This is a genomic window from Pseudomonas sp. CFII68 (assembly GCF_000416195.1).
GTDB lineage: Bacteria > Pseudomonadota > Gammaproteobacteria > Pseudomonadales > Pseudomonadaceae > Aquipseudomonas > Aquipseudomonas kilonensis.
Genome location: NZ_ATLN01000113.1, coordinates 1 through 57,671, shown reverse-complemented (window position 1 = coordinate 57,671; position 57,671 = coordinate 1). Strand labels below are relative to the sequence as shown.

General features: G+C 58.4%; 46 protein-coding genes and 2 pseudogenes (1 of these 48 running past the window's edge). 27 read left to right on the top strand and 21 right to left on the bottom strand.

Features of this window, described 5'->3' with window-relative positions; all coding sequences use genetic code 11:
• The 7 genes from CFII68_RS06585 to CFII68_RS06615 all read left to right on the top strand — a co-directional run.
• Nucleotides 1-819 carry the 3' portion of a LysR substrate-binding domain-containing protein gene (locus tag CFII68_RS06585; protein ID WP_003205954.1) on the top strand. The gene continues 66 nt to the left of window position 1, outside the view, so 819 of the gene's 885 nt are visible here — the last part of the coding sequence; its start codon lies off the left edge, out of view; the stop codon is at nucleotides 817-819.
• A gap of 20 nt (nucleotides 820-839) precedes the next feature.
• The gene (thrC, locus tag CFII68_RS06590; protein ID WP_018611301.1) at nucleotides 840-2,204 is read left to right on the top strand and encodes a threonine synthase; all 1,365 of its coding nucleotides are present in this window, start codon (nucleotides 840-842) and stop codon (nucleotides 2,202-2,204) included.
• An 11-nt stretch (nucleotides 2,205-2,215) separates the two neighbouring features.
• Nucleotides 2,216-2,653, top strand: a complete 438-nt coding sequence (locus CFII68_RS06595; protein ID WP_003205952.1) for an Lrp/AsnC family transcriptional regulator — start codon at nucleotides 2,216-2,218, stop codon at nucleotides 2,651-2,653.
• 401 nt (nucleotides 2,654-3,054) lie between these two features.
• A complete protein-coding gene (locus tag CFII68_RS06600; RefSeq protein ID WP_018611298.1) occupies nucleotides 3,055-4,113 on the top strand; it encodes a homoserine dehydrogenase in 1,059 nt (352 codons plus the stop codon).
• Nucleotides 4,110-5,522, top strand: a complete 1,413-nt coding sequence (locus CFII68_RS06605) for an aldehyde dehydrogenase family protein (RefSeq protein ID WP_018611296.1) — start codon at nucleotides 4,110-4,112, stop codon at nucleotides 5,520-5,522. Before CFII68_RS06600 ends, CFII68_RS06605 begins: the two co-directional genes overlap by 4 nt.
• A gap of 686 nt (nucleotides 5,523-6,208) precedes the next feature.
• Nucleotides 6,209-7,483 (top strand): glycoside hydrolase family 68 protein, encoded by a 1,275-nt coding sequence (locus tag CFII68_RS06610; protein ID WP_018611294.1) that lies wholly within the window; start codon nucleotides 6,209-6,211, stop codon nucleotides 7,481-7,483.
• A gap of 592 nt (nucleotides 7,484-8,075) precedes the next feature.
• On the top strand, nucleotides 8,076-8,435 hold the full coding sequence (locus CFII68_RS06615) for a DUF6124 family protein (protein WP_018611291.1): 360 nt from the start codon (nucleotides 8,076-8,078) through the stop codon (nucleotides 8,433-8,435).
• 390 nt (nucleotides 8,436-8,825) lie between these two features.
• Here the strand turns inward: CFII68_RS06615 and CFII68_RS06620 are convergent, their stop codons facing one another.
• The 3 genes from CFII68_RS06620 to CFII68_RS06630 form a co-directional block, all read right to left on the bottom strand.
• Nucleotides 8,826-9,119 carry a hypothetical protein gene (locus CFII68_RS06620; protein ID WP_018611289.1) on the bottom strand — a complete coding sequence of 98 codons (294 nt, stop codon included), beginning with the start codon at nucleotides 9,117-9,119 and terminating at the stop codon, nucleotides 8,826-8,828.
• 503 nt (nucleotides 9,120-9,622) lie between these two features.
• The gene (locus tag CFII68_RS06625; RefSeq protein ID WP_018611287.1) at nucleotides 9,623-10,606 is read right to left on the bottom strand and encodes an HNH endonuclease; all 984 of its coding nucleotides are present in this window, start codon (nucleotides 10,604-10,606) and stop codon (nucleotides 9,623-9,625) included.
• On the bottom strand, nucleotides 10,603-12,918 hold the full coding sequence (locus CFII68_RS06630; protein WP_018611285.1) for an AAA family ATPase: 2,316 nt from the start codon (nucleotides 12,916-12,918) through the stop codon (nucleotides 10,603-10,605). The genes CFII68_RS06625 and CFII68_RS06630 overlap by 4 nt, the downstream gene beginning before the upstream one ends.
• Nucleotides 12,919-13,485: 567 nt before the next feature.
• Here CFII68_RS06630 and CFII68_RS27985 point away from each other — a divergent pair.
• Entirely contained in the window at nucleotides 13,486-14,355 is an 870-nt protein-coding gene (locus CFII68_RS27985) for an HNH endonuclease signature motif containing protein (protein WP_177325053.1), read from the top strand.
• Between the two features lie 97 nt (nucleotides 14,356-14,452).
• Here CFII68_RS27985 and CFII68_RS27075 read toward each other — a convergent pair whose 3' ends face one another.
• The 14 genes from CFII68_RS27075 to CFII68_RS06705 form a co-directional block, all read right to left on the bottom strand.
• Nucleotides 14,453-14,875, bottom strand: a complete 423-nt coding sequence (locus tag CFII68_RS27075) for a very short patch repair endonuclease (protein ID WP_018611276.1) — start codon at nucleotides 14,873-14,875, stop codon at nucleotides 14,453-14,455.
• A 212-nt stretch (nucleotides 14,876-15,087) separates the two neighbouring features.
• Nucleotides 15,088-20,517, bottom strand: coding sequence for an ATP-binding protein (locus CFII68_RS06645; protein WP_018611275.1), 5,430 nt, complete (start codon nucleotides 20,515-20,517; stop codon nucleotides 15,088-15,090).
• Between the two features lies 1 nt (nucleotide 20,518).
• Nucleotides 20,519-22,060: a hypothetical protein gene (locus CFII68_RS06650; RefSeq protein ID WP_018611273.1), complete on the bottom strand. Its 1,542-nt coding sequence runs from the start codon at nucleotides 22,058-22,060 to the stop codon at nucleotides 20,519-20,521.
• Between the two features lie 4 nt (nucleotides 22,061-22,064).
• Nucleotides 22,065-24,179: a hypothetical protein gene (locus tag CFII68_RS06655; RefSeq protein WP_018611271.1), complete on the bottom strand. Its 2,115-nt coding sequence runs from the start codon at nucleotides 24,177-24,179 to the stop codon at nucleotides 22,065-22,067.
• A 217-nt stretch (nucleotides 24,180-24,396) separates the two neighbouring features.
• Complete coding sequence (locus CFII68_RS06660; RefSeq protein ID WP_018611269.1) at nucleotides 24,397-26,082, bottom strand: DNA cytosine methyltransferase; 1,686 nt, start codon at nucleotides 26,080-26,082, stop codon at nucleotides 24,397-24,399.
• A gap of 737 nt (nucleotides 26,083-26,819) precedes the next feature.
• Nucleotides 26,820-27,551: a helix-turn-helix transcriptional regulator gene (locus CFII68_RS06665; RefSeq protein WP_033062810.1), complete on the bottom strand. Its 732-nt coding sequence runs from the start codon at nucleotides 27,549-27,551 to the stop codon at nucleotides 26,820-26,822.
• A gap of 195 nt (nucleotides 27,552-27,746) precedes the next feature.
• Nucleotides 27,747-28,274 carry an inorganic diphosphatase gene (gene ppa / locus CFII68_RS06670; protein ID WP_018611265.1) on the bottom strand — a complete coding sequence of 176 codons (528 nt, stop codon included), beginning with the start codon at nucleotides 28,272-28,274 and terminating at the stop codon, nucleotides 27,747-27,749.
• Between the two features lie 111 nt (nucleotides 28,275-28,385).
• Nucleotides 28,386-29,198, bottom strand: coding sequence for a zinc-dependent peptidase (locus CFII68_RS06675; protein ID WP_018611262.1), 813 nt, complete (start codon nucleotides 29,196-29,198; stop codon nucleotides 28,386-28,388).
• 5 nt (nucleotides 29,199-29,203) lie between these two features.
• The gene (locus tag CFII68_RS06680) at nucleotides 29,204-29,860 is read right to left on the bottom strand and encodes a DedA family protein (protein ID WP_018611260.1); all 657 of its coding nucleotides are present in this window, start codon (nucleotides 29,858-29,860) and stop codon (nucleotides 29,204-29,206) included.
• A gap of 681 nt (nucleotides 29,861-30,541) precedes the next feature.
• Nucleotides 30,542-31,003, bottom strand: a complete 462-nt coding sequence (locus CFII68_RS06685; protein ID WP_018611257.1) for an N-acetyltransferase — start codon at nucleotides 31,001-31,003, stop codon at nucleotides 30,542-30,544.
• Between the two features lie 107 nt (nucleotides 31,004-31,110).
• Nucleotides 31,111-31,935, bottom strand: a complete 825-nt coding sequence (gene eutC / locus CFII68_RS06690; RefSeq protein ID WP_018611255.1) for an ethanolamine ammonia-lyase subunit EutC — start codon at nucleotides 31,933-31,935, stop codon at nucleotides 31,111-31,113.
• An 11-nt stretch (nucleotides 31,936-31,946) separates the two neighbouring features.
• Nucleotides 31,947-33,341, bottom strand: a complete 1,395-nt coding sequence (locus tag CFII68_RS06695; protein ID WP_003205921.1) for an ethanolamine ammonia-lyase subunit EutB — start codon at nucleotides 33,339-33,341, stop codon at nucleotides 31,947-31,949.
• Nucleotides 33,342-33,678: 337 nt separating this feature from the next.
• On the bottom strand, nucleotides 33,679-35,049 hold the full coding sequence (gene eat / locus CFII68_RS06700; protein ID WP_018611251.1) for an ethanolamine permease: 1,371 nt from the start codon (nucleotides 35,047-35,049) through the stop codon (nucleotides 33,679-33,681).
• A 259-nt stretch (nucleotides 35,050-35,308) separates the two neighbouring features.
• Nucleotides 35,309-36,829, bottom strand: coding sequence for an aldehyde dehydrogenase family protein (locus CFII68_RS06705; protein WP_018611249.1), 1,521 nt, complete (start codon nucleotides 36,827-36,829; stop codon nucleotides 35,309-35,311).
• Between the two features lie 452 nt (nucleotides 36,830-37,281).
• Here CFII68_RS06705 and CFII68_RS06710 point away from each other — a divergent pair, with 452 nt between their 5' ends.
• From CFII68_RS06710 to CFII68_RS06725, 4 genes are all read left to right on the top strand, one after another.
• Nucleotides 37,282-39,189 (top strand): sigma-54-dependent Fis family transcriptional regulator, encoded by a 1,908-nt coding sequence (locus tag CFII68_RS06710; protein ID WP_018611247.1) that lies wholly within the window; start codon nucleotides 37,282-37,284, stop codon nucleotides 39,187-39,189.
• A 348-nt stretch (nucleotides 39,190-39,537) separates the two neighbouring features.
• Nucleotides 39,538-40,887 carry a UDP-N-acetylmuramate:L-alanyl-gamma-D-glutamyl-meso-diaminopimelate ligase gene (gene mpl / locus CFII68_RS06715; protein ID WP_018611245.1) on the top strand — a complete coding sequence of 450 codons (1,350 nt, stop codon included), beginning with the start codon at nucleotides 39,538-39,540 and terminating at the stop codon, nucleotides 40,885-40,887.
• Nucleotides 40,884-41,516: a flavin prenyltransferase UbiX gene (gene ubiX, locus CFII68_RS06720; protein ID WP_003205914.1), complete on the top strand. Its 633-nt coding sequence runs from the start codon at nucleotides 40,884-40,886 to the stop codon at nucleotides 41,514-41,516. Before mpl ends, ubiX begins: the two co-directional genes overlap by 4 nt.
• Nucleotides 41,509-41,793, top strand: coding sequence for a YceK/YidQ family lipoprotein (locus tag CFII68_RS06725; RefSeq protein ID WP_018611242.1), 285 nt, complete (start codon nucleotides 41,509-41,511; stop codon nucleotides 41,791-41,793). Before ubiX ends, CFII68_RS06725 begins: the two co-directional genes overlap by 8 nt.
• A gap of 148 nt (nucleotides 41,794-41,941) precedes the next feature.
• Here the strand turns inward: CFII68_RS06725 and CFII68_RS06730 are convergent, their stop codons facing one another.
• The 3 genes from CFII68_RS06730 to CFII68_RS06740 form a co-directional block, all read right to left on the bottom strand.
• Nucleotides 41,942-42,583, bottom strand: coding sequence for an oxidoreductase (locus CFII68_RS06730; RefSeq protein ID WP_018611240.1), 642 nt, complete (start codon nucleotides 42,581-42,583; stop codon nucleotides 41,942-41,944).
• 27 nt (nucleotides 42,584-42,610) lie between these two features.
• Nucleotides 42,611-44,329 (bottom strand): C13 family peptidase, encoded by a 1,719-nt coding sequence (locus CFII68_RS06735; protein ID WP_018611238.1) that lies wholly within the window; start codon nucleotides 44,327-44,329, stop codon nucleotides 42,611-42,613.
• A 102-nt stretch (nucleotides 44,330-44,431) separates the two neighbouring features.
• Nucleotides 44,432-44,887: a MaoC family dehydratase gene (locus tag CFII68_RS06740; RefSeq protein ID WP_003205908.1), complete on the bottom strand. Its 456-nt coding sequence runs from the start codon at nucleotides 44,885-44,887 to the stop codon at nucleotides 44,432-44,434.
• A 337-nt stretch (nucleotides 44,888-45,224) separates the two neighbouring features.
• Between CFII68_RS06740 and CFII68_RS06745 the strand changes: the two genes are divergently transcribed.
• Genes CFII68_RS06745 through CFII68_RS06755 form a run of 3 tightly spaced genes read left to right on the top strand, consistent with a single transcriptional unit; the run spans nucleotide 45,225 to nucleotide 46,904 of the window.
• Nucleotides 45,225-45,590: a CidA/LrgA family protein gene (locus CFII68_RS06745; protein WP_014340386.1), complete on the top strand. Its 366-nt coding sequence runs from the start codon at nucleotides 45,225-45,227 to the stop codon at nucleotides 45,588-45,590.
• The gene (locus tag CFII68_RS06750) at nucleotides 45,587-46,303 is read left to right on the top strand and encodes an LrgB family protein (protein ID WP_003205906.1); all 717 of its coding nucleotides are present in this window, start codon (nucleotides 45,587-45,589) and stop codon (nucleotides 46,301-46,303) included. The genes CFII68_RS06745 and CFII68_RS06750 overlap by 4 nt, the downstream gene beginning before the upstream one ends.
• A gap of 10 nt (nucleotides 46,304-46,313) precedes the next feature.
• On the top strand, nucleotides 46,314-46,904 hold the full coding sequence (locus CFII68_RS06755; protein ID WP_014340384.1) for an LON peptidase substrate-binding domain-containing protein: 591 nt from the start codon (nucleotides 46,314-46,316) through the stop codon (nucleotides 46,902-46,904).
• A 170-nt stretch (nucleotides 46,905-47,074) separates the two neighbouring features.
• Here CFII68_RS06755 and CFII68_RS06760 read toward each other — a convergent pair whose 3' ends face one another.
• Nucleotides 47,075-47,350 carry a polyhydroxyalkanoic acid system family protein gene (locus CFII68_RS06760; RefSeq protein WP_018611231.1) on the bottom strand — a complete coding sequence of 92 codons (276 nt, stop codon included), beginning with the start codon at nucleotides 47,348-47,350 and terminating at the stop codon, nucleotides 47,075-47,077.
• A 155-nt stretch (nucleotides 47,351-47,505) separates the two neighbouring features.
• Between CFII68_RS06760 and ubiE the strand changes: the two genes are divergently transcribed.
• From ubiE to CFII68_RS28285, 12 genes and pseudogenes are all read left to right on the top strand, one after another.
• Nucleotides 47,506-48,276: a bifunctional demethylmenaquinone methyltransferase/2-methoxy-6-polyprenyl-1,4-benzoquinol methylase UbiE gene (gene ubiE / locus CFII68_RS06765; protein WP_003196937.1), complete on the top strand. Its 771-nt coding sequence runs from the start codon at nucleotides 47,506-47,508 to the stop codon at nucleotides 48,274-48,276.
• Nucleotides 48,276-48,900: pseudogene (locus CFII68_RS06770) on the top strand (SCP2 domain-containing protein). The gene ubiE and the pseudogene CFII68_RS06770 overlap by 1 nt, the downstream one beginning before the upstream one ends.
• The gene (ubiB, locus tag CFII68_RS06775) at nucleotides 48,897-50,501 is read left to right on the top strand and encodes a ubiquinone biosynthesis regulatory protein kinase UbiB (protein WP_014336148.1); all 1,605 of its coding nucleotides are present in this window, start codon (nucleotides 48,897-48,899) and stop codon (nucleotides 50,499-50,501) included. Before CFII68_RS06770 ends, ubiB begins: the two are co-directional and overlap by 4 nt.
• Before the next feature lie 81 nt (nucleotides 50,502-50,582).
• Nucleotides 50,583-50,981: a phosphoribosyl-AMP cyclohydrolase gene (gene hisI, locus CFII68_RS06780; protein ID WP_003196931.1), complete on the top strand. Its 399-nt coding sequence runs from the start codon at nucleotides 50,583-50,585 to the stop codon at nucleotides 50,979-50,981.
• The gene (locus tag CFII68_RS06785) at nucleotides 50,974-51,306 is read left to right on the top strand and encodes a phosphoribosyl-ATP diphosphatase (RefSeq protein WP_003186671.1); all 333 of its coding nucleotides are present in this window, start codon (nucleotides 50,974-50,976) and stop codon (nucleotides 51,304-51,306) included. The genes hisI and CFII68_RS06785 overlap by 8 nt, the downstream gene beginning before the upstream one ends.
• Before the next feature lie 24 nt (nucleotides 51,307-51,330).
• On the top strand, nucleotides 51,331-51,618 hold the full coding sequence (locus tag CFII68_RS06790; RefSeq protein WP_018611224.1) for a twin-arginine translocase TatA/TatE family subunit: 288 nt from the start codon (nucleotides 51,331-51,333) through the stop codon (nucleotides 51,616-51,618).
• A 10-nt stretch (nucleotides 51,619-51,628) separates the two neighbouring features.
• Complete coding sequence (gene tatB / locus CFII68_RS06795; protein ID WP_018611222.1) at nucleotides 51,629-52,051, top strand: Sec-independent protein translocase protein TatB; 423 nt, start codon at nucleotides 51,629-51,631, stop codon at nucleotides 52,049-52,051.
• Nucleotides 52,048-52,845, top strand: coding sequence for a twin-arginine translocase subunit TatC (tatC, locus tag CFII68_RS06800; RefSeq protein WP_018611219.1), 798 nt, complete (start codon nucleotides 52,048-52,050; stop codon nucleotides 52,843-52,845). Before tatB ends, tatC begins: the two co-directional genes overlap by 4 nt.
• Nucleotides 52,842-53,549 carry a 16S rRNA (uracil(1498)-N(3))-methyltransferase gene (locus CFII68_RS06805; protein WP_018611217.1) on the top strand — a complete coding sequence of 236 codons (708 nt, stop codon included), beginning with the start codon at nucleotides 52,842-52,844 and terminating at the stop codon, nucleotides 53,547-53,549. Before tatC ends, CFII68_RS06805 begins: the two co-directional genes overlap by 4 nt.
• A gap of 114 nt (nucleotides 53,550-53,663) precedes the next feature.
• A complete protein-coding gene (locus tag CFII68_RS06810; protein WP_018611215.1) occupies nucleotides 53,664-55,568 on the top strand; it encodes a methyl-accepting chemotaxis protein in 1,905 nt (634 codons plus the stop codon).
• Nucleotides 55,569-55,705: 137 nt separating this feature from the next.
• Nucleotides 55,706-56,752: pseudogene (locus CFII68_RS28290) on the top strand (methyl-accepting chemotaxis protein); the annotation flags it as partial.
• A complete protein-coding gene (locus tag CFII68_RS28285; RefSeq protein WP_371103554.1) occupies nucleotides 56,738-57,610 on the top strand; it encodes a methyl-accepting chemotaxis protein in 873 nt (290 codons plus the stop codon). The pseudogene CFII68_RS28290 and the gene CFII68_RS28285, both read left to right, overlap by 15 nt.
• The last annotated feature ends 61 nt before the right edge of the window (nucleotides 57,611-57,671 follow it).

Genomic DNA, 57,671 nt, shown 5'->3' with positions numbered 1-57,671 from the left:
AACTTCACCCACGCCGCCGACGAATTATTCTTGACCCAGGGTGCGGTCAGTCAGCAGATCCGCCAATTGGAAAGTCACTTGGGGGTGGCGCTGTTCAAGCGCTTGCCCCGTGGCCTGGGCCTGACCGAGGAGGGCCAGGCGTACCTGCCGGTGGTGCAGGACGCGATCACGCGACTGGCGGTGGGCACCAACGAAATCTTTGGCCAGCACAAACGCCGGCCAATCAAGGTGCGCGGCAGCCTGGCGTTTTTCGTGCACTGGCTGGCGCCGAAACTGGTGGATTTTCGCCAGGCGCACCCGCACGTCGACATCCGCTACATCAGCAACATCTGGGTCAAGGAGCTGGATGGCGAAGACGACATGGAAATTCGCTGGGGCCACGGTCAATGGCCCGGCCTGGTGTCCCAGCGGCTGACCTGGGACACCTTGTTCCCGGTGTGCTCGCCCGCCTTGATGGCGACGCTGAAAGTGCCGGCGGACGTGGCCAAGCATCCGTTGCTGCATGTGCTGGGCTACGAAGAGGGCTGGGGCTACTGGCTGAAAATGGTCGGTGCCGACTCGGTGGATTCCTCGACCGGCATGCAATTCGACACGCTGGTCTGCACCTTGCGCATGGCTGAACTGGGGCAGGGCATCGCCCTGGCGCGCTCGTCGATGGTGAGTGACATGCTCGGCGACGGACGCCTGGTCGAGCCCTTCGCCCAGCGCATCGAAGCCAGCGAATCGTTTTACCTGGTGCGCAGTTCCGGGGCCGAGCAGCACCCGGACGCGGCGCGGTTTTCCACCTGGCTGGTGGAGCAGGCGCATCGCTTTAAATGAACTGTTTTACGGAGTTGACCATGCGCTATGTGAGTACCCGAAATTCCGCCGTGCAGGTCGATTTCGAAAAAGTCGTGCTGTCGGCCATCGCCGAGGATGGCGGCCTGTTTGTCCCCGTCACATTGCCGCACTTCGAACCCCAGGACATCGCCAATTGGTCGACCTTGTCCTACGACGAACTGGCCTATCGAGTGATGCGTCCGTTCGTGGGCGAGGCGATCCCCGAGGCTGACTTCAAGCGGGTGCTCAAGGAGGCCGGCAGCCAGTTCAGCCATCGCTCGCTGGCGCCGTTGCATCAGGTGGATCGCAATGAATGGGTCCTGGAATTGTTCCATGGGCCGACCCGCTCCTCGAAGGATTTTGCCGCGCAATTGCAGGCGCGGCTGGTGCAGTACTTCCTGCGTAAACGCGGGCGTCGCGCCGTGGTGATCGGCGTCACCAACGGCGACACCGGCCTGGCCGCCATCGAGGCCTTCAAGCACTGCGACGAGACCGACGTGGTGGTGATTTATCCCGAGGCCGGCGTACCGCAAGACCAGCTTCAAGACCTGCAAGCGACGGCGCATCCGCGGGTTCATCAAGTGGCCGTCGATGGCAGTTTCGATGAATGCCAGACCCTCGTCACACAACTGTTCCGCCAGCATGATGCGATCAGTTTCAACTCCAGCAACTGGGTCAGCGTCATGGCGCAGTTGGTGTTTTATTTCCACGCCGTGCTGCAACTGGGCGGCGGTCAGCGGCCCATTGGTTTCAGCGTGCCGGCGGCGAGTTTTGCCGAAGTCTATGCCGGCTACATCGCGCAGAAGATGGGCTTGCCGATCACGCAGATGATCGTCGCCACCAACCAGAATGACGCGCTGCATCAGTTCTTTTTGAAGAACCACTACTCGCGATTGCGCGCCAGCAAGACCCTGTCGCCGGCCATGGATTTGTCGATTTTTTCCAACCTGGAACGGTTTCTCTGGGAGCTCTATGGGCATGACGACCAGGCCGTGAGCGCACTGATGGACACCTTCGAAACCCACGGCGAAATGACCATCGCCAACGAGTTCTGGTTGCAGGCGCGGATGATCATCGACTCGTACGCGGTCAGCGATGAGCAGACGCTGGAGGAAATCACGTCGCTGTATCGCGACACTGGTTATGTCATCGACCCACACACCGCCACCGGCGTGCTCGCGGCGCGTTTGTACCGGCGCAGCCTGGTGGCGCCGATGGTGACCTTGGGCGAGATATCGCCTATTAAATCTGCGGTGTTGCTTGGTGAGTTGGGGATCCCTATTGCGGCGCCACAGCGTACGATGTCCGAGCATGGCCCGGCGCACATTTATCGCATCCAGCCGGACGACCTCGCGGCCCTCCATCAACTGCTCGGCACCCTGTAACCGGAGGCCCCATGAAGCGAATTCTCGACCCCCTCGACGAACGCATCATCGCTGAACTGCGCCTCAACGCCCGCGCCGCCCACGCCGAACTGGCGGCCAAGGTCAACCTCTCGCGCAACGCCGTGCGCCAACGCATCGAACGCCTCGAACGCGACGGCGCGATCCAGGGGTATACGGTGCGCACCGGGGAGGGCGCGCACGCGTCGTCGAACATCAACGCCGTGATCTTCGTCTACCGCTACGACCGCATGCGCGGCGCCGAGGTGTTGCAGGCGTTGCAGGCCATGCCTGAAGTGCTGCAGTGCGATGTGATGAGCGGCGAGTTTGACTTGATGCTGCGGGTCGGCGCGGCGAACCCGGAGCGGGTGCACAAGGTGTGGAAAGAGATCTCGGCGTTGCCAGGGGTGGAGAACACCGTGACGTCGTTTGTGTTGTCGTCGGTGGTCTGAGCCCGGTAGTGCAGATCGTTCCCACGCTCCGCGTGGGAATGCCGCCAGGGACGCTCCGCGTTCCGCTGCTGAGAGGGTGACGCAGAGCGTCACGGGATGCATGCCCACGCGGAGCGTGGGAACGATCAGGTTGCGGGGGCTGTGAACGATCGTTCCTCATGCTCCCGCGTGGGAATGCCGCCAGGGACGCTCCGCGTTCCGCTTCTGCGAGGCGACGCAGAGCGTCACAGGATGCATGCCCATGCAGAGCGTGGGAACGATCAAATCCACACCCACCGCTTTGCCCACCCCCTGGTCAAAACGCCCAGAAAATAGAGCAAATTGGCCTATTTAACTGCCAACCCCACCCCCCTAACCTAGATCCCAACAACCTCATCACCCGGATCAAGGACATAACAAAAATGACTGAATACAAACTGGCGCTGGTCGGCTTCGGTGGTGTGAACCGGGCATTGGCTCAGCTGATTGCCGAGCGCAACCAGCAGTGGAAAACCGAACTCGGCTTCACCCTGAAAATCGTCGGCGTGACCGACCTGTTCCTCGGTTCGGTGATGGACCGTCACGGCCTCGACGCCGCCTCATTGGCCAAACTGCCCACCACCAAAGGCGTCATGGCCCAACTCCCCGGCGGTACCGTCGATGCCCTCAACGAAGCAGTGATCAAAGACTGCGGCGCCGACATCATCGCCGAAGCCACCTTCACCAACCCGGTGGACGGCGAGCCTGCCACCTCGTTCTGCCGCTGGGCGCTGGAGCGTGGCAAGCACGTGGTCACCACCAACAAAGGCCCCATCGCCCTGCACGGCGCCGAACTCAAAGCCCTGGCCCAGCGCAACAACGTCGCCTTCGAATACGAAGGCTCGGTCATGAGCGGCACCCCGGTCATTCGCCTCGCCAAACAATCCCTGGCCGGCTGCTCGATCACAGGCTTCGAAGGCATCCTCAACGGCACCTCCAACTTCGTCCTCACCTGCATGGAAGGCGGCCTCGGGTTTGCCGAAGCCGTCAGCCAGGCCCAAGCCTTGGGCTACGCCGAAGCCGACCCAACGGCAGACGTCGAAGGCCACGACGTGCGTCTGAAAGTGGTGATCCTCGCCAACGAACTGCTGGACGCCAAACTCACCGTCAACGACGTCACCTGCCGCGGCATCTCCGCCCTCAGCCTCGCCGACATCGAAAAAGCCCGCCACGACGGCGCCCGCTGGAAACTCATCGGCGCCGCCACGCGCCAGGCCGACGGCTCCATCAGCGCCAGCGTCGAACCACGCCTGCTGAGCAACGACCACCCCCTGGCGAGCATCAGCGGCGCCACCAACGCCGTGTCGTTCACCAGCGAACTGCTCGGCGCCGTCACCGTCTCCGGTCCAGGCGCCGGACGCACCGAAACCGCCTTCGCACTGCTGTCGGACATCATCCACATCCACCAATCGACAACCCTCAAACAGGAGCACACCCTGTGAACGTATCGCGCCTGGCCCTGGCGGTCGTCGAACCGCACATCGAAGTCCTCAACCCGTTTGACGGCAGCATCGTCGGCACCGTCGCCGACGTGTGCGCCTCAGAAGTCCCACACCTGCTCGAAACCGGACGCAGCGGCGCAAAAGCCTGCGCCGCTCTCCCGCGTCATCGCCGCGCAAGCATCCTCGAGCAAGCGGCACTGAACATCGAACGCGACGCCAAAGCCTTCGCCCGGCTGATCGTCGACGAAGCCGGCAAGACCCTCAAACAGGCCGAAAAAGAAGTCAAACGCTGCGTCAACACCCTCAAGCTCTCCGCCGAAGAAGCCAAGCGCAACGCCGGCGAAATCGTACCGTTCGATGCCTACGAAGGCGCCGAATCGCGCCAGGGCTGGTTCACCCGCGAACCCCTGGGCCTGATCGTCGCCATCACCCCCTACAACGACCCGCTGAACCTGGTCGCCCACAAACTCGGCCCGGCCATCGCCGGCGGCAACGCGGTGATCCTCAAACCGTCCGAGCTGGCGCCGTTGTCGGCGCTCAAACTGGTGTCGTACCTGGTCGCCGCCGGCCTGCGTGAAACCGTGGTCACCGTCGCCACCGGCGGCGCCGAACTGGGCAAAGCCCTGGTCGCCGCCCGCGACGTGCGGATGATCTCCTTCACCGGCGGCTTCGTCACCGGCGAACAAATCGCCCGCACCGCCGGCCTGAAAAAACTCGCCATGGACCTCGGCGGCAACGCCCCCGTCATCGTCATGGGCGACTGCAACCTCGACGCCGCCGTCGACAGCTGCGTCTCCGGCGCCTTCTGGGCCGCCGGGCAAAACTGCATCGGCACCCAACGCCTGCTCATCCACGCGCCGATCTACGAAGCCTTCCGCGAACGCTTCGTCAACCAGGCCCAAGCCCTCGTCGTCGGCAACCCACTGCTCGCCAACACCGACATCGGCCCGATGATCACCCAACAAGCCGCGCAAAACGCCGAACAGGTCGTCAACGAAGCCCTGCAACAAGGCGCCACCTTACTCTGCGGCCACCGCCGCCAAGGCACCTGCTACGCCGCCACCGTCCTGGAAAACGTCGATCATTCCAGCCGACTCTGGCGCAATGAAGCCTTCGCCCCGGTGGTGGTGTTGCAGCCGTTCGACACGTTCGATGAAGCCATCGCCTTGGCTAACGAACCTGAATACGCGCTTCACGCCGGGATTTTCACCAACGACCTCAACACCGCGATGAGCGCTGCCCGGCGAATTGAAGCGGGGGGCGTGATGATCAATGATTCGTCGGATTTCCGGTTTGATGCGATGCCGTTCGGCGGTTCCAAGTACGGCAGTTTGGGCAGGGAAGGGGTGCGCTTCGCGTACGAGGAAATGACCCAGCCGAAGGTGGTTTGTCTGAATACGTTGGGCTGAGGGGCGAGTCAGTCCGAAGGAGTGGCTTTACCTTTCATGTCGCAGAAATCAAAAAACAGCGACACGTTGTGTCAGCCCTCTGTGGAAGCGGGCTTGCTCACGAAAAGGTCAGTAAACCCAACCCCGCAACCAAGTCAAACCCTTGTGGGAGCAAGGCTTGCCCGCGATGAACGATAACGCGGTTCAGTTGCTACACCGCGGTGCAGCCATCGCGGGCAAGCCTTGCTCGCGATAGCGGCACACCAGTCAACACCTCTACCGCTGACTCGCCACCTCACAAGCAGCTCACCAAGACCCGCTTCCCTCCATCTCGCCAACGGCGACAAATCAAAGCTTTTTGTTCGGCTCCCCACCCTGCATTGGCCTTTGCGCAAAACCCGCAGCCTCAGCTAACCAATCCCCCTATGCACTGCCTCCACCCATTGCCCAGTTACGCACGCTTTCCACCAAGCTGCGTCCATAGCACCAACCGTGCAGGCAACGTCGCCAATCTCCACATGAACTAACTTCTGCAAACGTTCACAGCTGAAACGTATCAGCCTCAACAAAAATCTAAATTATGCACAAATGCATTTTTATGCTTGACCCGCATGCATAACCCCCTATAAGGTGGCTTCACTGTATGCACATACAGTATTTCCAAAGCATCATTTATTTGAATCCATTCATGGACGAGGTATTACCTTATGAAAACCACCACTGAAAAATTCGGTGTAACCCCCCATCAACCCAGCCTCTGGACCCGCGCCGACGCGTTGAAAGTCCGGGCCGATGACCCCACCACCACTCAACCACTGGTCAGCGCGGATTTCCCGACACTGAACAACGACGTGTTCATCTGGGACACCATGCCCCTGCGCGACTTGGACGGTAACGTGACGTCCGTCGATGGCTGGTCGGTGATCTTCACCCTGACGGCCGATCGTCATCCAAACGACCCGCAGTACCTCGACGAGGACGGCAACTACGACATCCTCCGCGACTGGAACGATCGCCACGGTCGGGCAAAGATGTACTACTGGTTCTCTCGTACCGGCAAGAACTGGGAGTTCGGTGGCCGCGTAATGGCCGAAGGCGTTTCGCCGACCGCTCGCGAATGGGCCGGTACGCCGATTCTGTTGAACGACCGAGGTGAAGTGGACCTGTATTACACCGCCGTCACCCCAGGCGCGACCATCGTCAAGGTGCGCGGTCGGGTAGTGACCACCGAGCACGGTGTCAGCATGGTCGGCTTCGAGAAGGTCAAGCCGCTGTTCGAGGCTGACGGCAAGATGTATCAGACCGAAGCCCAAAACGCCTTCTGGGGTTTCCGCGACCCATGGCCTTTCCGCGACCCGAAAGACGGCAAGCTGTACATGCTGTTCGAGGGTAACGTGGCCGGTGAGCGCGGCTCGCACAAAGTAGGCGAGGCGGAAATCGGCGATGTGCCGCCGGGTTATGAAGATGTCGGTAACTCGCGCTTCCAGACCGCCTGCGTCGGCATCGCCGTGGCCCGCGACGCGGACGGTGACGACTGGGAAATGTTGCCGCCACTGCTGACCGCCGTGGGGGTAAACGACCAGACCGAGCGTCCGCACTTCGTGTTCCAGGATGGCAAGTACTACCTGTTCACGATCAGCCATACCTTCACCTACGCCGACGGTGTGACCGGGCCGGACGGGGTGTACGGTTTTGTCGCGGACTCGCTGTTCGGCCCTTACGTGCCGCTGAACGGTTCCGGCCTGGTGCTGGGCAACCCGTCCTCGCAGCCATTCCAGACCTACTCGCACTATGTAATGCCAAACGGCCTGGTGACCTCCTTCATCGACAGCGTACCGACCGACGAAACCGGCACGCAGATTCGTGTCGGTGGCACCGAGGCACCCACGGTGGGCATGAAAATAAAAGGGCTGCAGACGTTCGTGGTGGCCGAGTACGACTACGGTTACATCCCGCCAATGCTCGACGTCACCCTCAAGTAACAGCAACACCGGGGTTTCAGGCAGCGGGTTTGCGGTCGATGACAAAACCGTCGTGGATATGATCGAGATATCCCGCCTGATTCATTGCGACATTGCTCGCAAGCCCCATTGAACAACGCGTCGTAACCCTCTTCGCGACTGGCTGCAAGGATGCAGCCGGTCGCGAATGCATTCCCCAGCGACATACGTACACAAGCTCCTCTGTGGGAGCGAGCTCGCTCGCGATAGCGGTGCATCAGCCACATTCCGGCCCGCTGTTTATCGTGACTCCACGAGACCAGCCACGACCGACATAACCTTGCGCCATTGCCTACAACTACGCCAGAATCCGCCGGCTTGTGCGCCCTTGGCCGCGTCGGTAGTTTTGATCCTGTCACTGCCCATCAGTGATCGGGTTTAGCAGCCCGTCGAGTTGAGTCGCATCAAGCTTCATCAGTCAGGTATTCCCATCCCTGCATTTGATGGTGGCTGTGCGTGGGGCGCCCTCGGGCGCGCCGATTTCTTAACTCGTCGGTCTGCTAACCCGCGTACAGCTGCCACCCACTCGTTTAGCAGCGAGAGGGTTGTGGCCTCACCAAAGAGAGTTAAGGCTATGGTCAAAATTACACCGAACCCTCCGTCTGCAGATGAGCATGTATCTCGCGCTCAGTCTGCTCGTAACAATAAGCTTGATGATGCTGCCAACCGGGCGTTGGATTACTACCTGAAGCCTACGCCGAAGGACGAAACGTCTGACAAACCCCATACGATCTTCCGTATAGCACCGGATGTTGATTCGGAATGCCTGCTTGCCAGTCTCAGCGAAAACCTGGCTTCGGCCAATGCCATGATCAGTGATTTGGCGTTTGATCTTGAGGGATCGCGACGGCGCGTTGCGATGGGGATTTTGCAGGTGATTGAGGTGAGTGAGTTGCTGGCGAATCGGGCTTTGGATATTGTTGAGGTGAGGTAACAAGGGGCCGCGCTTACCCCGGGTATGAAGAAAGGTCTTGCATGGCAAGACCTTTCTTATGATCACGAAATCAGATGCCCAGTGTCCGCCTCGGCCGCTATCCGGACTTATTTCTCGCCCGAGGAAACGTATTCAAGGCTACGTGCGCCGATCGGCGATCCGCCTGAACGGTGCGAAGCTCGACCGGCGGATACACAGGCATTTCCAGAGTCAGAAAAGATAGAGCGAGCGGGACAGAGCTCTTATCTGTCCGTTTCCCTTCGCCAGCGTGCGATCGACATGACAGTAAGCTCGTTTTCCAAACAAATGAATTCTGCTTCATTTATGACGGACTATGAGTCTGTGCTCAACGCGGTCCTCTTCCCCATCAATGGATTCCTAATTGCTTCCTCATCGTGACTCAACGGTACAGGCAACCTGATTGAGATTCACGCTAAGCATTTGCTTACCGATGGCCCCTTTGTCGGCGTCATAGATTGCTACTCCGCTGGACAAGAACGTAACCGTCAGCTTATCCGCCGCAGACAAACCAAAAGGGCTACTGCCTGCAACAATCGATTGGCACGTCAACTTGCATCCGCTAGCAGGACAATCGAACTGATGTGCGAACGGTTTCTCCTCAGCCACCGCGCTACCAGCAGAAAGAGCCACTATGCTAAGCACTGCATAACCAATATATTTCATGTCTACTTCTCCTTGTTGAAGGCTACCGCCTTGCATTCCTGTTTCCGACTGAGATTGCTTCCCAAACAGCTTGTAACGATTCGCTGAGGAGCTGCAGAAGCGATACTTGAGTATCCGTTGGCTGTATCGGTGGGCTGGTATTTTTCTTGAGGCGAGCAATGCGTTATCGAATGCATGAGAGCAGAATCGTTGAGGGATTTATGGTGGGGGCGACGTCGTATCGGCGGTTTTCACGGCGCTCAGGAGGAGGCTAAGAAAAATGTCAGTGGTGCTGGCACTAAATAAAAGGGCTTTCGGCCAGACATTAAAAAGCTGGCTTGTGGCCAGCTTTTTTGAATTTTTGCCTTATTTTGCTAGGCATTTTGAAACTAAATATTTTTAGTCCGCCCATTTGTCCTCCCAGGCTGACTTTGCGTGGTTGGTTTTGAAGGGCAGAGTCAGAACCAGCTCGCGCTGAGCTTAACGTTCGCATAGCTAAGTTCAATGTACCGCCCGGGCAGCATTTAGGTTGCGAATAGCAAAAATGCTTCGAGCTTAACTCCGAACTTTTCCAAGGTCTTGAATTCGCCGCGCTCGTACGCCCCTCTCACCCATCCCCTTTTGGCTGCAATATAGACTGCCTCAGGGAGCATCATGGTTCTGATGCCCATTACAGTCTTGGCAATATGGTCGAGATTCTCCGAATGGCCATCGTCGGGGAAGTCGGCCGAATTTGCCATTCGATTATGTTGGCGTACCAACCTCTGCAAGTCATCGATCTTTGATCTGAGTTCATTGATCTGGTCTCGCCTAGCTTCCACCAGATCTTTACGCTGCAACGCATAAACGTCGATCGATGCTTTGCCCCGCGGACTTTCGACGCCGTTCACAATGGCTCGTACCAAGCCGGTCTCGTCGAATGCAAGGTGTTCCGTTGGCTGATCGACACAGGGATGCAGCAGTAGCCGCAGATCCGCCTCGGCGGCAATATTTCCACCATGTACCCGCACTCGCTTGGATTCGTCCGATAGGGGAAATTGGCTGCCTTTCCCAAGGAGGATATTTGCGCTTTGCCCTGGCACTTCATGGTTGCGTACACGATTGCAGTGTTGGCATGAAATCAAAAGGTTATCCCAATCACCTGCGAGCCAGTAGTAACCTGGTTTGAGTTCGGTCGTGCCCGAGCCAATAGAAGCCTTGGGTCGATAATGCTCAATATCGGCGGAGCTCACTGCTCCAAATTTGCTCTCGCAATAAGCGCATTTGCTTCGAAAGTCGCTGGCTAAGACTTTCGCGAGCGCTTTGTCTTTGTAGACTTTAAAGCTGAAGGATTTCTCGCCTAATTTTTCGTTGTTGTGATAATTGGCGACGTTCGTGAAAAAGCTAATCGCAGCCGCGCGCTCTCGCTCAAAACGGGTAACCTTTATCTTCCCGTCCGCTGCTTTTACAGTCGCCTTTGTATAGAGAGGCAGCTTTTCCGCATCCGATGAGCGCGAAACGTAAATCATATCTGCTCTTCTCCAGTCTCTGCGATGTCACCGATTAGGTTGTCCCAGATTGCTGATATCTCACTAACCGCCTTCTCTCGAATTTCTTCGTGCGCGAGGTCTGGCAAAGATTTTTGCCTTGCCAGTAGGCGGTCGATCGCCTCAAGGTAAAGACCTTCGCGCTGGCTCTCTCCGAACTGTTTGCGTCGTTCGAGTTGTTTGGTTAGCTCTGTGAGTTCGACCTCATTCTGTTCATCGCGCGTATCCATCGCAAGTAACGCGTAGTAGCGATCGAAGAGCCGTTCGACGTCGGGATCCGTTGTAGAGTTGAGTCCGAAGAACGGCGATGTGAGCAACTGATCGACCCGGAAGTCAGCCGGTGAAGGTAGATCCGTAATGATTTCGACTTCATGGTTTGCCCCACGATGCATCACTACAATTTCACCCTCTGACAGTCCTCGAAGGCACAGAGGTTGATGAGTAGTGGTGATGAACTGGACCCCAGGCAGGGCTTGTCTCAGGCTATTGACGATTTGCATCTGCCAGGTTGGGTGCAAATGAGCATCCAGTTCGTCAATCATCACGATACCCTCGGCTTCCAATGGATTGCTCCAAACCCTAGAGAGGATCTCAAGCATGTCGACGGTTGCTGCAACGATGGTCTGATAGCCAACACTGAGGCTGCTCAGGCTGACATTCTCCCCTGAAGCATGAAGGAAAATGTTTCCTCGGCTTCGATCAAGATAGGCGTCTGGGTCAATCGCAAGTAAATCCTTGAGGATGATTGCGACGCGGTTAAAGTCTTTTCGAGTCAGGCTGGCCAGCCATTTCTGTGCATCCATCAACGGGACGAAGGGATCAAAGAGGTTTTCCACCCGGGCAAAGTCGCCTCCTGATGGTGAGTCATTACTTATGCGCGGCGACAGGCGTGTAGCGCCATATCCTGCCATCACCGTCTGGGGCTCCCACGCAGTTCCTCTAACCTCGCCGTCAAGCATGATGCAGACGGTCTCTTTGGAGGGGCTAGTGAACTCGAGGCGGTCTTTGAATACTTTGAGTCGGTGTGGCGTGTCGAAGCCACTCATTTTTACGGCGATCTCACCGGAGCGGCAGCGGAATCGCACAAGCTCGGGAATACGGATGCGCTGCTCTTTGATAAGCTTTGAGATGTAGGCTGATCCACCTAATACGAGCGCGATCGCTTGGAGCACGGTGCTCTTGCCGGTGCCATTCTCACCGAGCAGCATCAACCAGCGACCTGCGCCGCTACCTTGCGTCGCTAAATCTATATAAAAGGATCCTAGCGCCCGGATGTTTCGGATGGATATGGTCTCGATGGAGCGACGTTGCGACTTATACCGTTTGATCCCTTCTTCATCGGCCAGAGAGTAATTTGCCATTCGCCCTCGATAGGCCTTGGTCGTGCGAGCTGCCCTCTTCACGCTTGCGGGGCCAGATATGGGGGCCTTACTTTCAAGTGATCGAAGGTTACGCTTAATGGCGTCGTCTTCTATCACCTTCGTCAATTTGTGGTTATTTATTTGTTGCTCAAGCCGGGCTTTATCACGCCGCAGAAATTGTTGGATCATACCGGCATAACTGGCTTCGCTCGCCGCCATCTCAAGGAGCTCATCGAGAAGCTGTTTGCTTAGGTCGACATCCTTGTCCATCGCCCAAATGACTCTTTCGAACAAGTTTCTATAGTTCTTCGCTGTCTTATGCCTTTCATTGGCAAGATTGGGTCGATTCAATCCCAGTATTGAGATCGTCGAATTTCCTCTTTCTGTTTCGCTGAAAACCAGCCCTTCATCCGAGAACGTAAGATGTGAGGTTGGGTCGTCGAAGGTGGGATTAAGCAGCAATGGTTGTTCCATCGACAAGTCCATGCTCGGTGTAAAGGCGCGTTTGCTTTCATCAATTAAGGGAAATCGATTGTACTTACCGATCGGCCCCTGCCCCTCACTTTTGTTTGCAGCAGAAAGCGACTTTCGATTGCATGACTGACAAGCAATCAGCAGATTTTCCCAAGAGTTGGCTAGCCACCAATAGCCCTGATGATCCCTGGCCTCGGAAACGCTAGCTTTCGGTCTGAACTGCTCGATGTCGGCAAAGGAACCCACGATCCGTGTCTCGCAGTAGGCGCACTTATCATGAAAGAGAGCGGATAGCGCTGCTTTTACAGTCGGGTGCTTATAAGCTGTGAACAGAAGTCTCCGCTGAGAGGACGCTCCCATGACTTCAGCTCCGGCTCGTGCAACCTCTAATGCTGCTTTGCTCGCCAAAGCAGCGTCCTCGAAGGGATTTTGGACAGATTTGCGGTCAACAAAGATCATCAGTAAGGGCCATCCAAATACATATCAGCGTCCGCAACTATAGATGAAATCGGCCAAGAATCAGAACTGTTTAGGCATGCCCTCGGCCTCGGACGAGCGGTTGCAATAACGTCGCAGAGCTTCGATGTCTTCGTCCTTGTCGGTGAGCAACCATCAGCGTTGCTTCGAAGACGTTTCCGCGCTCGCAGTAAGCACGGATTCGCTTCCTCTCAACGAAATATCTCAATATGCGCTTATCTGGGCGTTGAGAGATTGGAGTAGGGACAACATTGTAGCTGCTTAGAGGACCCGCATAAGAGACTAGAAATGGTGGTCACTGAATTTAATGCATACCATGTCTTGACTTCGCGGGACGCACTGGATGCCCTGTGCCGGGCACATGCGCCTCTTGCGTGGGGCTGTCACAATGTTCGGCGACGGATCGCGAGGCAAGAACAATCAGGGCGTTGCCTAGGTCCTATTCTAGGAGATGTTAATGCTCCAATGGTGGCGTATTGAAACTTTCTATATTTTCCGGTTCTATCTTCGCGTATGTTGATACAAATGGATGCTAGTTCTGGAGTGAAAATGTCTACTTTTGTAGTTGGTCAAGAGTACGAAAGATCCCGTCTCCTTGAGTTTATTGGTAGTAGGCAAGCGCAGTCAGGTGTTCTTTGGGGGGCTAACGAGCCAGGATGTCTCATTTGTACATCAGGGGGGCGAGGTGGTAAGAAAGCTGGTTACTCAGATGAGCGACTTTCTGACGGTACTTGGTGGTATTTTGGTCAGGGTCGTACGGGAGATCAAATTCTGAGCAATGCCGCGAACGCTAAGTTATCTTCTGGAAAGTATTCAGTTCTACTCTTCACTACAAGAGAACCAACTGCGAGGGAAGTGGTCGATCGAGGAAGTTATGGTAAATTGTTTTCCTATTGTGGACAGTTTAATGTCTCAGGGTGTGAGCAGTTCGTGCCGAATGATGGCGGTCGTCAAGGTGATAAGCTATGGCGTTTTCGTCTACTGCCTATTGGTGACGAGGGATATAATTACTACAGCGAGGAAAGTGATCTGGATCTAGACTTATCCGGGGGCTTGCGAGAGATGCAGTATAGATTAACTTCTTTAGGCTCCAGAAAAGCTGAGATTCGGGCAAGTGTGGCAGAGTATCGGTTTAGGAGTGCTGCGGTTCACCTCTACGCCTCTCTTAGATCAAACGGGATATGCGAGGCATGCGGGCTTGTCGCTCCATTCGCTCGTCCTGATGGGCGAGCATTTCTTGAAGTGCATCATCTCACTCGGCTTGCCGATGAAGGACCAGATTTACCTTCTAATGTTGCTGCACTTTGTCCTAATTGTCATCGCCGTGCCCACTATTCTGTTGATAAACAGGAGTTCGGTAAGAAGCTTAAAGACGCTATAGTTTTAAAGGAGAATATTGTTTTGGGTGTGGAGGGTTGATTAATAAGTTGTTTTTAATGAGTTTTCGCAAAAATATGTCGTTCGGGGGGGGGGCAAGGATGAACGGTGTTTCATTGTTCTGATGATAAGTGCTCTCCTAGTCCTGACGTATTAAATCCGCAAGTCGCTTGCCGGTGGCATTTGCTTTTTTGGTAGAACCTACCTCACACTCCCAAACGATGTATACGTTCCAACCTAATGCCTGTAGAGAAGACGTCACTCGATTGTCTCGGGCGACATTTTTTTCGAATTTCTCCAACCAAAATGTTGTATTACTTTTCGGTATTGTCGCAATGCTGCAGTTAAGATGCCTGTGCCAGAAGCATCCATGAACGAAAACTATTGCCTTGTAGCGGGGGAAAATTAGATCAGGTTTACCAGGTAAACCACCGCCATTCAGGCGGTAGCGTAGACCGAGACTATGCAATACTTTGCGCAATGCTATTTCTGGGCGTGTGTTATTTCCCTTGATTCGGGCCATCCTCTCTGACCGCTCTTTAGGGGAGAGGAAATCGGTCATGTCCGACCTCCAGATCGAGAGCGCCGGTTTAGTACTTTAATTTTCCTCGTATGCCAGCTTTTAGAAAAATTGATCACGAACTACCTCTTCTGAAATATCGAGAGCCTTATAAGGCTACGCATTTCTAAATTACACCTCAGGTTCGAGCGACTTCGTAGCGCAAAACAGAGGTGTAAAGATTTATAGATTCTCGCAGTCCTCAAATTTACAAGCTAGTCCAGAGTGTAGAATGGGGTTTCCTCTATGAACTCCCCATTCCAATCAAGTGTCTTGCAGAGGGAGTTGAATTTTTCCAGGCTTGATATTCGATTTACCATGCTGTCAGAGGCAGCCGGTAAGCCGATTTTATCCAGATCCCTCGCCGTCAACCCAGGAACTTGGTGGATAAACCAACTCCCGATTGGCTCTAGGTAATCTGTGCGCGTTGTTTTGAAGTGGCTAAAGTACTGGGAGGCAAGGATTACGCCAACTCCGAACGCTCGGCCTTGTACTAGGAGTTTAGTTAATACTTCAAACTCATAAGGCATAATGTTGTGGGCTTCATCTACCAATAGGTAGGAATCAATGAAGCGTGTTTGTGGGGTATTGCCCAGAAATGGCTTCTTTTTTACCCTCAACATGTAATCGAGATAGAGGTTAAGGAAAATAACCACTACCATTTTCTTCAGCTTCTCATCACTAAGATCTTTCAAGTCGATAGCCACTACGCCTTCGAAAAACTCGTCGAAGCTAACGATTTTAGCCGGATCATCTTCAAAGATTTCGTAATCTACCATATCACTGATGATTCCAGTCACGGAGTCAGGCTTATCGACGATCGCTTCGTAGTGTTTGAAAACGTCGTAGATAGTAGGATCACGTCCTTCGTCATCCCTCGAGTGTTGATAAGCTGTCTTGATAGCCTCCTTGAGATTTTTATCCTGAACCGGCGCGTTTACTGAGAATATTTTGCGCAGGATGTCCCGGAAGAAGCCGATTTTGTCGAGCATCGTCCGGTTGGAGTTGTCCCCATCCGTTGCGAATAAGTTCAGTGGTATCTTGTATGGAGATACAATCTTAACCTTAGCCTTGTTAATGAACTGGCAGCTATCTTCCGTATCGCTGAAGTCCCGCTTGTAGTCTAGGATCAAGACCTTAGGAGCCACTCCTCGGTTTTGCTCTGGTTGTTTTACCATCTGGTAAACCAAAGACTTTAGTAGCTGAGTTTTTCCAGTCCCTAGATCGCCAACTACTCCTATATTGATGTTGTTTAGCTCGGTGTTGCCTGGGTGAAAAATGACTTCCTTGCTTCCAATTAGATCCTTTGTGTTGCCAATTTTAAAATGAAGTCCAGCGCCAGCTTCGGGAGTGATAATTTCGGACTTATTGCTTGTAATAATTGTTTCTCCTAACTGCGAGAATGGTTCGTTTGGTCCGGTCAAACTCTCGCTAAGTGCGTAGGGCTCTTCTGCTAACTGGTGGGTTTCTTGTTTATCTCCGAGGAACTGGATTTTTTTTTCGATTATTGCTTCCGTAGTGAAACTGCTGACTGCCAGTAGCCCCCAATTACCTACTTGCTTCACCATATCTGCAACCACCTGTGGCTGATTCCCAGCCAGCAGGGCCCCAGCTAACTCTAAGCCGAGTACAGCAGTATTTTTTAAAGGACTTTTCCCTGTGCACACCATTCGACTCTTGGAAGTGTTCTCAATAGATATCAGGCGTCCTTCAGGGTCGAGTTCAATCTCGAGCTTATTTGACATCAAACTGGCGATAGTTTGCTGGTGGTACTGAACCCAGCGAGGAGTTGCCTGAGCGACTTCAGTTTCACCGTAAACGCGGAAGCCATAGTCCAGCCAGCTGGCTATCAGGTCACGGTAAGCAATTCCCCAAAGGGCAGAATTTTTCCCGCGCTCTTTCAGACTATTGAGAAATCCGGCAAACGATTTAGCCTGGGTTAACGCTTCGTCACGCTGTCTTTCTGTCATCTCGGTGGAGCGGGCCTTCACCTCGATTGGAGTGATTTTGAGGGCATTCGGTTCGAGTAATTCGTCTCCTGCATCTATGCCGAAGGCGATGCTTAAAACGAGTAAGTCTGGTCTTTCTCTAGTCTCCGCACCTAACGCTTTACGTAGCTCGTCGAAACGCGGCTGGAACACGTCTGCCGGGATCACGAGATTGACCATGCGGTTGCCAATTGCGGGAATCAGTCCCTTGCCTTCGCTACCGTGTTGGAAGTCTGACTGAAGCAAGCGTGCAGCTATCAGCATGCCCACTTCCCCCAGGCTGGCAGAACCCCCGCTGGTCAACCTTTTTAGAGTCGGTATCCCCCGCCGAGAAACTTCGTCAAGCAGTGAAGCCACTTGTTCGTCGCTGACGTTTCTTGTGCCGGGGAGCTGTTTCAGCACGTTCCTCACCGCCGTGACCATGGTTGGTGACTGCTTTGCCACCAAATAGAATCCACTCGATTGCCCCGCACCTGGCGCGTAACGGGGCAGTTCGAAGTCCCAGAGGTATGCGTCTTTGCCAGGGCTGTGGAAGCAGGTAGCGTCTACGGCAGAAGAAGAGATTGCGCTGTAGCGCGTATCCCTGAGTGAGTTGTTCAAAGTTTGTAAGTTGGGTGCGAAGCTTAGGCTGTCAAACTGGGCGTCGTTGACACACGCTGATTCGAGCAATTCCAGGGCTCGGGACAGGTTGTCCTGCAATACGTCACCAGTTGATTCAGTAACGAATTGGCCAGCTCTGGATAGAGATAAGTACTGTCTGTGGGCAGCGGCGTTTTTCTTGATGCTAACGCGGGATACGCATGTAGGATCAACAGGGGAGAGCACGCCGTCTTTGCGGAATTCTTGGTCCATGGTCTGCAGGTGGTCGACAATGGAAAGATCCCGCTCAGCGTGATCCCCTTTGCTCTTGGTATACCACCTAATCTTGGTGCCTGAGCGCTCCGTTAGGGAGGCAAGCACAGCTGGCCTAGGCTGCTCCTCCCGAGGTCTCTTATCTATGATCTGAAGTGTTAAACCTTGGGCAGGAGACCACTCGTCGGCTTCAGGCCCAAGATTCTCAAGGCACCACTCATCTATTCCATCATTGCAGGAGCTGTACCCAGATGAGTCGCTGTGCAGGGAAATCCGGAGAGTGGACTTGGCGGGGTAGAGGTGGCGGATTTCGTCTAAGGAGCGCTTCACCTGCTGCCTATTGAAACCATTTACCATTCCCTCGATATTCAACCCCAGATCGTTGCCAAATACTCCTTCATAACTGCCTTTACTCACTTCGGCTATAAGATCAGCCCGCCACAGAACTGACCAGTAATCCGACGAGCTCTTAACAGCGACGAACCCCGCTGGATTGAAGCGTCCGTCCATATCTCTGCACTTCAGAACCAGGCAATCGGGAAAGTTGTATGGCTCGATGATCCCTGCAACCGGGCAGGGCAAACCTGCATTGATCGAATCCTGCATGAGTTGCTGGGCATTGCATTGCCAAGCTAACCGAACCGGGTGAAAGGGCGACAGTAGTACAGCGAGTGGTTTGGACTCTAGAAACTGGCTTTGTTGCTGAGCCTTGTGAACCGTGATCAGATCTGCCCAAGCGGCCAGGGAGTTAGGCGACGATAGCCAGTCGGCATACTCGCTCACGTAGCGCTCGATAATGCTGCGGTTATCTTTATCCTGCATGAGCTGGCCTAGGCTGAGCGCCTCGATTGTGCATCCTTTAACGTCGCAAAGTTTCTTTAGAAGCTCCCGTGCTTGTTTTCGGGCTTGTAGGTAACCGGTAGGGGGCGCTAGCTCGTCCGTCCTTGGGCGCGGATCTAGGGACAAATGAAGGTTGGAAATGCGAGGCTGCGAGGTCCAATCTGGATGATGCCAGCTCTCCTTAAAGCCGGGACCAATAACCAATGGTTGGTATGACTCCTCACTCTCTAAAATCCATTGCTCTAGGAGAGTCAACATGGATTGCTCGACATCCGTCTTCGCCACGTTTTCAGAGCGGGTGCAGTTGTTGGTGACTAACCTGTCGAACTCGCTAGAGGCTCCTTTGGCCGTAAATTCGTTAGCACTAATATTAAGGACATAGGTGATCGGCCCATCTAGCTCCGGGAGGCTCATCTCGAAGCTGACCTGACAATCTTCGGTTATCTCAATAACGGCTAATGCGTGGCCCTCTTGTACTTCGGAGGTTGTCAGTGGCCAAACCGCTTCGCTAGCGTTTACTCCCTCGCCGAATTGACCGCAAATGCTGTCAGGCAGGCTCACGGCATTACGGAAAAAAAACTCGATAGTCTGGGTGCCTGTCCCGTTGCTCACCAATTCACACTCGTACTGATTGGTGGTCTTCGCTCCACGGCCTACCCTTTTCTTTTTAAAAGGAGTTAATTTCTGTGCTGACCGGCAGTTTAGTACCACTGAAGGAAGGTAGGACTCCAGTGATATTAGTTTGAATGTGGCAGGCTTTTCCTGCTTGTTGCAGGTGAATTCATAGCGAATATATTGTTCATGATCACAGGGCCACAAATTATCATCCCAGTGAGTCTCAAGATCACTAATGGTGATCGTCTGAATCAGCTCAAGAGTTTTCCTACCTGAGGCTCGGTACACGGAGAGTTCCTCGCCCAGCAATTCTTCGTCAACTCTGAGTAGGAATTGGGGTGAGCTTTTCACAACTGCTAATTGGCTAGTCAAAGTAGGGCGGAATAACTCATTGGCACAGGTAATCTTTAGCGTGCCAAGATTCTTACTTTCTTCCTGGTTGAGCAGTTCGATCCACACAGATTGCGACAATACGTCCCACCATCGCGCCCCTTGAGCATTCCCGGCCTTGGCGTAGTTCCCGAGCGGGCGGGTAACGAATCTCTGGGGCGTCCGGTACAGCATCACGAAGTCCTGACTTAACAGTTTTAGGGCCTCGGAAACCTCCGCTGAGCCCGTATCCTCTTGCAACAATTGAATACCGGCCGTGAAGCCATGAGCTTGCATGTAGTTGGCAATATCGTAGTTTATCTGTGGTTCGGGAGATTCGCCGTCTTCCAGCTTGGGTACCCCAAGGGCGTGACATAGGTCCCGGCTGGTTTTTCCATTCCCCCCTAGATCGTACAAGGCTCGGAGTAACTCCCAGGGTTCCTGCATGTCCCCAGACTGAGCAGACTCGGTGAAGGCCTCCTCCAGAGCTTTCCAGGCCAGTTCTTTCTCCAGAACGGGCACATCTTTAAACCGGCTTAAGACTGCCTCGAAGACATCCTGTACGAATGGTTCCTCTCTCCATGTAGAGAAAGACACGTGATTTACCCGATTCAAACCCAGCTTGTTTGCTGTGGTATCTGTAGATAACAACGGGGGGGAGTTGATGGTCGAAAGTGCCAAGTAAGAGCCATATGAGGTTCTTATCGCCACGACATGGTTACTCGTACATCTGGTGGTATTCTGGTGCGAAGGGTCTTCAATCCCTTCTTGAACTCGCAATACGGGCACCAGCATTACATGGCCAGCAGATTCAAGCTCCAACCGGGGGCCCATTGCATCAAATCTGTCGTAGATCTCGTCGAGAATGCCGGCTGGAGGAGCAGAGAACGTGACCCTCAAGTTATTATTTTCAGACGAGATAAAGTGTCCAGCTTCTGCTCGTATCTTCGATGCCAGATAGCCAATAAAGTCACCGATCACGTTAGTTTCCTTCTTTGCCGGCTTTCGCTAAAGGGCTTGCGATAACCATGCCGCCTTCAGCATCAGGGCTATCGATGGCGATGGACATATCTCTCAGTCTCTTGTTCAAGCTTTCACCTTTCCCTAGGGCCATCTCGGCACTGATGCCGTACCCGGCCAACTGCTGACACAGATTTTGAACAGTGCAGGGGCCTGTTACCCGACTGGCTGCGCAATGGACCATCAACAACGTCGACAGGGGGCCGAGACCAACAACACGCGGTGAGTTTGAGTGGTTGCCGCGCTTTTCCATGTAGTACCCCTGATCATAACCGTCGAGTCCGGCCTCGGAAGTTATGCGTTGGCGAGCAACGTGTTCTAGGAATTCCAACACATTCTTCGACGAGCCTTTCTTGCATTCGGCAACCTTGGGGTCACTTTCTATCATTTGGTTGAAGTTATTAAGATACTGGCTGAAGTCAAATTTGCCGCGATGCTGGGCTAAATAATCCAGAGTTTCGGCAATCTCTGCAGTGGACCCTAGGCTAACCTGCGACATATCAAACCCGGCTTGCTCCAGCATATGCAGCAACAGATTCAGGGCGCCGCGGCCTTCGATGTAATGACGGGCCGCCTCCTTTATCGGTTTCGCTGTAAGTTGGCCAAGACTCCAAAATCCTTTACCTGTTGATAGCTTTTCAGCTACTTCATCCTCGCTATGGCACTTCCCTAGGCTCAGCGCTTCCTCTATAAGTTCGCAGCATTTGTTGTTAGCGTGGCAACACCAGGTAACGTGAGCGGCCGTTCCTATCCTACACAAAGACTCCAACATGCTTACCCATTGCCTACGGGTAAGGTCCTGCTTTAAATCGAGCACCACATGGAGATCTTCAACAAAGCGCTTGGCTGGGCAATCAAGGTTTAACGGGCTTGGGAAGGTGCCTTCATCCTGCGGGAACTCATTAGGCATCTTCCAGGCATCACTTATCTTGTCTACACGCCAGGATTCGAATTCTGATTGCAGCATCCTGGCCCAAACATCATCTTCTTCCGAAGTGACGCTTAGCTTGTAGAAAAGCTTCTGCCAGATGGCCAGGGCTGCGTCGTAGTCATCGCTGCCTAGGGCAACCATTCTTGCCACGAGCTTACCCGGATTCCATGGGTGGCCCCTGAGCCGCGCTGACATGGAATATAGGGTGGCGTCGGGTACAAGCGGGGAAATTTGGTTTCCTCGCTGGCGAGATTGTCCCGAGAGATTCGGTGTCGCGATTACCCGGTTTACCACCGTGTTCCACAGCTGAGTATCGAACGCCACCTCGCTTTGTGCGCTATTGGGACGTCTCCCAGTTGCCAGCTGTTTTTTGAAAGGTGTTCCAAGCTCCCAGACGGTTTCCCCCACAGCTTTGTTATCGACGAACCCTACGTTCCTATATAGGGACGCGAGCAGGATTTCGCCCGTTGTGACTTCGGGTGAAGGTGTCAAATGCAAAAAGCTACCCTTGTAAGTCTTGTGCAAGCTAGACTTTTGCCAGGGGTCGCTTAAATAGTCCTTTAGTTTATCCATCGACTCAGCCCCTGAACCGGATAGTTTTGCCAACTTTCAACGTGTAGGTGTCCTGGCCTATGGTCAGATCAACATTACCGTCTACGAAATTCTTGTCCCTTGCTATCTGGCCAGCAGTTACCGATTTCACTTCGTCGAACAGGGCAAACACCTCCTGTGGAAGGGAGGCGGGGTCTAGCCCTTCCTCGAGCTCCACGAGAGCCTTGTACAGCGCAAAAGTGACCGGTACATATCGGTTGTGAACCTTGATGAATGGGAAGCGGTTTGCCGGCCGGGAAATATCTCCTTTGAACATTTCCATTGAGGTTTTAACGCTGCGCACACGTAGCGACACTTCCCTGTCCCAGTGTGCTACTGGCTGGCCAAAAGTCGTAGATAGGGGGATTTTGAAAAAACGCCTGTCTTCGTTTACTAGTTGTTCAACGAGGTCTTCGAGGTTTTCATGCTGAAAATCGCTCTGGTACAAACCGGCGTAATCCGCGAATAGCGTTACATCCTTGGATACCCCGTACTTTAATCCGAGGCTTCGTTTTGCCAGCCTTCCTGCGAACTGTCTCATGGAGGACTGTAGCCGCCGCACTTGTCTGGATACCTTGGTGGGATGGTGTTGGTCCATCAAGGCTTCGTCTGCTTCGGATAGCTGTGCAAGTAGTTTACGTTCGCTCGGTGCCAGACGGTTGGATACCAGCTCCAGTCCGTCTTTTATGGAGAGACTAAAGTGCTCATCCACATCGTTTACGGTAACGATCTTTCCATCCTTCGCCTCGGTATACATCTTCTGTTCGCCGTATAAGAGCGCGGGATCCAAAAAGGTGGCGAAATCACCTGATAGAAGTTCACTGATAGCAGTGTGTTCTTTCTCGGCTAAGACTTTGAGAGATCCAAAATGATACTTCGCCATGTTGAAGGCTTTTTCGTCAAGCTGGTCTGGAACCTTTGACCCTGCGAACACTGCGTGGTAAGCCTCGAGATGCTTGCCTGAGGCTAGTCGGGGCCAGTTGGAGAACAGCCGGTGATGATATAACCGAGAGGTCAACAAGTAGCGAGCACGAGCTCCTGCCAAGGTGCTGGGGCCCCTTGCCTCCAGTTGCAACATCTTGGCCGTCCAGTCGCAAGGCGCGTAGGACTTGCCGTCGATCGTCAGGGATCCTGGTTCCCCAATGAAAAGGTGGGACACAAGTGAGTACAAGTCGCGAAACGTCCATCGTTTGCCAGACGCGAGTTCGTAGTAGTAAAGAAACTGGATCAGGTTATCGCGAGCTTTTTCATTCGCCAGCAAAGTTTTATTTTGACAAAAAGGGCAGTCTGCCTTGTTGTTGCACGCTGGCGTCCACTTTTCCTCGGCCAGGGCCTTTTCCAGTACTCGATGTGCAACTGTACTATCTGGATCGCCATCTCGGGGGGCAACCAAAGAGTCCACGTCCATAGGCCATAATGCAAGGTTGCTTTCTTGAAGGGGCCAGCAAGCCGGGGCATCTACGCCTCCACTCACGGCGGAGACGATTCTTGCGATAAATGAAGCCATCTCTGTGTCGCCAGTTCGGATGGCAAGCGATGACGTGTTTGCCAGAATCCCGCGATTTACACAGCCGATGTAAATACCTTTGTACTCACCGTACCTAATTGCCCGTAGTTCTTTTAGTAGCAGCGACTCTGCTGTCTCACCTGGTTGTGCCGGATCTTTTTCAGTGGCGTCTTGCACCAACCGGATAACAGGAATCATGCCACTACCACCAGGGACGATTCCGTCGAATTCAACCTCAGTTCGGCGAGGGGGGAGAGACCCTGATGAGTTTTTGTACTGGTTCGAGAACTTAGCCAACAGTTGCCCACCCGCACCGCTTAACCGATCAAAAGTCTCGATGGCCCCCTCAACCGCATCAGTTTTCCCATTTCCGGGCCCGCCGACCAGTAAGACGGCCGAAGGAGTTCCAGGGATGCCTGCGATAACTGAGTCAACCCAGCTCGACAATTTTTCTACTAGCGGGGTTTTTAGTTGCTCTTTTACTGGCCTTCCGGACTCTTCTTGAAAGGGCTGCCTGACACCTCCTTTCTTGGCTCCAGACCAGTTGATCAGGCCCTCCGGGTAAAGCAATTCATCTTGCCCTTCAAATTCCATGTAACCCCTTGAATACAATTGCTGGAGCGGCTGCGACCTTTCGATGAGCCAGGTCGATATAAATTGCGCAGAGTGGAGCCGGGAAGATGGCTTCCCCTAAGCAGTAGCTTGTTCCTTTGCAGCTGTCGAGCGAAAAGATGGCCGGCCGAAACGACAAGATAGAGAGGTCGCGCGGCCCTTCCAGTTGGGTGCCATCCACTCCCTTGAGTCCTATGTTTTAAGCCATGGCCAAGGTTTTTTGTTCTACTTCATCGACTGCTTGTTGGCTAGAGGCCGCCATGGCTTCACTCAGTACCGACCCGATAGCTAGGCCAATGGCTCTTGCAAGGTAAGGAGGAACAGCATTGCCTACCTGCGTGTAGCGCGGACATTCTTTAGTACGTTGGCTACCGCCCGTGGTGAATTTGCCTCGGAACTGGAACCAGTCGGGAAATGACTGCAGGCGTGCGGACTCTCGAACAGTCAATATTCGAGGCTCGCTATAATGGAGCACGTCGTCGGGCAATGTTGTTATTGTTGGGGCTGGGTTACCTGCTCGCATTAGGCAGAGACGGTGCTTCTTTAGGCCGTACTTCTCCCTTTGAGCCAGATGCATCACAACACCCTTGGTACAGTCAGGGTCCTGAATGATCTTCATGAACCGCTCCCTAATCTCAGGCTTGTGTCTCGCTAGGCGAACGCTATCCATGGAACCGTCCCCCCCCTGATGCATAAGGGTTTGGTAAGGTGTTCGAGGCCCCATGTATGCAAGTTCTTGAAAGCCAGGTGGGGAGGAGGGATCGGTGCAAGGCCTGGTCCCTACATGTTCGATTTCCAGATCAGAAATGGCGTCGCTAGCACTGATTGTTTCTGGAAGGTCAAGCTCTTGCAGTTGCTTCACCCTCGCTTCCTCCAGTAGTTCGAAGGCTCTGTTGACGCCACCGTGAAGATGATGAGCAAGATCCTTGCGGATGCCTATTACGATTAGACGTGGACGCTTCTGGGGAACCCCGAAAAGTGAGGAATCCAAAATTTGACCGAGGACCTGATAACCAACCCGGTCTAAGCTTTCGACTAGCTTGTCATAGTAGGATTGGGGTTTCAGTTGTATGCCAAGGTCTTTCCAGGATTTTGCGCTATGCGCGACCTTCATTCCCGGCACATTTTCCAAAACAAGGGCCGCTGGTTGTATGGCCTTGACCATTTCCACGTACTTCTCGAACAATCTGTTTCGCGGATCGGACTCCAGCCGCTTTCCAGCAAAGCTAAATCCCTGGCAAGGAGGGCCACCTGCGAGAACGTGTACTTTACCCTTAAGTTTGGAAAGCTCTAGCGGATGCCGCTCAAGAATCTCGTCAATTCCCCAGGCTTTTCTCTCCAGCCAAGAGGGCCAGGAGAACTGGGGTATAGGGACGTCACGCTTCTCAAGCAAATTCGCCGACAGCGTCGAGAAGGCCATTTTGTCGCGCTCGACGGCAAAAACGCCATTCAATCCAGCGAGTGATAGTCCAAGCGATAGGCCTCCGCAGCCAGCGAAAAGATCCGCAAACATCAAAGGTTGCCCGTGGACGGGGAGCGAGGGAAGGGGCTCGATATTTTTCATGGGCTCCTGCCCGGATATGGTCGTGTTCAGGGTAGGGAGCGTCTCGCGAAACCCTTGGCTATCGCCTATACAGGCAATCTGAGAGAGGTCTTGTTTCGTCATTGACGCTTCAGGCTTGCTCGGGAAACAGGCTAGAGGTAGCTCGATAGGCGTCGAGCGGGCAATAGTGATGGATAATGGATTGCCTCGCAAGCAAACGCAATGACCGGAGCTCCTTGGGTGCTGGCTTGGTTTGAGAGTGAAGAGTCTTTCCATCATGTTGAATTTATAGGAAAAATCTTCATTTTCTAGATTCGAGGTGTCGCTTGGGGGGACCCACATGTCTGAGCTCCTTTTGCCAGTTTGAACACCGAGCAATCTCTATAAGTGGTGTGAGCTAGCGATCTAAGCTGACGGGAGCCACTCATTTCATACTCCTCTGCCCGGCAGGCATAGTTTGTCCAACCTTCTGCAGTTACCAGCGTGCTTCCGGCTAAGTGTTCTGAGTGAGCGGCCAGAGAGTACTCACTCCATGATTGGGAGCGATTGCTAGATGTTTCAGCACTGAGCTCTAATCGGCAGTACGAATTTCAACCGGTGAGCCTGAAGAGCGCTGTAATTATGTACAGTATCGGTAATGGACGAAATTGTGCAAGACACGTTCGTCGTCTAGCGCGGAATTCAATGAGGTGCTCTGGAATAGCGGGATTTTCAGACAATAAAAAGCCGGCTTATGGCCGGCTTCTCGTTGACTGATTCAGTTCGTTTTTGACAAACCTTACCAGCCTTCAAAACGTACATCCGGCTCTTACGGCCGGCTGTGGGACTTGGTCAGAAAGTGATCTGCCTTGTCGGTGCGAGGCGTGGGCTCGCAAATGTGGGGCGGAGGATACGCGGGTTTGCTTTGGAAGCCCAGTGGTAAGTGGTGTGGAATCATTGGGTTAGGGGGGATTCAGATAAGAGCAGGGGGCTGCTGCGCAGCCCAGCGGGGATAAATCCCCTCGCCACAAAAGCTCCTGCCACAGCTCCTACCACAGCTCTTGCTACAGTTCCTGCCACGGTTTCTGGTCTTGGGTGGGTTAGTCGGATACCGGCGGTCGCTGTTTGTTGAGGGTTGACCACCAGAATACCCAGCCGATCACGTGGATGTGTTGCGCGTCGATTTGTTCGGCGCTGAAGACTTCGTCCGGATACGCAGCGCTGTTGTGGCTGCGCAGGCGCAGTCGGTTGCCGGGGATTCGGTGCAGATATTTGATACGCAGCATGCCGTCGTGCTCAAGCGCATAGATTTGACCATCGACGATTTGGGTCAGGCCGCGGTCGATGGCGAGGGTGGAGCCGTCGGCGATGCGTTCGGCCATGCTGTCGCCGACCATGGTGATGCAGATGGCGTCGCTGGGGTTTATTTCCAGGGATTCGAGGTGGCTGCGGGGCAGGCGGATGGATTGGTCGGGGATTTCGGTGATGTGGGTTTTGGTTTCGCCGGGGGCGATGGGGACTTCCTTGTAGAAGGGCAGTTCGATGTCCGTGGGTTCCACCACGCTGTAGACGCCATCGTTTTCGGCCGCCTCATAGGTGGTGCCGGGGCCGAGGCCCAATGGGGTTTGCGGGCCTTCGCCGTGGGCGAGCCATTGCGGGCTGACGGTCAGCAGGCTGGCGATGCTGTGGATGCGCCCGGGTGGGATGCCACGGTTGAACCAGTTGTTCACGTGCTGGGATTTCACGCCGTATAACTTCGCGAAGTCGGCGGATCGGATGTTCGCTTCTTTTAGAAGGGCTCGGAAGCGGTCGCCACTGGAAAGTATTTTCATAAACGGAAAGTTTAGGGGCGATGGTGTTTTCGGCAATAAACAAGTCGTTCAAATATATAAGACAATCTTTCCGTTTGCGGGATCTGAAAGGTGCGGGCTAAACGTGCTTAAACGGTGTTAATACAGTTCTGTATTAGGAAGCATTAAGGCATAAAAAAACCCCGGGGCAAACCGGGGTTCTTTTTAAAGTTTGCTTCAGCCTTTGTAGGCGGCAGCCGACTTGATGATCGCTTCGCGGGCGGCGTCTGCACCGGCCCAGCCTTCGATCTTGACCCACTTGCCTTTTTCGAGATCTTTGTAGTTCGCGAAGAAGTGCTCGATCTGCTGGATCAGCAGCGGTGGCAGGTCGGTGTATTCCTTCACGTCGACGTACAGTTGCGACAGTTTGTCGTGTGGCACTGCGATGACTTTGGCATCGCCGCCGCCGTCGTCGGTCATGTTCAGGATGCCAACTGGACGGGCGCGGATGACCGAGCCTGGGGCCACTGGGTAAGGGGTCACGACCAGCACGTCGAGGGGGTCGCCGTCGTCGGCCAGGGTGTTGGGGATGTAACCGTAGTTGGCCGGGTAGAACATGGGGGTGGCCATGAAACGGTCAACGAACAGGCAGTCGCTGTCTTTGTCGATTTCGTATTTGATCGGGGCGTGGTTGGCCGGGATTTCGATCGCGACGTAGATGTCGTTCGGCAGGTCTTTGCCAGCCGGAATCTTGCTGTAGCTCATTGGGCGGTGCCCCCGTTAGTTGACCAAATGACTGGTCGGATTGACCAAAAAGTGGCGGCGATTATAGGCATATTCAGCCGCTGTTGCCACGTTACCAGGGTCGTAGAGACCTTAGTATGACGCCTGATAGACCGGATCTTCGGCCTGAAGTTGCCGCAACCGGGCCAATGGATCCTGGCGGTAGAACGCCTTGAGCTGTTCGTACACCCGTGGATAGGCCTGGTGCAGCAGGTCTGGGGCGCTGAAGAAGTATTCGCTGGTGACGGCAAAGAACTCCGCCGGGTTTTCGGCGGCGTAGGGGTCGATGACGGTTTCTGCGTCGGGGTTGTGGTCGAGTTGGCGGTCGAGGTCGTCGAAGGCTTGTTGCATGGCTTCGGCCCAGTCGCTGACGCGCATGTCGGCGTGCAGCGGTGGCAGGCCGTTGGCGTCGCCGTTGAGCATGTCGAGTTTGTGCGCCAGTTCGTGGATCACCAGGTTGTAGCCGTCCCAGCCGCCGCTGGCCATCACGCCGTCCCAGGCCAGGATGATCGGGCCTTGGGGCCAGGCTTCGCCGCTGTGTTCGCCGTCCCACTCGTGCTCGATGCCGCTGGCGTCGCGGTAGCGCTGGGGGCTGAGGAAGTCGTCGGGGTAGAGGACGATTTCGTGGAAGCCCTGGTACCAGTTCAGTTCGCCCAGGTGCATCAACGGCAATTGGGCCTGGGCGGCGAGCAGCAGGCGTTGTTCCTGGTGCAGTTCGACGCCGGGCAGGGCGCTGAGGTGTTTATCGTGCAGGAACAGGACGCAGGCTTCCCGCAGCCATTGGTCCTCGGCGGCGCTGATGCCGTCGAGGAAGCTCAATTGCTGGCGCACCCGCTGCCAGGTGTCCTCGGCCACGGGGTGTTTGGCGAGGGTGCGTCGACGGCGCCAGTTGCTCAGGGACCACATGGCGATCAGCGCGGGTGGGCTTTCGAGGCGCGCTGGCTCAGTTTGCTGCGCACCAGGCTGATGATCATCGGCAGCAGCGACAGCAGGATGATGCCGACGACCAGCAGCGACAGGTTCTGCTTGATGAAGGGCACGTTGCCGAAGAAGTAGCCGAGGGTCACCAGGCCGCCGACCCAGAGGACGGTGCCGAGGACGCTGAAGCCGAAGAAGCGTGCGTAAGGCATTTTGCCGACGCCGGCGACGAAGGGCGCGAAGGTGCGGATGATTGGGAGGAAGCGCGCCAAGGTCACGGTTTTGCCGCCGTGTTTGTCGTAGAAGTCGTGGGTTTGCTGCAGGTAGTCGCGGCGGAAGATTTTCGAGTCGGGGTTGCTGAACAGTTTTTCGCCAGCGGTGCGGCCGATGAGGTAGTTGGTGCTGTCGCCGAGGATGGCCGCGAGCATCAGCAGGCCGCCCAGTAGGACTGGGTCCATGGCGCCACCGGCGGCTACGGCGCCGGCGATGAACAGCAGGGAGTCGCCCGGCAGGAAGGGTGTGACCACCAGGCCGGTTTCACAGAAGATCACCAGGAACAGGATGGCGTAGATCCAGGTCCCGTAGTTGGTCACCAGCATGTCGAGGTAGACGTCGAGATGCAGAATGAGGTCGAGGGGGTTGAAATCCATGCAAAGCACCTGTGGTGGCGGCCCGACTCGGCAGGCTTGTGGGACTGGCTTTGAGTATGGCTACAGAGTGTGTAGCTTTTTCTTACAAGCCGGGAAGAGCGGCATTATACGGCGAGGATTGTGAAGCGCGTGTTGAGTTTGTAGCGGGGGATTTCGGTGGTTTTGTGGGCGGTGGAGCTCTTTGTGGGAGTGGGCTTGCTCGCGAAGATGGCGGTCCATTCAACATTGAGGCAACTGAACTACTGCTTTCGCGAGCAAGCTCGCTCCCACAATGAGATCGGGTACGACTGGGAGAGCCAGGCCGGCTGTCAGGCCGCCTCGCGAGCAAGCTTTGCTCCCACAGGTCTGACGGGTGTATGAGCGGGAGAATCAGGCTGGCTGGTGGGCCGCCTCGCGAGCAAGCTTTGCTCCCACAGGTCTGACGGGTGTATGAGCGGGAGAATCAGGCTGGCTGGTGGGCCGCCTCGCGAGCAAGCTTTGCTCCCACAGGTCTGACGGGTGTATGAGCGGGAGAATCAGGCTGGCTGGTGGGCCGCCTCGCGAGCAAGCTTTGCTCCCACAGGTCTGACGGGTGTATGAGCGGGAGAATCAGGCTGGCTGGTGGGCCGCCTCGCGAGCAAGCTTTGCTCCCACAGGTCTGATGGTTACTTTTGGCGCTCTTCGATCATTGCTCCGAACGGCTCAGATCCCGTCGCTGATCGGCAACACGTAGTTCTTGAACTCGGTGTCTTCCTTGAACCCAATCGACTCGTAGGTCTTCTGCGCCACTTCGTTGTTGCTGCTGGTGGAGACGCGCATGCGTACGGCGTTGGTTTCCTTGGCCATTTTTTTCGCGGTGCGAATCAGGTTGTCGGCCACCAGCTGGCGGCGGGCGTCTTCGGCGACGTAGATGTCGTTGAGGATCCACACGCGCTTGAGTGACAGCGACGAGAAGCTTGGGTAGAGCTGGCAGAAGCCCAGCAATTTGCTGTCGTCATCATCAGGCAAGGCCAGGTAAATCACCGACTCCTTGCGGCGCAGGCGTTTTTCGAGGAAGGCTCGGGACGAATCCGGGTAGGGCAGGGAGCCGTAGAATTCCCGGTATTTGACGAACAATGGGGTCAGCAGGTCCAGGTGTTCCAGGGTCGCTTGGATAATCCGCATGGTAGGTCTCGTCTGCAAAGGTCGACAGATATTCAGACAACAATGTCGCGCTGCCGTGCTTTTGATGCTGCCTGAAAGCGGATCAAAAACGCAATCGGATAAACGGATCAGTTTCGGGGCGGCGCCAGTAGGAAATTACCTTTCATATCGGCAGCGTTTTCCGAATCCAGAGTGTGAACCTGGGCTTCGTCCTTCAGATTGACCCCTGAAAGCTGGCGGCGACAGGCTTCGCGCATCAGGTAGATCAGGCGGTGGGCGGCCATGCCGTAGCTCAGGCCTTCGAGGCGGACATTGGAGATGCAGTTGCGATACGCATCGGTCAGGCCGACCTTGGGCGCGTAGGTGAAATACAGCCCCAGGCTGTCGGGGGAGCTGAGGCCGGGGCGTTCGCCGATCAGGATCACCGACATTTTCGCGCCGAGCCGCTGCGCCACTTCATCGGCTACGGCGACGCGGCCTTGCTCCACTAAAACTATTGGCGACACAGACCAACCGTCAGCAGCGATCTGCTCTTCCAGCCGCGCCAGGAACGGCAAGGTATGGCGATGCACCGCCAGCGCCGACAGGCCATCCGCCACGACGATGGCCAGATCCACGCCGCCAGGGTGGGCCGCCGCGTAATCCTGCAGGACCTGCGCGGAGGCGTCGTCGAGCCGTCGGCCCAGGTCCGGGCGCTGTAGATAACTGTTGCGGTCGCTGGCCGCGCTGTGGAGCAACAGGCTCTCACGGCCGCGCTCGCTCAGTTGAGCGCGAATGCCCTGATGATCGAACGCCAGGTGCACCGCATCGCGGGCCTGGGCGTGGGCGAACTGGAAATCCAGTTGCGCCGAGGTCGGCAGGCTGGTGCCAGTGCGCCCCAGGGCGATGCGCGCCGGGGTGAGGTTGCGCAGATTCAGCCAAGGGTTTTGTGGGTCGACAGGTGATTTATCCATGGGCAGCTCACTTATCCCAAATGCGCGAGGGCGTGACGAAACGCCGGAGGCAGGTTGTCGCCGAACCGCACCCGGCCATCGGCCTGGGTGAAGATGCCCATGTTCGCCAGCCATGTTTCGAATTCCGGCGCCGGCTTCAGGCCCAGGGTCTGGCGGGCGTAGAGGGCGTCGTGGAACGAGGTGGTCTGGTAGTTGAGCATGATGTCGTCGGAGCCGGGGATGCCCATGATGAAGTTGATCCCGGCCACGCCCAGCAGGGTCAGCAGGGTGTCCATGTCGTCCTGGTCGGCTTCGGCGTGGTTGGTGTAGCAGATGTCGCAGCCCATCGGCACGCCCAGAAGCTTGCCGCAGAAGTGGTCTTCGAGGCCGGCGCGGATGATCTGTTTGCCGTTGTACAGGTACTCCGGGCCGATGAATCCTACAACCGTGTTCACCAGGAACGGGTTGAAATGTCGCGCCACGGCGTAGGCCCGGGTCTCGCAGGTCTGTTGATCGACACCGTGGTGGGCGTTGGCTGACAGCGCGCTGCCCTGGCCGGTTTCGAAATACATCAGGTTGTTGCCCAAGGTGCCGCGGTTCAGGCTGAGCCCGGCGTCGTAGCCTTCTTTCAAGACGCTCAGGCTGATGCCGAAACTGGCGTTGGCCGCTTCGGTGCCGGCGATGGACTGGAACACCAGGTCCAGGGGCACGCCGCGGTTCGCTGCTTCGATGGAGGTGGTGACGTGGGTCAGCACGCAGCCTTGGGTGGGGATGTCGTAGCGCTGGATGATGGCGTCGAGCATTTCCAGCATCGCGCAGATCGAGGCGGTGCTGTCGGTGGCCGGGTTGATGCCGATCATGGCGTCGCCGTTGCCGTAGAGCAGGCCGTCGAGGATGCTCGCGGCGATGCCGGCCGGTTCGTCGGTGGGGTGATTGGGTTGCAGGCGGGTGGACAGGCGCCCGCGCAGGCCGAGGGTGCCGCGGAATTTGGTCACCACGCGGATTTTCTGCGCCACCAGCACCAGGTCTTGCACGCGCATGATCTTCGACACGGCGGCGACCATTTCCGGTGTCAGTCCCGGGGCCAGCGCTCGCAGGCTCTGTTCATCGGCGGCGTCGCTGAGCAGCCAATCGCGAAAACCGCCGACGGTGAGGTGGCTGACGGTGGCGAAAGCTTGTTTATCGTGAGTGTCGACGATCAGCCGGGTGACTTCGTCGACCTCGTAAGGAATCAGCATTTCTTGCAGGAAATGGCTGAGGGGCAGGTCGGCCAGCGCCATTTGCGCGGCCACGCGCTCACCATCGTTGAGCGCCGCGACCTCGGCCAAAAAATCCCCGGAACGCGCCGGGCTGGCCTTGGCCATCAGGTCTTTGAGGCTGTCGAAGCGGTAGGTCTGGGCGCCGACGGAATGGGCGAATGCGGCCATGGGGCGGTGTCCTCCTGGTTCTCTAAATACTCAAATACGCCGCAGATCCAACTCTGTGGAAGAACCCAGTGAGAGAGCTCAGTGGGAGAACCCAGTGGGAGAACCTTGTGGGAGCAAAGCTTGCTCGCGATAGCGGAGTGTCAGAGAAGTATTCTCCACTGATACACCGCTATCGCGAGCAAGCTTTGCTCCCACAGAGCCTCCCACAGAGCCTCCCACAGAGCCTCCCACAGAGCCTCCCACAGAGCCCTTCCCAAGAGTTTTCCTACACAGGAAGGGAACTGCGTGCACTTCTATATGGCAGGCACCAGGCCCTCGGCCCGGTGCCGGTGCAACTTCAGATACCTGTGAGCATAGCGTCCGCCGGTGCATCGGAGCGTTGCTTGGCGGTCAGTTGGAAATACAGGTAGCCGACAATCATGAAGCCAAGGAACACCAGGCCGATCACGGTGTTGAACCACGCCATCGCCACCAGGCACACCACCGCCAGGAACAGCGCAATGCCCGGCACGATCGGGTAGCCCGGGGCGCGGAAGGTGCGTTCCAGGTTCGGTTCGGTCTTACGTAATCTGAACAGGCTGAGCATGCTGATGATGTACATCACGATGGCGCCGAACACCGACATGGTGATCATCGCCGCCGTCAGGCTCATGCCTTGCAGGTTGACCAGGCCATCGCTGTAGATCGCCGCGATGCCGATGACGCCGCCGGCCAGGATCGCCCGGTGCGGGGTCTGGAAGCGCGACAGTTTCGCCAGGCCACGGGGCAGGTAACCGGCACGGGCCAGGGCGAAGAACTGCCGCGAGTAGCCGAGGATGATCCCGTGGAAACTCGCCACCAGGCCGAACAGGCCGATCCACACCAGCATGTGCATCCACGTTGAATCGTTGCCGACCACGGCCTTCATGGCCTGGGGCAGCGGGTCGTTGATGTTCGACAGTTGGCGCCAGTCACCCACGCCGCCGGCCATGATCATCACGCCGATGGCCAGGAACACCAGGGTCAGGATGCCGCTGACGTAAGCGCGGGGAATCGTGCGTTTCGGGTCCTTGGCTTCTTCGGCGGCCATGGCCGCGCCTTCGATGGCGAGGAAGAACCAGATCGCGAAGGGGATCGCCGCGAAAATGCCCGGGATCGAGGCGAGGCTGAACTCATTGGAGCCGGCCCAGCCGTTGAGCACGAAGTTACTGAAGCTGAAGCCCGGCGCGACCACGCCCATGAACACCAGCAACTCGGCGACCGCCAGCACGGTGACCACCAGCTCGAACGCGGCGGCGATGCTGACGCCGAGGATGTTCAGGGTCATAAATATGATGTACGCGCCGACCGCCGCGAGCTTGGGGTCCAGCTCGGGAAATTGCACGTTGAGGTAGGCGCCAATCGCCATCGCGATGGCCGGGGGCGCAAAGACGAATTCGATCAGGGTGGCGATCCCGGCGATCAATCCGCCTTTCTCGCCAAAGGCCCGTCGGCTGTAGGCAAAAGGCCCGCCGGCGTGAGGAATTGCGGTGGTCAGTTCGGTGAAACTGAAGATGAAACAGGTGTACATCAACGCCACCATGAGGGCGGTGACGAGAAACCCGAGGGTCCCTGCGGTGCCCCAGCCGTAGCTCCAGCCGAAGTATTCACCGGAAATCACCAGGCCGACGGCGATGCCCCATAAATGCAGGGTGCCGAGTGTGGGTTTGAGTTGAGTGGTAGAAGTCATAAGTCCTCTCTGTCTTTTTTATTGTTTGATCTGCTGGACTTTCGGGATTGCTGTGGAGCGGGCACGCAAGGCTCATGCCAGAGCGGTGGGGCATTGATTCTGTGTGTGAGTGAGGACGCCTTCGCGAGCAAGCCCGCTCCCACAGGAGAGTTGGGCCAGCCGAAACTGGAGCGCCATCCACAAATCTTGTGTGGGAGCGGGCTTGCTCGCGAAAGCTATCTAAAGGGCGAAACAGAACAACCTGTCTCGCCCGGTTTCCTTAGAAGAACCCCAACGGATTGATGTCATAGCTCACCAGCAAATTCTTGGTCTGCTGGTAATGGTCGAGCATCATCTTGTGCGTCTCACGACCCACGCCGGACTTCTTGTAGCCACCGAACGCGGCGTGCGCCGGGTACAGGTGGTAGCAGTTGGTCCAGACGCGACCGGCCTTGATCGCCCGGCCCATGCGGTAGGCGCGGTTGATGTCGCGGGTCCAGAGGCCGGCGCCGAGGCCGAACTCGGTGTCGTTGGCGATCGCCAGGGCTTCGGCTTCGTCCTTGAAGGTGGTGATGCTCACCACTGGGCCGAAGATTTCTTCCTGGAACACGCGCATTTTGTTGGTGCCCTTGAGCAGGGTCGGCTGGATGTAATACCCGGTCGCCAGGTTGCCCTCGAGTTTTTCCACCTTGCCACCGGTCAGCAGCTCGGCGCCTTCGCCCTTGGCGATTTCCAGGTACGAAAGAATCTTGTCGAATTGCTGCTCGGACGCCTGGGCGCCGACCATGGTCTCGGTGTCTAGCGGGTCGCCGCGTTTGATCTGCAGGACTTTCTTCATCACCACTTGCATGAATTCGTCGTAGATCGACTCCTGCACCAGCGCGCGGGATGGGCAGGTGCAGACTTCGCCCTGGTTGAAGAACGCCAGCACCAGGCCTTCGGCGGCTTTCTCGATGAAGCTCGGCTCGGCTTGCATGATGTCTTCGAAGAAGATGTTCGGCGACTTGCCGCCCAGTTCTACGGTAGACGGGATGATGTTCTCGGCGGCGCATTTCATGATGTGCGAGCCCACCGGGGTGGAACCGGTGAAGGCGATTTTGGCGATGCGCTTGCTGGTGGCGAGGGCTTCGCCGGCTTCTTTGCCGAAACCTTGCACCACGTTTAGCACGCCGGGCGGCAGCAGGTCGCCGATCAGTTCCATGAGCACGCAGATGCCCAGTGGGGTTTGCTCGGCGGGCTTGAGCACCACGCAGTTACCGGCGGCCAGGGCCGGGGCGAGTTTCCAGGCGGCCATCAGCAGCGGGAAGTTCCACGGGATGATCTGCCCGACCACGCCCAGCGGTTCATGGATGTGGTAGGCCACGGTGTTGCCGTCGATCTCGGCGGCGCTGCCTTCCTGGGCCCGCAGGCAACCGGCGAAGTAGCGGAAGTGGTCGGCGGCCAGGGGGATGTCGGCGTTGAGGGTTTCGCGCACGGCCTTGCCGTTGTCCCAGGATTCGGTGATCGCCAGCACTTCGAGGTTGGCTTCGATGCGGTCGGCGATTTTCAACAGGACCAGCGAACGCGCCTGGGCCGATGTGGCACCCCAGGCATCAGCGGCAGCGTGGGCGGCGTCCAGGGCTTTTTCGATGTCTTCGGCCGTGGAGCGCGGGAATTCGGCAATGGGCTGGCCATTGACCGGGGAAGTGTTGGTGAAGTACTGACCTTTGACAGGCGCGACGAATTCGCCGCCGATGTAGTTACCGTATTTAGCCTTGAACGAAACGATAGCGCCTTCAGTACCGGGGTGAGCGTAACGCATGATGAGTTCTCCTTGGCTTTTGTGCTTATTGGGGAGCCGCGCAAAAACGCGCTGGTACTTAAGCCTAGAGCAAAGGTCGGGCCATTGCCTTGCAGGGCCCGTAAATCAAGACTTTAGGAGGAGTTGGTCGGACAAACGGAGGGGCTGTGTCGCGGTTGCGATACGCGGGGTGTGACAGTTTGTGCCAGATACGAGACAGTCTGTGACCGGCAGGTCGCGCCAGCATTGCAAAGGTGGTTGGGCTGGAGGATGCTGGACATTCAGCACAGCTCCTGCGGGAACAAAGGTCTGTGGGGGTAAGGTCTGTGGGAGCAAGGCTTGCCCGCGATAGCCTCGACGCGGTTCAACTGACCTGCGCGTCATCGTTCATCGCGGGCAAGCCTTGCTCCCACAGGGGCCAGGTTCGACAGTTGCTCCAGCAGGCCGCAACCTTTGGGGAGAATAATAAGAACATGCACAGCAACCATTTGAGTCGCCATGCCCAGCAAGTCCTGACGGTCACCCAGGGCAAGGCCCATTTGCAGGGCCCTGGCAGCGATCCGTCGATTGCCCGTTCCTGGCTGCGCTGCCTCGAGGACTATCACCTCGACCCGGCCCAGAACCTGGCGCCGACGGTGCTCGAGCATGGCCGCGTGCTGGAAAGTCGCGAGCGCTTGCAGCAGGTGCTGCACATCGCCGGCAATGAAATGACCAGCCTGCACCAGCAACTCTCCGGCGCTGGCCACGCGGTGCTGCTGACCGACGCCCGGGGCGTGATCCTCAACTGCGTCACCGCCCCCAGCGAACGGAAGATTTTCGAACGGGCCGGCCTCTGGCTCGGCGCCGATTGGAGCGAAGCCTGCGAAGGCACCAACGGCATCGGCACCTGCCTGGTGGAACGCCAGGCCCTGACCATCCACCAGGAAGAACATTTTCGCGGCCGCCACACCGGCCTGACCTGCTCGGCCAGCCCGGTCTTCGACCCCCAGGGCGAGCTGCTGGCGGTGCTCGACGTGTCTTCGGCCCGGCCGGACGTGTCGCGCCAGAGCCAGTTCCACACCATGGCCCTGGTCAATCTCTCGGCGAAGATGATCGAGAGCTGCTATTTCCTGCGTTGCTTCGACAATCAATGGTTGCTGCGCTTCCACTTGCAGGCCGAGTCCGTAGGGCTGTTCAGCGAAGGCTTGATGGCGTTCGACGGCGAAGGACGGATCAGCGCGGTCAACCAGAGTGCGCTGAACCTCTTGGGGCATATTCGCGGCAGCTTGCTGGGCCAGCGGGTGGAGGACTTTTTCGACTGTTCGTTGGACGAATTACTTGGCCGCGCGAGTGTAAGTGCCAGTGCGAGCTGGCCGCTGCGCACCCGTGACGGTCGGCATTTGTTCGCCGTGTTGCGTGGTCAGCCGCGCAGCGTGCCGGTGCCGGTTGCGCCGCTGCTCAAGGCCATCGAGCCCGCCCGCCTGCCAGGCATCTGCCTGGGGGATGCGGCGTTGCAGGAGCATTTTCGCAAGGCGCTGCGGGTGTTCGAGCGCGATGTGCCGCTGCTGATCCAGGGCGAAACCGGCTCCGGCAAGGAGGCGTTTGCCAAGGCCGTGCACCACGCCAGCCAGCGCGCCGGCAAGCATTTTGTCGCCCTCAACTGCGCGGCCATCCCGGAAAGCCTGATTGAGAGCGAGCTGTTCGGCTATCGCGGCGGCAGCTTCACCGGCGCGCGCAAGGAAGGCATGCGCGGCAAGTTGCAACAGGCCGACGGCGGCACGCTGTTCCTCGATGAAATCGGCGACATGCCCCTGGCCCTGCAGACCCGTTTGCTGCGGGTACTGGAAGACCGCCAGGTGGTGCCCATCGGCGGCGAGCCCGAGGCGGTGAACGTGCGCATCATCAGCGCCACCCACCGGCAGTTGCTGGATCGGGTGCAGGACGGCAGTTTTCGTGAGGATTTGTACTACCGCCTCAACGGCCTGGAAATCCCACTACCGGCGTTGCGCGAACGCAGCGATAAGTCGCAGTTGCTGGATTTTTTGCTGGCGGAAGAGAGCGGGGCCGAGACGGTGCTCATCGACGAACCGGCGCGCCAGGCGTTGCTGGCGTTCGACTGGCCGGGCAACGTGCGGCAACTGCGCAACGTGCTGCGAACCCTCGCTGCGTTGTGCGATGGCGGGCGGATCGGGTTGGAGGACTTGCCGGCCATGATCCGCCAGCGTCCGTCGATGGCGCTGGTTGAAACGATGGCGGAGCGGCCGCTGGCGGATGCCGAGCGCCTGGCGTTGCTCGATGCGCTGGAGCGCCAGCGCTGGCACATGACCCACACCGCCGAACAACTGGGGATCAGCCGCAATACCCTCTACCGCAAGCTGCGTAAACACGCGATTGCCCGATAAAGCACTGACTGCCTTTGTGGCGAGGGGATTTATCCCCGCTGGGCTGCGCAGCAGCCCCTAAACCAGGTAACTCGGCGTGCCAGTAAGATTGAGCTCACTGCTTTAGGGCTGCTGCGCAGCCCAACGGGGATAAATCCCCTCGCCACAAAAGCCAGCTTGTACATTTATTTGTGGGAGCGAGCTTGCTCGCGATGACGTCGGCACATTCAATATCGCTGCAAGCTGATCCACCGCTATCGCGGGCAAGCCTTGCTCCCACAGAAGGCCGTCTGTGCACCGGGGGCTCAAACACAAGGTGCGATTTCCCCCTCCCTACGCTAACCTGCGGCCATGTTTACGAGGTCGACTATGCACATCCATATTCTCGGTATTTGCGGCACTTTCATGGGTTCGATGGCGGTCCTGGCCAAGGAGCTGGGTCATCACGTGACCGGCTCCGACGCCAACGTCTACCCGCCGATGAGCACTCAGCTGGAAGCTCAGGGCATCGAACTGACCCAAGGTTATGACCCGGCGCAACTGGACCCGGCGCCGGACCTGGTGGTCATCGGCAACGCCATGTCCCGTGGCAACCCGGCGGTGGAGTACGTGCTCAATAAGGGCCTGCCGTACGTGTCCGGGCCGCAGTGGCTGGCCGATCACGTGTTGCAGGGCCGTTGGGTCCTGGCCGTGGCCGGTACCCACGGCAAGACCACCACCAGCAGCATGCTCGCCTGGGTCCTGGAGCACGCGGGCATGAGCCCGGGCTTCCTGATCGGTGGCGTGCCGCAGAATTTCTCGGTGTCGGCGCGGCTGGGTGGCACGCCGTTCTTCGTGATCGAGGCCGACGAATACGACAGCGCGTTTTTCGACAAGCGCTCGAAATTCGTCCACTACCGTCCCCGCACCGCGATTCTCAACAACCTTGAGTTCGATCATGCGGACATTTTCCCCGATCTGCCGGCCATCGAGCGGCAGTTCCACCATTTGGTGCGCATCATCCCCAGCGAGGGCCTGGTGATTCACCCGACCACCGAGCCGGCCTTGCAGCGTGTGATCGAGATGGGTTGCTGGACCCCGGTGCAAACCACCGGTGCGGGTGGGCAGTGGCAGGTGAAGTTGCTCAAGGATGACGGTTCGCAGTTCGAAGTCATGTTCGAAGGTGTGTCCCAAGGCGTGGTCGAGTGGGACATGACCGGCCAGCACAACGTCGCCAACGCCCTGGCAACTTTGGCGGCGGCCCGGCATGTCGGCGTGGTGCCGTCCATGGGTATTGCCGCGTTGAGCGCGTTCAAGAGCGTGAAGCGGCGGATGGAGAAGGTCGCCGAAGTGCGCGGCATCACCATCTATGACGACTTCGCCCACCACCCGACCGCCATCGCCACCACCCTCGACGGGCTGCGCAAGCGCATCGGCGACGCGCCGCTGATCGCGATCATCGAGCCGCGTTCCAATTCCATGAAGCTCGGCGCGCACCGTGATGGCCTGCCGGAAAGCGTGGTCGATGCCGACCAGGTGATCTGGTACGCACCGGCCAACCTCGGCTGGGACCTCGGCGCCACTGCGGCGCTGTGCACGGTGCCATCGATTGTCAGCGATTCCCTGGAAGGCATCATCGAGCGCGTGAAGAGCCAGGCCCAGCCCGGCACCCACGTGGTGATCATGAGCAACGGCGGCTTCGGTGGCCTGCACGGCAAACTCGCCGAGGCGCTGAAATGAGCAATGGCCCCGAACGCATCACGCTGGCAATGACCGGTGCGTCCGGCGCCCAGTACGGCTTGCGCCTGCTCGATTGCCTGGTGCGAGAAGACCGTGAGGTGCACTTCCTCATCTCCAAGGCCGCGCAACTGGTGATGGCCACCGAGACCGACGTGACCCTGCCGGCCAAGACCCAGATGATGCAGGCCTTCCTCACCGAATACACCGGTGCGGCGGCGGGGCAGATTCGCGTGTATGGCAAGGAAGACTGGATGTCGCCGGTGGCCTCGGGCTCCGGCGCGCCGGCCGCCATGGTGGTGGTGCCGTGTTCCACCGGGACGCTGTCGGCGATTGCCACCGGGGCCTGCAACAACCTGATCGAACGGGCAGCGGACGTCACGCTCAAGGAGCGCCGCCAGTTGATCCTGGTGCCGCGGGAAGCGCCGTATTCGAGTATTCACCTGGAACATATGCTCAAGCTGTCGAACATGGGCGTGAGCATCCTGCCGGCCTCGCCGGGGTTCTATCACCAGCCGCAGACCATTGATGACCTGATCGATTTCGTGGTCGCGCGGATCCTCAATCTGCTGAACATCCCTCAAGACATGCTGCCTCGTTGGGGCGAGCACCATTTGAGCAGTGATGAATAAGCTGCTGATCGTGCTGCTGGCGCTGCAACTGACCGGCTGCGCCACCGCCCGCACCCTCGACGCCGCCAAGCCGGGGGCGCCGGTGGTGTATGCGGGCACGCGCCTGGATCTGTACGCCCTCAACGGTGGTTGCTGCGCCAAGGACCGCTTTGGTGCCGAGGCGCCGCGTTACCCGGGTCTCGATCTGCCGGGCAGTGCGCTGCTCGATACCTTGTTGTTGCCGTTGTCGTTGTTTACGGCGATAGGTGTGGGGTTTCAGGCTACTGGGGGGTTGTAGCACCCACAATAAGTGCTTGGCTTTGGATTGGTGGCGCGCCCTTCGCGAGCAAGCCCGCTCCCACAGGTGATCGTGTTCCTCCAGAAGGAATGCGGTCGAATGTGGGAGCGGGCTTGCTCGCGAAGGCGTCCGACTAGGCACCACATGACTATTTGCCGAGCTTACGCAACTCATCCGACTCCACCACCCGCACCCCATCCTGCTCTTCCAGCGCCAGACGCCACATGGCGCGGGCCAGTTGGCAGGCTTCGATGCCGTGGTACTTGCCCGGGATCAACTTGGACAAGGGCCCGGCCAGTTGCTCGGCCAGGCGCGGTTCGACGCGGTCGCCCAGCAGCAGGGAAGGCCGGCAAATGGTCAGTTGCGGCCAGCCCTGGGCCTTGAGTGCCGCCTCCATTTCACCTTTGACCCGGTTGTAGAAGATCGATGACTTGGCGTCGGCCCCCAGCGCGCTGATCACCACCAGGTGCCGTGCGCCCAGTTCCCGGGCGCGCTTGGCAAACGTCACCACCAGGTCCAGGTCCACCGCGCGGAAGGCTGCTTCGGAGCCGGCTTTCTTGATGGTCGTGCCGAGGCAGCAGAAGGCGATGTCGACCTGGCCACTGAGTTGTGGCAGCACCTGGGCCGGCTCCCCAACCGGGTTTTCCAAGTGTGGATGTTCAGCCAGTGGCCGGCGTGAAGGCGCCAAGACGCGAGTGATGGTTGGCTCGTTGAGCAGCCGGTCCAGTAGGTGTTCCCCGGTCAGCCCGGTCGCACCGGCGAGCAAAACATGCTGAGGCGTCAAGTACATAGTGTTTCCCCCTTGATACGGTTCAGCTTAGTTGCTCTTTGTCGCCTCGTCGTTCAATGCAGCACTTTGCAATGCTTTACGTGCCTGCTGTTTGCGCAGCAGTTGCCAGTGGGAAAGGACCGTCCTCGGCGCCCACATCTGGGGTTCGGAGGCTTCGAAATTGTCGGCCTGTTCGCGCTCGGCCACGGTGGCCTTGGCCCGCTTGAAGGCCTGCTCCAGGTCGTCGGTCTGGTTCAATGCCTGGGCGAACAACGCATCGCCGAAATAGGTGAAGTTGGCCTCCTCGGAGCAGCCGAAGGACACTCGGTCGGCGCGGGAGGCGGTCATGATCAGCGTGCGTTCATCCTTGAGCGCCGGGATGAAGCCGCCGGAATAACAGGCCGAGATCACCACGATCTTGTCGCGGTTCTTCAGCGGCGCCAGGACCACGGCCAGTTCATCGGCGGGCAGGTCGGCCAGTTCCATGCGCGGCTGGTCGAGCACCAGTTCATGTTCGCTGGTGCCGTGGCTGGTCAGGTAGATGAAAATCAAGTCTTCCGGACCACTGCGTTCGGCCAGGGTGGCGGCGGCGCGGCGCAGGCTTTCGCGGCTGGCCATGGGCCGGTCGCCGAGGTGATCGCGGTGGTTCACCAGGCGGATCTGGCCGAATGCGCCGAAACGGCTGGTGAGCATGTTGGCGACATAGTCGGATTCGCGCAGGAACACGCTTTGCTTGCCGTCGCCACCCAGGGTCAGGCTGTACAGCTCCACCGCCGGGGTCGAGGCCGGGATGTTGGCCAGGGCGTCCTCGAGCAGGCGGCCCTGGGCCAGCAGGCCGAGTTCGAGGACATCCGGCAGCAGCCTGCCGTCCGCGTCGCGCACCCGTTGGCCGTTGGCCCAGGTGCCGCTTTGCACGGTGCCATCGGTCAGCACCAGGGTGCCGCGCCCATGGTAGCTGTCGCTTTCGAACTGGCCGACGTAAAAACTGCCGTCGGGCAGGTTCAGGCGGCCCTCGCCGGTAAAGCGCCAATCATTGAATTGACCGAGGTAGTGGCTGCCGTCGGCACCGATCAGTTCGCCCTTGCCGGTCAGTGCGCCATCCTTGAACTGGCCGATCCAGACGTCGCCGTCGGCATTTTCGTAGCGACCGCGACCGTTGAGCTGGTTGTTCTTGAAGCCGCCGATGTAGACATCGCCATCGGCGCTGTTGAAGGTGCCCTTGCCTTGCAGTTGCCCGTCGACAAAATGGCCGGTGAACTGGTTGCCGCTGGCGTCGAAGCGCTGGCCTTCGCCGTTGGGCTTGCCGTTGACGAACGGGCCCTGGTACTGGCTGCCGTCGTCGAGTTCCAGGCGTCCGAGGCCGGTGTAGCGGTCGGCCTTGAACTCGCCCCGGTAGGTCATGCCGTTTTCCTTGAGCGTCCCTTCACCGTCCCGTCGCCCCAGCTTGAAGCCGCCAGTGTAGCTGCTGGTCGGTGTGGTCAGGCTGCCCTGGCCGTGGAACAGGCCTTGCTGGAGTTGGCCGCGATAGACCTCGCCATTGCTGCCATGCCATTCCCCGGTGCCGTGCCACTGGCCTTTGTCGAACTGCCCGGCGTACCAGCTGCCATTGGGGTAATCGATGCGCCCCTGGCCTTGCAGCAACCCGTCCACCAGGTCGCCGCGATAGCGGCCGCCGTCGGGCAGGCGCGCGTCGGGAGGCAGCGGCGATTCGCTGTTGCCACAGGCGGTGAGCAGCAGGGTCAGGGTCAGTGGGACGAATAAGCGCATAACGGGATCCAGGTCATCAGGCCACGAGTATGCCGCAGCTATGCCCCTTGGATACAGAGAAGCGATGCGAAACTGCCTGAGCGGTTTCGCGACCGCGCAGGTTTACACGAAGCAGAGCGACAGCGGCTCGGCGATGTAGGCCGGTTTTTCCGAACCTTCGATCTCCAGCGTGGCGGTGGCCTTGAGCAGCCATTGGCCAGGTTTTTTCTCGGTGACTTCCACCAGGTCGACCTTGAGCCGGACCTTGGAATCGACCTTCACCGGTTGGATGAAGCGCACGCTGTCCAGCCCGTAGTTGACGACCATTTTCACGCCCTCGGGCAGGATCAGGATGTCTTCCATCAGCTTGGGCATCAGCGACAGCGACAGGAAACCGTGGGCGATGGTGCTGCCAAACGGGGTCTGCGCGGCCTTGACCGGATCGACGTGGATGAACTGAAAGTCGCCAGTGGCTTCGGCGAACAGGTTGATGCGCTCCTGGTCGATGGTGAGCCATTCGGAACGTCCAAGTTCCTTGCCGACATAATCTTTGAGCGCTGCAACGGGGACGTAGGGCATTGAGACTCTCCTTGGGTTCATCGGTTTTACTTTTTCTGGAACGGGGATTGGCGTCCCCGGAGAACCACTGTAGATCAACATGGCGCGCCGGGAAGGTCATCGACCATGCTTTTTACGAATGCCGAACCATAGCGCGGGCGTGTTTAAATGTGTCGTCTGGTTACTCCCTGTAGGAGCTGCCGAAGGCTGCGATCTTTTGATTTGTTGATTTTTCGCTTCAGACTCAATTGGCAGGGGAAAGATCGCAGCCTCGTTGCACTCGGCAGCTCCTACAGGCAGCTTCTGCAGGTGGTTTCTACGGGGCGGGGTTCATGGGTGTTTGTGGGGGAGAGAGCGGATGTTGCTACGGGGCCTGACCTGGCTGGTGCTGTTTCAATTGCTGGGCACTGCGATCAATCATTTGTTCTTGCCGGTGCTGCCGGGGCCGATCATTGGTCTGCTGCTGTTGCTGGGTTATCTGGTGGTGCGCGGCGAAGTCAGCGAGCCGTTGAACCTGGCCGCCAGTAGCCTGTTGCGTTATCTGCCCTTGCTGCTGGTGCCGCCCGCCGTGGGGGTGATGGTCTACGCCGGGGCGATTGCCGCCGATTTCTGGGCCATCGTCGGCGCGTTGACCTTGTCGCTGGTGCTGTCCGTGGCGTTGACGGGGGTGCTGATGCAGCGCCTGGCCCGGCGTCACGTCGCCGCCCCGGAGGACAGCCAATGATGCTCGACTGGCAAGGTGCCTGGACCTCGGTGATTCACCATCCGCTGTTCGGCATCGGCATTACCCTGGGCGCCTATCAACTGGTGCTGGCGGCGTTCGAAAAGACTCGCTGGGTGTTCCTGCAACCGGTGCTGATGTCGATGGTACTGTTGATCGTCGTGCTCGTCGGTTGCGGCATCGACTATGCCGAATACCGCAAGAGCACCGAGATCCTCAGCATCTTGCTGGGCCCGGCCACGGTCGCCCTGGCGGTGCCGCTGTATTTGAACCTGCGACGGATCCGGCAGTTGTTCTGGCCGATTTTTACTACGCTGGTGATAGCTGGGGTGTTTGCCACGGGCTCTGCGGTGGTGTTGGGCTGGGCCTTCGGTGCCGAGCACATGATTCTGATGACCATGGCGCCCAAGTCCGTGACTTCGCCGATCGCCATGCTGGTGGCCGAGCAGATCGGCGGTGTGGCGGCGATGGCGGCGGTGTTCGTGTTGATCACCGGTGTGCTTGGGGCGATTCTCGGCCCGAGCATTTTGACCCGGTTGGGTGTCCATAGCCCTGAGGCCCGGGGCATGGCCCTGGGGCTGGCGGCCCATGCCGTGGGCACGTCGGTGGCGTTGCAGGAAAGCGAGGAAACCGGCGCCTTTGCGGCGCTGGCGATGAGTCTGATGGGCGTGGCCACGGCGGTGTTGCTGCCGTTGGTGGTGTCGATGACGGTTTAAGGAATTGGTTATGAGCTTGCCGCTTTTCCCGTTGAACACCGTGCTGTTCCCCGGTTGCATCCTCGACTTGCAGATTTTCGAGGCGCGCTACCTCGACATGATCGGGCGCTGCATGAAAAAGGGCGAAGGCTTCGGCGTGGTGTGCATCCTCGATGGCGAGGAAGTCGGCATCGCGCCTGAAGGCTATGCGCGGGTCGGTTGTGAGGCGCGCATCACCGATTTCTCCCAGCAGGACAATGGTCTGCTGGGCATTCGCGTGCAGGGCGGGCGGCGCTTTATCGTCCATGGCAGCAGCGTCCAGGCGGATCAACTGACCGTCGCCGAGGTCGAGTGGCTGGAGGAAGAGCCGGAGCAACCGCTGCAAGAGGAAGACGCCGACCTGGTGGCGCTGCTCAAGGCCCTGGCCGAGCACCCGATGGTCGAGGCGCTGAACATGGGCACCGAAGCGACCGGCCAGCAATCGCTGGCCAATCAACTGGCCTACCTGCTGCCGTTCAACGAGCTGGACAAGATCGACCTGCTGCAACTCGACGACCCGCAACAGCGCCTGGATGCGATCCAGGCGTTGCTCGATGAGTTGCAGGGCGAACTCTTCGCCTGACACCCCTCATATCCACTGAACAACACCGACCCTGTGGGAGCGGGCTTGCTCGCGAATGCGGTGTGTCATTCACTATTGATGTTGACTGATCCACCGCTTTCGCGAGCAAGCCCGCTCCCACAGAGTTTGGTGGTGAACTTTGATTCTGTGTTCACCCCCCTTTCGGTCGATCAGGCCAACGCCTTATCCAGTGCTTTTTCGATTTCGCTCTTGATCGTGCCGCTCATGGCCGACATCAACATGCCCAGTTCCACGTCGACGCGGATCGAGTCCTCGCCCACATGCACTTCGCCCTTGACCCCGGAACGCTTGAGTTTCAGGGTGTCGCCCACCCACTGCGGCTCCAGGCCATAGCTGTCGGACAACTTCTGCGCCAGCTTGTCGGCTTTCTCTCGCGCCGCTTCCTTGCCCAGGCCATGGGCACGCTCAACAGTTATACGGGCCATCGGGTGACTCCTGTTTTATCGGGACTTGCCTGAACGTTTCAAACCCTGGCTGCGTCAAAACGTCCCGGCGGTAGCCCATCTTACCTTCAGCCTTGCCAAGACAAAGCCCTCTACCGGGATTAGAATGTCCCGCATTCTTTTTTGGTGACCGCGATATGACTGATCAGCGCAAAGGCAGCGATGCCGAACCCACCACTCACTTCGGCTTCAAGAACGTGCCGGAAAGCCAGAAAGCGGAAAAAGTCGCCGAGGTTTTCCACTCCGTAGCCGCCAAGTATGACTTGATGAACGACCTGCTCTCGGGCGGCATGCACCGCCTGTGGAAGCGTTTCGCGATCGAGCTGTCGGGCGTGCGCAGCGGCAATCGCGTGCTGGACATCGCCGGTGGCACGGGTGACCTGACGAAGAAGTTTTCCCACATTGTCGGGCCGACCGGCCAGGTGGTCCTGGCCGACATCAACGAATCCATGCTCAAGGTCGGTCGCGACCGCCTGCTGGACCTGGGTGTGGCCGGCAATGTCGAGTTCGTCCAGGCCGACGCTGAAAAGCTGCCGTTCCCCGACAACCATTTCGACTGCGTGACCATCGCCTTCGGCCTGCGCAACGTCACCCACAAGGAAGATGCCCTGCGTTCGATGCTGCGCGTGCTCAAGCCCGGTGGCCGCCTGCTGGTGCTGGAGTTCTCCAAGCCGACCAACGCGCTGATGTCCAAGGCCTATGACGCCTACTCGTTCGCCTTCATGCCGCTGATGGGCAAGCTGATCACCAATGACTCGGAAAGCTATCGCTACCTGGCCGAATCGATCCGCATGCACCCGAACCAGGAAACCCTGAAGTCGATGATGGTCGAGGCCGGTTTCGACCGCGTGACCTACCACAACATGACCGCGGGCATCGTCGCCCTGCATCGCGGCATCAAACCCTGATGCTGCTCACCGGCCTGCTCGCCAGCGTCGAACTGGGCCTCAACCGGGTGCTGCGCCTGGACAGCACGGCGCTCGCGCGCCTGGCACACTTGAGCGGCAGCGTGATTGCCGTGGACTGTCGCAGCCCGGCGTTGCGGTTGTTCATCCTGCCCAGCGATGAAGGCCTGCTGCTCGCCGCGCACTGGGAGGCCGAAGCGGATTGCACGCTGCGCGCCCCGGCGTCGAGCCTGCTGAACCTGGCCCTGGGCAAGGACAAGACCGCGGTGCTGCACCGCCCCGACGTGGAGCTCGACGGCGACAGCGGCGTACTGCTGGAGCTGGCGGCGATTCTCCAGGACCTGGAGCTGGACTGGGAATACGAAGTGTCCCGCTGGATCGGTCCGGTGGCGACCCAATTGCTCAGCGGCCATTTGCGTAGCCGCAGCCGCTGGTATCGCCAGGGCTTCGCCAGCCTGGGACAGAATCTGAGTGAATACCTGGCCGAAGAATCGCGTACCCTCGTAGGCCAACGCGAAGCACAAGCCCGTTTTAATGAACTGGACCAGATCAAACTTGACCTGGAACGTCTCGAGGCGCGTTTCGAGCGCCTTTCCCGATCCCTTGAAACCAAGCGATAACGCATGAAGCTGCTTGCCGTCCGCCGTTTGTTGCGCATCCAGCGCGTCGTGATCCGCTACCGCCTCGATGACCTGCTGTTCGCCCTGCCGTTGCCCTGGTTTCTGTTGGCATTGCGCTTCGTGCTGCCGTGGCGCTGGTTCCCCCGGCGAACGCTGGACCTGAGTCGCGGCGCGCGCTTGCGCCTGGCCTTGCAGGACCTGGGGCCGATCTTCATCAAGTTCGGGCAGATCCTTTCGACCCGGCGCGACCTGTTGCCCGAAGACATCGCCGATGAACTGATGCGCCTGCAAGACCGCGTGCCGCCGTTCGATTCCAAGGTGTCGGTGGCGCTGATCGAGGAACAACTGGGCAAGAAGATCAGCGAAGTCTTCAGCCGCTTCGACGTCGAGCCCCTGGCCTCGGCCTCCGTGGCCCAGGTTCACGCCGCCCAGCTCAAGAGCGGCGAAGAAGTGGTGGTCAAGGTCATTCGCCCGGGCCTCAAGCCGATCATCGCCCAGGATCTGGCGTGGCTGTTCATCCTCGCTCGCGCCGCCGAACGGTTGTCGGCCGATGCCCGCCTGCTGCACCCGGTGGACGTGGTCCAGGACTACGAAAAAACCATCTACGACGAACTCGACCTGCTGCGCGAGGCGGCCAACGCCAGCCAACTGCGTCGCAACTTCGAAGGCTCGCCGCTGCTCTATGTGCCGCAAGTCTATTGGGACTGGTGCCGGCCGAAAGTGCTGGTGATGGAGCGCATCTACGGCATCCAGGTGACTGACCTGGCGACCCTGGCCGACCAGCGCACCGACATGAAGATGCTCGCCGAACGCGGCGTGGAAATCTTCTTCACCCAGGTATTTCGCGACAGCTTCTTCCACGCCGACATGCACCCGGGCAACATCTTCGTCAGCACAGTGCAGCCGTGGAGCCCGCAATACATTGCCATCGACTGCGGCATCGTCGGCAGCCTGACCCCCGAAGACCAGGACTATCTGGCGCGCAACCTGTTCGCCTTCTTCAAGCGTGACTACCGTCGCGTCGCCCAGTTGCACATCGATTCGGGCTGGGTGCCGGCCGAGACCAAGCTCAACGAATTCGAAGCGGCGATCCGTACCGTGTGCGAACCGATCTTCGAAAAACCGTTAAAAGATATTTCCTTCGGCCAGGTGCTGATGCGCCTGTTCCAGACCGCGCGACGCTTCAACATGGAAGTCCAGCCACAGTTGGTGCTGTTGCAGAAAACCCTGCTGAACATCGAAGGCCTCGGCCGTCAGTTGTACCCGGACCTCGACCTGTGGAACACCGCCCAGCCGTTCCTCGAACGCTGGATGCGCGAGCGCGTCAGCCCCAAGACCTTGCTGGGCAACGTGCAAAGCCAGTTCGAGCAGCTCCCGCACCTGGCCAACATGACCCGCGACCTGCTCGAACGCATGTCCCAACCCCACGCACACGACCCGGCGCCGCCGTGGCACCGACGCAAGGATGACTGGTTCCTGCGGCTGCTTGGCGCGGCTCACCTGGGAGGTGGCGCAATGCTGGCGGCTGGTGGACCGTTGAGCGAATTGGGCCATTGGCCCGCCGGAATCATGGTGATCGTTGGTTTGTATCTGGTCGTTCGCCGATAGCCAGCACCGGTTCGCGCTGGCACACTGTTTCAACGCTGGGCCCGCCGACGTCAGGTGCGCGGCCCATGGTCGGAGTCAAAGATGAAAAACTGGCAGGACGAGATCAAATGGGACGCTGACGGCCTGGTGCCGGCCATCGCCCAGGACCACAAGACCGGGCGCGTATTGATGATGGCCTGGATGAACCGCGAAGCGCTGGCCTTGACCGCCGCCGAGAACCGCGCCATCTATTGGTCACGTTCCCGTGGCAAGCTGTGGCGCAAAGGTGAAGAGTCCGGGCACGTGCAGCACCTGCATGAGATGCGCCTGGACTGCGACGGCGACGTCATCATCCTGATGGTCGAGCAAGTCGGTGAGATTGCCTGCCACACCGGCCGTCAAAGCTGCTTCTATCGCGTCTTCGAGAACGGCGACTGGAAAACCGTCGACCCGGTGCTCAAGGACCCGCACGCCATTTATTCAGGACATACCCATGAGTGACACCCTGACCCGCCTGGCCCAGGTGCTGGAAGAGCGCAAGGGCGCCGCGGCCGACAGTTCCTATGTCGCCAGCCTGTACCACAAGGGCTTGAACAAGATTCTGGAGAAAGTCGGCGAAGAGTCGGTCGAGACCATCATCGCCGCCAAGGACGCCGCCATCAGTGGCGATTGCAGCGACGTGATCTACGAGACCGCCGACCTGTGGTTCCACAGCCTGGTCATGCTGGCCCAACTTGGGCAGCATCCGCAGGCCGTACTGGATGAACTGGACCGTCGCTTCGGTCTGTCCGGGCACGTCGAGAAAGCCTCGCGCCCGTCCGCCTGATCAACTTTTGAGAGGAATAGCCACATGGGTATTTTTGACTGGAAACACTGGGTCGTCATCCTGGTCGTCGTGGTGCTGGTGTTCGGTACCAAGAAACTGAAAAACCTCGGCACCGATGTCGGCGAGTCGATCAAGGGTTTTCGCAAGGCCATGAACGATGATGAGAAACCGGCCGATCCGACGACAGGCCAGGCTCAGGCCGCACAACCGACCCAACCGGTACACCCACAGGCCACCCAGCCGGTGAATGCGCCGAATACCATCGACGTGCAGGCCCAGAAAGTCGAAGAGCCCATCCGCAAAGACTCGTGAGCACTGACTAATGTTTGGGATCAGCTTCACTGAACTGCTGCTCGTCGGCCTCGTCGCCCTGCTGGTACTGGGCCCCGAGCGTCTGCCGGGGGCTGCGCGCACCGCCGGTCTGTGGATCGGGCGCCTGAAGCGCAGCTTCAATGCGATCAAACAGGAAGTTGAACGTGAAATCGGTGCCGACGACATCCGTCGGCAACTTCACAACGAACATATTCTGTCCCTGGAACAGGAAGCGCGGAAAATCTTCACGCCGACCCAACAGGAACCGACGCCTGTTCAGCCCGTGGCCGAACAGGCGATTGCGCCCCAGGCACCCGTGGATGGCGTGGGGTCGGCGGCTGAACCAACGCCAGTGACACCGACGGTAGCGGACGCAGCGCCCGCTGCTGTCCCTGCGCCTAACGACCCTACTTTGCCGCCGCGAGCCCCATGAGCGATCTCCCTGAAAACGACCAGCCGATGCCGCTGGTATCGCACCTCACCGAGTTGCGCACCCGCCTGCTGCGTTGTGTCGCGGCGGTTTTCATCATCTTCGCCGGACTGTTTTCCTTCACCCAGCAGATCTACACCTTCGTCTCCACGCCGCTGCGCCAGTACCTGCCGGTAGGGGCGACAATGATCGCCACCGACGTGTCGTCGCCGTTCCTGACGCCACTGAAGCTGACGATGATGGTCTCGCTGTTCCTGGCGATCCCGGTGATCCTGCACCAGATCTGGGGCTTCATCGCGCCGGGCCTGTACAAGCACGAAAAACGCATCGCCGTGCCGCTGTTGGTGTCCAGCATCCTGCTGTTCTACACCGGCATGGCCTTCGCCTATTACCTGGTGTTCCCGCTGATCTTCAAGTTCTTCGCTGCCGCCACCCCGGCGGGCGTGGAAATGATGACCGACATCAGCAGCTACCTGGATTTCGTCATGACGCTGTTCTTCGCCTTCGGCGTGGCGTTCGAAATCCCGGTGGCCGTGGTGCTCCTGGTGTGGATCGGCGTGGTCGACGTGGCCTATTTGAAGAAGATCCGCCCCTACGTGATCATCGGCTGCTTCGTGGTCGGCATGATCCTGACCCCGCCGGACATCTTCTCCCAGACCTTGCTGGCTGTGCCGATGTGGCTGCTGTTCGAGATCGGCATCCTGTTCGGTGGCCTGGTACGCAAGCGCCGGGCAGAAGAACCCGAGGAACAGCCGGTCGATGACCACAACGACCAGCCGCCAGCGACCCAAGCGTGAACCTGCTGCTGCTCGAAGAGGCCGACTTCATCGGGCCTGACCGCGTGGTCCTGAGCGATCGCCGGTTGACCCACATGCAGGAAGTCCATCGCAGCGCCGTCGGTGACAGCCTGCGCGTCGGGCGCATCGGCGGGCTGATGGGCACCGCCCAGGTGCTGCGCCTGGAAGCCCGCGAGGCCGAACTGCAAGTGACCCTCGACCAGCCTCCACCGGCCAAGTTGCCGCTGACCCTGGTGCTGGCCCTGCCGCGTCCGAAAATGCTCCGGAGGGTGTTCCAGACCGTCGCCACCATGGGCGTGCCGCGTGTGGTGCTGGTCAACAGCTATCGCGTGGAAAAGAGCTTTTGGCAGACACCGTTCCTCGAACCCGAGGCCATCCGCGAGCAACTGATCCTGGGCCTGGAACAAGCCCGGGACAGCGTGTTGCCTGAGGTGGTTATCGAGAAACGCTTCAAACCCTTCGTCGAGGACCGCCTGCCGGCCATCACCGACGGCACCTTGGGCCTGGTCGGTCACCCCGGCAACTACCCGCCCTGCCCTCGCGCGCTGACCGAACCGGTGACCTTGGCCATCGGGCCCGAAGGCGGTTGGATTCCCTACGAGATCGACCTGCTGGGCAAGGCCGGCTTGCAACCGGTACAACTGGGTGAGCGGATCCTGCGGGTCGAGACCGCGGTTACAGCGCTGCTCGCACGACTGTTCTGACCCCTTTGGTTTGCGACGGTATTCCAAACGCATCTAACTCATTTCTCCTGCTCCCCCTTTATGAGCCGATAGTGCTTTATACAAAGCAATTCCGCCCTTCAAGGGAGTATCAGCATGTTCCAATGGCTAGGTAACGTAGGCGTTAATCGCAAACTCGGCTTCGGTTTCGGCCTGGTACTGTTGTTGACCGTGATGATCGCCTTCACCGGCTGGACCGGCCTGGGTAAGGTGATTGCCCACGGCGACACGCTGGGGCTCATCGCCAGCCTGAACGACCTGACCAAGGACCTGCGCTCCGCGCGCATGGATTACGACGCGACCCGCGGCGAGAAAGGTCCAGGTGACCTCAACGATCTCCTCGGTAAATTGGAGCCTGGGCTACAGGCTGCTCGCCAATCGATCGAGGAATCGGCCGACGTGGCGCTCATCGACAAGCAACTGGCGGCTGTCGCCGAGTACAGGACTGTCGTTGCCGAATTGGTCCGCGCCAACGTCAGTCGAGAGAATGCGCGCAGCAAACTGGGCGCCAGCGCCGATAACGCCGTGGCCCGAGTCGCCAGCGTTGAAAATGCCATACGGCAAAGCGACAACGCGGCTCAACTCGACAGCATGGTGAGCCTGAGCAAGGCCATCCAGCAAGCCCGCTATCAGGTTCGCGGCTACACCTACAGCGGCCAGGCCGACGCCGAGCAGCCGGCCTTGGATGCCATCGATAACGCGCTGAAAGCGCTCGGCGACCTGCCGGCCCAACTACCCGCTGAACACGCCGCCAACCTGCAACAGGCCAGTGAGTCGTTCAAGGCCTATCGTGCCGCGATCAGCCAGTTCCATGAAGCCCAGACCGCCAGCGCTGCCGCCATCAAGCGCATGTCCGACTTGGGGGTTGTGCTACGCGGGGCCAGTAGAGACATCACGCTGTCCCAAACGGACGTGCGCGACCACGAGGCCACCCGAGCCAACCTCCTCCTGATCTCGGCCGCCGCGTTGGCCCTGCTGTTCGGGGTGATCGCTGCCATGGCGATCACCCGGCAGATCGTCACCCCGCTGGAGCAGACCCTGAAGGTTGCCGAGCGCGTGGCGGCAGGCGACCTGACCCACAACCTCAGCTCCGAGCGACGCGACGAGCTGGGCCAGCTACAGCGTGCCATGCAGAGCATGACCGTGGGTCTGCGGCAATTGATCGGCGGCATCAGCGACGGCGTCACGCAAATCGCCAGCGCCGCCGAACAGCTTTCAGCCGTGACCGAACAGACCAGCGCCGGGGTCAACAGCCAGAAAGTGGAAACCGACCAGGTCGCCACCGCCATGCACGAAATGACCGCCACGGTGCAGGAAGTGGCGCGTAATGCCGAGCAAGCGAGCGAAGCAACGGTCGCCGCGGACCAACAGGCTCGCGAAGGCGAAAAGGTGGTCGGTGAAGCCATCGCCCAGATCGAGCGCTTGTCCAACGCGGTGGCCAATTCCACCGAAGCCATGGGCCACCTCAAACGCGAGAGCGACAAGATCGGCAGCGTCCTGGACGTGATCAAGTCCGTGGCCCAGCAAACCAACCTGCTGGCCCTCAACGCGGCCATCGAGGCGGCCCGGGCCGGTGAAGCCGGGCGTGGTTTCGCGGTGGTGGCCGACGAGGTGCGCAGCCTGGCCCAGCGCACCCAGAAGTCCACCGAAGAGATCGAGCAACTGGTCCTTGGCCTGCAGACCGGAACCGAACAGGTCGCGTCCAGCCTGGACAACAGCCGCAACCTGACCGACAGCAGCGTCGAACTGACCCGCCGGGCCGGTAGCTCACTGGAAAACATCACCCGCACGGTCTCGGCGATCCAGTCGATGAACCAACAGATCGCCGCCGCTGCCGAGCAGCAGAGCGCCGTGGCCGAAGAGATCAACCGCAGCGTCGTGAACGTTCGCGACGTGTCCGAACAAACCGCCTCCTCCAGTGAGGAAACCGCCGCCTCCAGCGCCGAGCTGGCACGGCTGGGGGTTCATTTGCAGACGCTGGTAGGACGTTTCAAAGTCTAAGCACCGAAAAAGCGGGAACACGTGGCGAGGCAGCTTGCTCGCTACGCAAAGCAACTGACGCCTACTCGCTACAGATCCCTTCCAACCGGTCGATATAACTTCCAGCATATAAACTCAACGCTGCTGGGAGTAACGGCATGTTCCGATGGCTAGGTAACATAGGCGTCAATCGCAAACTTGGTTTCGGCTTCGGCCTGGTGCTGTTCCTGACCGTGATCATCGCCTTCACCGGCTGGAGCGGCTTGGGTAACGTGATCAGCCGTGGCGACAAACTGGGGTTCATTGCCAGCCTGAACGATTTGACCAAGGACTTGCGCCTCGCCCGCATGGACTACTACACCACACGGGGCGAGAACGGCCCGCAGCAAGTCAACGACCTGATTGACAAACTCGAAGCAGGGCTGAAGACCGCCCGCCAACTGATTGAGCAACCGGCCGATGTAGCGCTGATCGATAAACAATTGGCCGCCGTTGCCGAGTATAAAAGCGCCTTCGCCGAGATGACCCGCGCTACCGTTAGCCGTGAAGATGCCCGCAGCAAACTTGGCGCCAGTGCCGACAACGCCGTGGCCCGCGTCACTGAAGTAGAGAAATCGCTACTGCAAGGCGACAGCGTCGCCCAGTTCAACAGCGTTGTGACCCTGAGCAAGGCGGTCCAGCAAGCGCGCTATCAAGTTCGCGGCTATACCTACAGCGGCAAGAACGAAGCCCAGCAACCGGCCCTTGAGGCCATCGACAATGTCCTCAAACTTCTCGCACGCTTGCCAGAGCAATTGCCCGAGGAGCATGCCGCCAACCTGCAACAGGCCAACGACTCGATCAATGCCTACCGCACAGCGGTCAGCCAGTTCCGCGACTCCCAGATTGATAACGCCGCGGCACTCAAGCGCATGGCATCACAAGGCGACGTATTGATCGACGCCAGCCAAAAGCTGACAGCGTCCCAGACGGCCGTTCGCGACCACGACGCAGCCAAGGCCAAGACCTTCCTGGCATCGGCTGCCGTGCTCGCGTTGCTGTTCGGTGTCATCGCTGCCTTGGTCATCACCCGGCAGATCGTCGCCCCCCTGGGCCAGACCCTCAAGATCGCCGAACGTGTGGCGGCGGGTGACTTGACCCACAACCTCAACTCCGACCGCCGCGACGAACTGGGCCAGCTGCAGCGCGCCATGCAGAGCATGACCGTGGGTCTGCGGCAATTGATCGGCGGCATCAGCGAGGGCGTCACGCAAATCGCCAGCGCCGCCGAGCAGCTTTCAGCCGTGACCGAACAGACCAGCGCCGGGGTCAACAGCCAGAAAGTGGAAACCGACCAGGTCGCCACCGCCATGCACGAAATGACCGCCACGGTGCAGGAAGTGGCCCGCAATGCCGAAGAAGCCTCCGAGGCCGCAGCCGCTGCCGATGCCCAGGCGCGCGAAGGCGACAAGGTGGTCGGAGAAGCGATTGCCCAAATCGAACGCCTGGCACTCGAAGTCGGTAACTCCACCACCGCCATGGGCGATTTGAAGCGAGAAAGCGACAAGATCGGCAGTGTGCTGGACGTGATCAAGTCCGTCGCCCAACAGACCAACCTGCTGGCCCTCAACGCGGCAATCGAGGCGGCTCGCGCGGGAGAAGCCGGTCGTGGTTTCGCCGTGGTGGCCGACGAGGTTCGCAGCCTGGCCCAGCGCACCCAGAAATCCACTGAAGAAATCGAGCAACTGATCGTCGGCCTGCAATCAGGCACCGAACAGGTCGCGACCACCCTGGACAACAGCCGCAACCTGACCGACAGCAGCGTCGAACTGACCCGCCGTGCGGGGGGCTCGTTGGAGAACATCACTCGTACGGTCTCGGCGATCCAGTCGATGAACCAGCAGATCGCCGCCGCCGCCGAGCAGCAGAGTGCGGTGGCTGAGGAGATCAACCGTAGCGTGCTGAATGTGCGTGATGTGTCGGAGCAAACGGCGTCGTCCAGTGAGGAGACTGCCGCCTCCAGTGCTGAGCTGGCGCGGCTGGGGGTGCATTTGCAGACGTTGGTGGGGCGGTTTCGGGTTTGATGCCTTGCGGCTGCCTTACTTAGGATTTGTGTGTATATCCGTTTTTTTGTAACGGCGGCTT

Bases quoted from the DNA above. Each gene is read 5' to 3' on its own strand.
- CFII68_RS27985 (WP_177325053.1), top strand. From the start codon at position 13,486: ATGTCTACTTTTGTAGTTGGTCAAGAGTACGAAAGATCCCGTCTCCTT.
- CFII68_RS06595 (WP_003205952.1), top strand. From the start codon at position 2,216: ATGAAGCGAATTCTCGACCCCCTCGACGAACGCATCATCGCTGAACTG.
- CFII68_RS06790 (WP_018611224.1), top strand. From the start codon at position 51,331: ATGGGTATTTTTGACTGGAAACACTGGGTCGTCATCCTGGTCGTCGTG.
- eat (WP_018611251.1), bottom strand. From the start codon at position 35,049: ATGACTTCTACCACTCAACTCAAACCCACACTCGGCACCCTGCATTTA.
- CFII68_RS06615 (WP_018611291.1), top strand. From the start codon at position 8,076: ATGGTCAAAATTACACCGAACCCTCCGTCTGCAGATGAGCATGTATCT.
- CFII68_RS06675 (WP_018611262.1), bottom strand. From the start codon at position 29,198: ATGTGGTCCCTGAGCAACTGGCGCCGTCGACGCACCCTCGCCAAACAC.
- CFII68_RS06610 (WP_018611294.1), top strand. From the start codon at position 6,209: ATGAAAACCACCACTGAAAAATTCGGTGTAACCCCCCATCAACCCAGC.
- ubiE (WP_003196937.1), top strand. From the start codon at position 47,506: ATGACTGATCAGCGCAAAGGCAGCGATGCCGAACCCACCACTCACTTC.
- CFII68_RS06705 (WP_018611249.1), bottom strand. From the start codon at position 36,829: ATGCGTTACGCTCACCCCGGTACTGAAGGCGCTATCGTTTCGTTCAAG.
- eutC (WP_018611255.1), bottom strand. From the start codon at position 31,935: ATGGATAAATCACCTGTCGACCCACAAAACCCTTGGCTGAATCTGCGC.
- CFII68_RS28285 (WP_371103554.1), top strand. From the start codon at position 56,738: ATGCAGAGCATGACCGTGGGTCTGCGGCAATTGATCGGCGGCATCAGC.
- CFII68_RS06685 (WP_018611257.1), bottom strand. From the start codon at position 31,003: ATGCGGATTATCCAAGCGACCCTGGAACACCTGGACCTGCTGACCCCA.
- ubiB (WP_014336148.1), top strand. From the start codon at position 48,897: ATGAAGCTGCTTGCCGTCCGCCGTTTGTTGCGCATCCAGCGCGTCGTG.
- CFII68_RS06630 (WP_018611285.1), bottom strand. From the start codon at position 12,918: ATGATCTTTGTTGACCGCAAATCTGTCCAAAATCCCTTCGAGGACGCT.
- CFII68_RS06625 (WP_018611287.1), bottom strand. From the start codon at position 10,606: ATGATTTACGTTTCGCGCTCATCGGATGCGGAAAAGCTGCCTCTCTAT.
- CFII68_RS06695 (WP_003205921.1), bottom strand. From the start codon at position 33,341: ATGGCCGCATTCGCCCATTCCGTCGGCGCCCAGACCTACCGCTTCGAC.
- thrC (WP_018611301.1), top strand. From the start codon at position 840: ATGCGCTATGTGAGTACCCGAAATTCCGCCGTGCAGGTCGATTTCGAA.
- ppa (WP_018611265.1), bottom strand. From the start codon at position 28,274: ATGAGCTACAGCAAGATTCCGGCTGGCAAAGACCTGCCGAACGACATC.
- hisI (WP_003196931.1), top strand. From the start codon at position 50,583: ATGAAAAACTGGCAGGACGAGATCAAATGGGACGCTGACGGCCTGGTG.
- CFII68_RS06620 (WP_018611289.1), bottom strand. From the start codon at position 9,119: ATGAAATATATTGGTTATGCAGTGCTTAGCATAGTGGCTCTTTCTGCT.
- CFII68_RS06755 (WP_014340384.1), top strand. From the start codon at position 46,314: ATGAGCTTGCCGCTTTTCCCGTTGAACACCGTGCTGTTCCCCGGTTGC.
- CFII68_RS06655 (WP_018611271.1), bottom strand. From the start codon at position 24,179: ATGGAATTTGAAGGGCAAGATGAATTGCTTTACCCGGAGGGCCTGATC.
- CFII68_RS06725 (WP_018611242.1), top strand. From the start codon at position 41,509: ATGAATAAGCTGCTGATCGTGCTGCTGGCGCTGCAACTGACCGGCTGC.
- CFII68_RS06750 (WP_003205906.1), top strand. From the start codon at position 45,587: ATGATGCTCGACTGGCAAGGTGCCTGGACCTCGGTGATTCACCATCCG.
- CFII68_RS06660 (WP_018611269.1), bottom strand. From the start codon at position 26,082: ATGTGGGTCCCCCCAAGCGACACCTCGAATCTAGAAAATGAAGATTTT.
- CFII68_RS06745 (WP_014340386.1), top strand. From the start codon at position 45,225: ATGTTGCTACGGGGCCTGACCTGGCTGGTGCTGTTTCAATTGCTGGGC.
- CFII68_RS27075 (WP_018611276.1), bottom strand. From the start codon at position 14,875: ATGACCGATTTCCTCTCCCCTAAAGAGCGGTCAGAGAGGATGGCCCGA.
- mpl (WP_018611245.1), top strand. From the start codon at position 39,538: ATGCACATCCATATTCTCGGTATTTGCGGCACTTTCATGGGTTCGATG.
- CFII68_RS06730 (WP_018611240.1), bottom strand. From the start codon at position 42,583: ATGTACTTGACGCCTCAGCATGTTTTGCTCGCCGGTGCGACCGGGCTG.
- CFII68_RS06735 (WP_018611238.1), bottom strand. From the start codon at position 44,329: ATGCGCTTATTCGTCCCACTGACCCTGACCCTGCTGCTCACCGCCTGT.
- tatC (WP_018611219.1), top strand. From the start codon at position 52,048: ATGAGCGATCTCCCTGAAAACGACCAGCCGATGCCGCTGGTATCGCAC.
- CFII68_RS06710 (WP_018611247.1), top strand. From the start codon at position 37,282: ATGCACAGCAACCATTTGAGTCGCCATGCCCAGCAAGTCCTGACGGTC.
- CFII68_RS06740 (WP_003205908.1), bottom strand. From the start codon at position 44,887: ATGCCCTACGTCCCCGTTGCAGCGCTCAAAGATTATGTCGGCAAGGAA.
- CFII68_RS06810 (WP_018611215.1), top strand. From the start codon at position 53,664: ATGTTCCAATGGCTAGGTAACGTAGGCGTTAATCGCAAACTCGGCTTC.
- CFII68_RS06650 (WP_018611273.1), bottom strand. From the start codon at position 22,060: ATGGATAAACTAAAGGACTATTTAAGCGACCCCTGGCAAAAGTCTAGC.
- CFII68_RS06680 (WP_018611260.1), bottom strand. From the start codon at position 29,860: ATGGATTTCAACCCCCTCGACCTCATTCTGCATCTCGACGTCTACCTC.
- tatB (WP_018611222.1), top strand. From the start codon at position 51,629: ATGTTTGGGATCAGCTTCACTGAACTGCTGCTCGTCGGCCTCGTCGCC.
- CFII68_RS06785 (WP_003186671.1), top strand. From the start codon at position 50,974: ATGAGTGACACCCTGACCCGCCTGGCCCAGGTGCTGGAAGAGCGCAAG.
- CFII68_RS06600 (WP_018611298.1), top strand. From the start codon at position 3,055: ATGACTGAATACAAACTGGCGCTGGTCGGCTTCGGTGGTGTGAACCGG.
- CFII68_RS06760 (WP_018611231.1), bottom strand. From the start codon at position 47,350: ATGGCCCGTATAACTGTTGAGCGTGCCCATGGCCTGGGCAAGGAAGCG.
- CFII68_RS06665 (WP_033062810.1), bottom strand. From the start codon at position 27,551: ATGAAAATACTTTCCAGTGGCGACCGCTTCCGAGCCCTTCTAAAAGAA.
- ubiX (WP_003205914.1), top strand. From the start codon at position 40,884: ATGAGCAATGGCCCCGAACGCATCACGCTGGCAATGACCGGTGCGTCC.